The 56,131-nt window shown below is 60.3% G+C and carries 56 protein-coding genes and 3 pseudogenes (2 of these 59 running past the window's edge); 35 read left to right on the plus strand and 24 right to left on the minus strand.

Going from position 1 to position 56,131, the window contains the following annotated elements:
- The 8 genes and pseudogenes from msuE to FHT93_RS21410 all read left to right on the plus strand — a co-directional run.
- Nucleotides 1-266, plus strand: partial view of an FMN reductase gene (gene msuE, locus FHT93_RS21375; RefSeq protein ID WP_183849320.1) — the final stretch only. 295 nt of this gene lie to the left of the window's left edge; the window shows 266 of its 561 coding nt (coding positions 296-561); the start codon falls outside the window, past its left edge; the stop codon is at nt 264-266.
- Between the two features lie 10 nt (nt 267-276).
- Nucleotides 277-465: a hypothetical protein gene (locus tag FHT93_RS21380; protein ID WP_183849430.1), complete on the plus strand. Its 189-nt coding sequence runs from the start codon at nt 277-279 to the stop codon at nt 463-465.
- 24 nt (nt 466-489) lie between these two features.
- On the plus strand, nt 490-657 hold the full coding sequence (locus FHT93_RS21385; protein WP_183849322.1) for a hypothetical protein: 168 nt from the start codon (nt 490-492) through the stop codon (nt 655-657).
- 11 nt (nt 658-668) lie between these two features.
- On the plus strand, nt 669-809 hold the full coding sequence (locus FHT93_RS21390) for a hypothetical protein (RefSeq protein ID WP_183849324.1): 141 nt from the start codon (nt 669-671) through the stop codon (nt 807-809).
- A gap of 9 nt (nt 810-818) precedes the next feature.
- Nucleotides 819-1,139 (plus strand): hypothetical protein, encoded by a 321-nt coding sequence (locus tag FHT93_RS21395; protein ID WP_246781675.1) that lies wholly within the window; start codon nt 819-821, stop codon nt 1,137-1,139.
- Between the two features lie 82 nt (nt 1,140-1,221).
- Nucleotides 1,222-1,907: pseudogene (locus tag FHT93_RS21400) on the plus strand (gamma-glutamylcyclotransferase).
- A 128-nt stretch (nt 1,908-2,035) separates the two neighbouring features.
- Nucleotides 2,036-2,971, plus strand: a complete 936-nt coding sequence (locus FHT93_RS21405; protein ID WP_183849326.1) for an amidohydrolase family protein — start codon at nt 2,036-2,038, stop codon at nt 2,969-2,971.
- 218 nt (nt 2,972-3,189) lie between these two features.
- Nucleotides 3,190-4,797 (plus strand): ABC transporter substrate-binding protein, encoded by a 1,608-nt coding sequence (locus FHT93_RS21410; protein WP_183849328.1) that lies wholly within the window; start codon nt 3,190-3,192, stop codon nt 4,795-4,797.
- Between the two features lie 58 nt (nt 4,798-4,855).
- Here the strand turns inward: FHT93_RS21410 and FHT93_RS21415 are convergent, their stop codons facing one another.
- Genes FHT93_RS21415 through FHT93_RS21430 form a run of 4 tightly spaced genes read right to left on the minus strand, consistent with a single transcriptional unit; the run spans nt 4,856 to nt 9,885 of the window.
- Nucleotides 4,856-6,016: an acyl-CoA dehydrogenase family protein gene (locus FHT93_RS21415; protein ID WP_183849330.1), complete on the minus strand. Its 1,161-nt coding sequence runs from the start codon at nt 6,014-6,016 to the stop codon at nt 4,856-4,858.
- Between the two features lie 13 nt (nt 6,017-6,029).
- On the minus strand, nt 6,030-7,067 hold the full coding sequence (locus tag FHT93_RS21420) for an ABC transporter substrate-binding protein (RefSeq protein WP_183849333.1): 1,038 nt from the start codon (nt 7,065-7,067) through the stop codon (nt 6,030-6,032).
- 11 nt (nt 7,068-7,078) lie between these two features.
- Nucleotides 7,079-8,257, minus strand: a complete 1,179-nt coding sequence (locus tag FHT93_RS21425; RefSeq protein WP_183849334.1) for an LLM class flavin-dependent oxidoreductase — start codon at nt 8,255-8,257, stop codon at nt 7,079-7,081.
- A 23-nt stretch (nt 8,258-8,280) separates the two neighbouring features.
- Nucleotides 8,281-9,885: an ABC transporter substrate-binding protein gene (locus FHT93_RS21430; protein ID WP_183849337.1), complete on the minus strand. Its 1,605-nt coding sequence runs from the start codon at nt 9,883-9,885 to the stop codon at nt 8,281-8,283.
- A gap of 281 nt (nt 9,886-10,166) precedes the next feature.
- Here FHT93_RS21430 and FHT93_RS21435 point away from each other — a divergent pair, with 281 nt between their 5' ends.
- The 7 genes from FHT93_RS21435 to FHT93_RS21465 all read left to right on the plus strand — a co-directional run bounded on the left by FHT93_RS21435 (nt 10,167) and on the right by FHT93_RS21465 (nt 18,004).
- Nucleotides 10,167-11,156, plus strand: a complete 990-nt coding sequence (locus FHT93_RS21435; protein ID WP_183849338.1) for an ABC transporter permease — start codon at nt 10,167-10,169, stop codon at nt 11,154-11,156.
- Entirely contained in the window at nt 11,153-12,157 is a 1,005-nt protein-coding gene (locus tag FHT93_RS21440) for an ABC transporter permease (RefSeq protein WP_183849340.1), read from the plus strand. Before FHT93_RS21435 ends, FHT93_RS21440 begins: the two co-directional genes overlap by 4 nt.
- Entirely contained in the window at nt 12,157-13,152 is a 996-nt protein-coding gene (locus FHT93_RS21445) for an ABC transporter ATP-binding protein (RefSeq protein ID WP_183849342.1), read from the plus strand. Before FHT93_RS21440 ends, FHT93_RS21445 begins: the two co-directional genes overlap by 1 nt.
- A complete protein-coding gene (locus FHT93_RS21450; protein ID WP_183849344.1) occupies nt 13,130-14,065 on the plus strand; it encodes an oligopeptide/dipeptide ABC transporter ATP-binding protein in 936 nt (311 codons plus the stop codon). The genes FHT93_RS21445 and FHT93_RS21450 overlap by 23 nt, the downstream gene beginning before the upstream one ends.
- Nucleotides 14,066-14,077: 12 nt before the next feature.
- Nucleotides 14,078-15,136, plus strand: a complete 1,059-nt coding sequence (locus FHT93_RS21455; protein ID WP_183849346.1) for an aldo/keto reductase — start codon at nt 14,078-14,080, stop codon at nt 15,134-15,136.
- Nucleotides 15,137-15,209: 73 nt separating this feature from the next.
- Nucleotides 15,210-16,454 (plus strand): acyl-CoA dehydrogenase family protein, encoded by a 1,245-nt coding sequence (locus FHT93_RS21460; protein WP_183849348.1) that lies wholly within the window; start codon nt 15,210-15,212, stop codon nt 16,452-16,454.
- 131 nt (nt 16,455-16,585) lie between these two features.
- Nucleotides 16,586-18,004, plus strand: coding sequence for an FAD/NAD(P)-binding protein (locus FHT93_RS21465; RefSeq protein WP_183849350.1), 1,419 nt, complete (start codon nt 16,586-16,588; stop codon nt 18,002-18,004).
- A 91-nt stretch (nt 18,005-18,095) separates the two neighbouring features.
- On the opposite strand, the gene FHT93_RS21470 is transcribed toward FHT93_RS21465, so the two are convergent.
- Nucleotides 18,096-19,715, minus strand: coding sequence for an ABC transporter substrate-binding protein (locus tag FHT93_RS21470; RefSeq protein WP_183849352.1), 1,620 nt, complete (start codon nt 19,713-19,715; stop codon nt 18,096-18,098).
- 13 nt (nt 19,716-19,728) lie between these two features.
- Nucleotides 19,729-21,336 carry an ABC transporter substrate-binding protein gene (locus tag FHT93_RS21475; RefSeq protein WP_183849354.1) on the minus strand — a complete coding sequence of 536 codons (1,608 nt, stop codon included), beginning with the start codon at nt 21,334-21,336 and terminating at the stop codon, nt 19,729-19,731.
- Nucleotides 21,337-21,636: 300 nt separating this feature from the next.
- Between FHT93_RS21475 and FHT93_RS21480 the strand changes: the two genes are divergently transcribed.
- Entirely contained in the window at nt 21,637-22,647 is a 1,011-nt protein-coding gene (locus FHT93_RS21480) for a LysR substrate-binding domain-containing protein (protein WP_183849356.1), read from the plus strand.
- Nucleotides 22,648-22,677: 30 nt separating this feature from the next.
- Here FHT93_RS21480 and FHT93_RS21485 read toward each other — a convergent pair whose 3' ends face one another.
- The 6 genes from FHT93_RS21485 to FHT93_RS21510 are packed head-to-tail and all read right to left on the minus strand — an operon-like array spanning nt 22,678 to nt 29,033.
- Nucleotides 22,678-23,529 carry an NADPH-dependent oxidoreductase gene (locus FHT93_RS21485; RefSeq protein ID WP_018115895.1) on the minus strand — a complete coding sequence of 284 codons (852 nt, stop codon included), beginning with the start codon at nt 23,527-23,529 and terminating at the stop codon, nt 22,678-22,680.
- A gap of 36 nt (nt 23,530-23,565) precedes the next feature.
- Nucleotides 23,566-24,891, minus strand: coding sequence for an LLM class flavin-dependent oxidoreductase (locus FHT93_RS21490; protein ID WP_018115896.1), 1,326 nt, complete (start codon nt 24,889-24,891; stop codon nt 23,566-23,568).
- Entirely contained in the window at nt 24,888-26,120 is a 1,233-nt protein-coding gene (locus FHT93_RS21495; protein ID WP_018115897.1) for an acyl-CoA dehydrogenase family protein, read from the minus strand. The genes FHT93_RS21490 and FHT93_RS21495 overlap by 4 nt, the downstream gene beginning before the upstream one ends.
- Nucleotides 26,121-26,132: 12 nt before the next feature.
- Nucleotides 26,133-26,474 carry a DUF3088 domain-containing protein gene (locus tag FHT93_RS21500; RefSeq protein ID WP_183849358.1) on the minus strand — a complete coding sequence of 114 codons (342 nt, stop codon included), beginning with the start codon at nt 26,472-26,474 and terminating at the stop codon, nt 26,133-26,135.
- A gap of 10 nt (nt 26,475-26,484) precedes the next feature.
- Nucleotides 26,485-27,843 carry an LLM class flavin-dependent oxidoreductase gene (locus FHT93_RS21505; protein ID WP_183849360.1) on the minus strand — a complete coding sequence of 453 codons (1,359 nt, stop codon included), beginning with the start codon at nt 27,841-27,843 and terminating at the stop codon, nt 26,485-26,487.
- 11 nt (nt 27,844-27,854) lie between these two features.
- Nucleotides 27,855-29,033 (minus strand): acyl-CoA dehydrogenase family protein, encoded by a 1,179-nt coding sequence (locus tag FHT93_RS21510; protein ID WP_183849362.1) that lies wholly within the window; start codon nt 29,031-29,033, stop codon nt 27,855-27,857.
- Nucleotides 29,034-29,374: 341 nt separating this feature from the next.
- Here FHT93_RS21510 and FHT93_RS35650 point away from each other — a divergent pair, with 341 nt between their 5' ends.
- Entirely contained in the window at nt 29,375-29,638 is a 264-nt protein-coding gene (locus FHT93_RS35650) for a hypothetical protein (protein WP_246781676.1), read from the plus strand.
- Between the two features lie 127 nt (nt 29,639-29,765).
- On the plus strand, nt 29,766-30,482 hold the full coding sequence (locus FHT93_RS36035) for a DUF1330 domain-containing protein (protein WP_348649800.1): 717 nt from the start codon (nt 29,766-29,768) through the stop codon (nt 30,480-30,482).
- Between the two features lie 78 nt (nt 30,483-30,560).
- Here the strand turns inward: FHT93_RS36035 and FHT93_RS21525 are convergent, their stop codons facing one another.
- From FHT93_RS21525 to FHT93_RS21540, 4 genes are read right to left on the minus strand one after another with little or no spacing between them, the layout of a single operon-like run.
- Nucleotides 30,561-30,998: a lipocalin-like domain-containing protein gene (locus FHT93_RS21525; protein WP_018115901.1), complete on the minus strand. Its 438-nt coding sequence runs from the start codon at nt 30,996-30,998 to the stop codon at nt 30,561-30,563.
- A 40-nt stretch (nt 30,999-31,038) separates the two neighbouring features.
- Nucleotides 31,039-31,500 (minus strand): cyclophilin-like fold protein, encoded by a 462-nt coding sequence (locus tag FHT93_RS21530; RefSeq protein WP_018115902.1) that lies wholly within the window; start codon nt 31,498-31,500, stop codon nt 31,039-31,041.
- A 10-nt stretch (nt 31,501-31,510) separates the two neighbouring features.
- The gene (locus FHT93_RS21535; protein ID WP_018115903.1) at nt 31,511-32,257 is read right to left on the minus strand and encodes an SDR family oxidoreductase; all 747 of its coding nucleotides are present in this window, start codon (nt 32,255-32,257) and stop codon (nt 31,511-31,513) included.
- Nucleotides 32,258-32,286: 29 nt separating this feature from the next.
- Nucleotides 32,287-33,471: an MFS transporter gene (locus FHT93_RS21540; RefSeq protein WP_183849364.1), complete on the minus strand. Its 1,185-nt coding sequence runs from the start codon at nt 33,469-33,471 to the stop codon at nt 32,287-32,289.
- Between the two features lie 94 nt (nt 33,472-33,565).
- On the opposite strand from FHT93_RS21540, the gene FHT93_RS21545 reads away from it, so the two are divergent.
- Nucleotides 33,566-34,471 (plus strand): LysR family transcriptional regulator, encoded by a 906-nt coding sequence (locus FHT93_RS21545; protein WP_183849365.1) that lies wholly within the window; start codon nt 33,566-33,568, stop codon nt 34,469-34,471.
- Nucleotides 34,472-34,748: 277 nt separating this feature from the next.
- Here FHT93_RS21545 and FHT93_RS21550 read toward each other — a convergent pair whose 3' ends face one another.
- From FHT93_RS21550 to FHT93_RS21560, 3 genes are read right to left on the minus strand one after another with little or no spacing between them, the layout of a single operon-like run.
- The gene (locus FHT93_RS21550; protein ID WP_018115906.1) at nt 34,749-35,627 is read right to left on the minus strand and encodes an HlyD family secretion protein; all 879 of its coding nucleotides are present in this window, start codon (nt 35,625-35,627) and stop codon (nt 34,749-34,751) included.
- Nucleotides 35,624-35,833: a DUF1656 domain-containing protein gene (locus tag FHT93_RS21555; RefSeq protein ID WP_018115907.1), complete on the minus strand. Its 210-nt coding sequence runs from the start codon at nt 35,831-35,833 to the stop codon at nt 35,624-35,626. The genes FHT93_RS21550 and FHT93_RS21555 overlap by 4 nt, the downstream gene beginning before the upstream one ends.
- Nucleotides 35,830-37,857 (minus strand): FUSC family protein, encoded by a 2,028-nt coding sequence (locus tag FHT93_RS21560; protein ID WP_183849366.1) that lies wholly within the window; start codon nt 37,855-37,857, stop codon nt 35,830-35,832. Before FHT93_RS21560 ends, FHT93_RS21555 begins: the two co-directional genes overlap by 4 nt.
- A gap of 432 nt (nt 37,858-38,289) precedes the next feature.
- Here FHT93_RS21560 and FHT93_RS21565 point away from each other — a divergent pair, with 432 nt between their 5' ends.
- Nucleotides 38,290-39,096 carry a helix-turn-helix transcriptional regulator gene (locus FHT93_RS21565; RefSeq protein WP_183849368.1) on the plus strand — a complete coding sequence of 269 codons (807 nt, stop codon included), beginning with the start codon at nt 38,290-38,292 and terminating at the stop codon, nt 39,094-39,096.
- 45 nt (nt 39,097-39,141) lie between these two features.
- Nucleotides 39,142-39,377: pseudogene (locus FHT93_RS21570) on the plus strand (VOC family protein); the annotation flags it as partial.
- Nucleotides 39,378-39,479: 102 nt separating this feature from the next.
- Here the strand turns inward: FHT93_RS21570 and FHT93_RS21575 are convergent.
- On the minus strand, nt 39,480-39,743 hold the full coding sequence (locus FHT93_RS21575; RefSeq protein WP_029616575.1) for a helix-turn-helix transcriptional regulator: 264 nt from the start codon (nt 39,741-39,743) through the stop codon (nt 39,480-39,482).
- Between the two features lie 120 nt (nt 39,744-39,863).
- On the opposite strand from FHT93_RS21575, the gene FHT93_RS21580 reads away from it, so the two are divergent.
- Nucleotides 39,864-40,754 (plus strand): LysR family transcriptional regulator, encoded by an 891-nt coding sequence (locus tag FHT93_RS21580; RefSeq protein WP_183849370.1) that lies wholly within the window; start codon nt 39,864-39,866, stop codon nt 40,752-40,754.
- Between the two features lie 433 nt (nt 40,755-41,187).
- On the opposite strand, the gene FHT93_RS21585 is transcribed toward FHT93_RS21580, so the two are convergent.
- Together FHT93_RS21585 and FHT93_RS21590 are read right to left on the minus strand one after the other, a co-directional pair.
- Complete coding sequence (locus FHT93_RS21585; RefSeq protein ID WP_018115914.1) at nt 41,188-41,607, minus strand: DUF4112 domain-containing protein; 420 nt, start codon at nt 41,605-41,607, stop codon at nt 41,188-41,190.
- 782 nt (nt 41,608-42,389) lie between these two features.
- On the minus strand, nt 42,390-42,590 hold the full coding sequence (locus FHT93_RS21590) for a hypothetical protein (RefSeq protein ID WP_018115916.1): 201 nt from the start codon (nt 42,588-42,590) through the stop codon (nt 42,390-42,392).
- Between the two features lie 100 nt (nt 42,591-42,690).
- Between FHT93_RS21590 and FHT93_RS21595 the strand changes: the two genes are divergently transcribed.
- A complete protein-coding gene (locus FHT93_RS21595) occupies nt 42,691-43,176 on the plus strand; it encodes an autotransporter outer membrane beta-barrel domain-containing protein (protein ID WP_183849372.1) in 486 nt (161 codons plus the stop codon).
- 84 nt (nt 43,177-43,260) lie between these two features.
- Here FHT93_RS21595 and FHT93_RS21600 read toward each other — a convergent pair whose 3' ends face one another.
- Nucleotides 43,261-43,587 carry an NIPSNAP family protein gene (locus FHT93_RS21600; protein ID WP_018115918.1) on the minus strand — a complete coding sequence of 109 codons (327 nt, stop codon included), beginning with the start codon at nt 43,585-43,587 and terminating at the stop codon, nt 43,261-43,263.
- A 548-nt stretch (nt 43,588-44,135) separates the two neighbouring features.
- Here FHT93_RS21600 and FHT93_RS21610 point away from each other — a divergent pair.
- The 4 genes and pseudogenes from FHT93_RS21610 to FHT93_RS35660 all read left to right on the plus strand — a co-directional run.
- Nucleotides 44,136-44,480, plus strand: a complete 345-nt coding sequence (locus FHT93_RS21610; RefSeq protein ID WP_162728616.1) for a hypothetical protein — start codon at nt 44,136-44,138, stop codon at nt 44,478-44,480.
- Between the two features lie 531 nt (nt 44,481-45,011).
- Entirely contained in the window at nt 45,012-45,884 is an 873-nt protein-coding gene (locus FHT93_RS21615; protein ID WP_183849374.1) for a histidine kinase dimerization/phosphoacceptor domain -containing protein, read from the plus strand.
- Between the two features lie 300 nt (nt 45,885-46,184).
- Nucleotides 46,185-47,279 carry a GSU2403 family nucleotidyltransferase fold protein gene (locus FHT93_RS21620; RefSeq protein ID WP_183849376.1) on the plus strand — a complete coding sequence of 365 codons (1,095 nt, stop codon included), beginning with the start codon at nt 46,185-46,187 and terminating at the stop codon, nt 47,277-47,279.
- A 182-nt stretch (nt 47,280-47,461) separates the two neighbouring features.
- A pseudogene (locus FHT93_RS35660) lies at nt 47,462-47,665 on the plus strand (Fic family protein); the annotation flags it as partial.
- Nucleotides 47,666-47,748: 83 nt separating this feature from the next.
- Here the strand turns inward: FHT93_RS35660 and FHT93_RS21625 are convergent.
- Nucleotides 47,749-47,919 (minus strand): NmrA family NAD(P)-binding protein, encoded by a 171-nt coding sequence (locus FHT93_RS21625; RefSeq protein WP_348649794.1) that lies wholly within the window; start codon nt 47,917-47,919, stop codon nt 47,749-47,751.
- Between the two features lie 250 nt (nt 47,920-48,169).
- Here FHT93_RS21625 and paoA point away from each other — a divergent pair, with 250 nt between their 5' ends.
- The 8 genes from paoA to FHT93_RS21665 all read left to right on the plus strand — a co-directional run.
- On the plus strand, nt 48,170-48,808 hold the full coding sequence (gene paoA, locus FHT93_RS21630) for an aldehyde dehydrogenase iron-sulfur subunit PaoA (RefSeq protein WP_183849378.1): 639 nt from the start codon (nt 48,170-48,172) through the stop codon (nt 48,806-48,808).
- Nucleotides 48,805-49,755 (plus strand): xanthine dehydrogenase family protein subunit M, encoded by a 951-nt coding sequence (locus FHT93_RS21635; protein ID WP_183849379.1) that lies wholly within the window; start codon nt 48,805-48,807, stop codon nt 49,753-49,755. Before paoA ends, FHT93_RS21635 begins: the two co-directional genes overlap by 4 nt.
- Nucleotides 49,756-49,757: 2 nt before the next feature.
- Complete coding sequence (gene paoC / locus FHT93_RS21640) at nt 49,758-51,956, plus strand: aldehyde oxidoreductase molybdenum-binding subunit PaoC (RefSeq protein ID WP_183849381.1); 2,199 nt, start codon at nt 49,758-49,760, stop codon at nt 51,954-51,956.
- 9 nt (nt 51,957-51,965) lie between these two features.
- Nucleotides 51,966-52,874, plus strand: a complete 909-nt coding sequence (locus tag FHT93_RS21645; RefSeq protein ID WP_183849383.1) for an XdhC family protein — start codon at nt 51,966-51,968, stop codon at nt 52,872-52,874.
- An 8-nt stretch (nt 52,875-52,882) separates the two neighbouring features.
- Nucleotides 52,883-53,515 carry a nucleotidyltransferase family protein gene (locus FHT93_RS21650; protein ID WP_348649795.1) on the plus strand — a complete coding sequence of 211 codons (633 nt, stop codon included), beginning with the start codon at nt 52,883-52,885 and terminating at the stop codon, nt 53,513-53,515.
- A 524-nt stretch (nt 53,516-54,039) separates the two neighbouring features.
- Complete coding sequence (locus FHT93_RS36040; protein WP_348649801.1) at nt 54,040-54,144, plus strand: hypothetical protein; 105 nt, start codon at nt 54,040-54,042, stop codon at nt 54,142-54,144.
- Nucleotides 54,141-54,653, plus strand: a complete 513-nt coding sequence (locus FHT93_RS21660; RefSeq protein ID WP_183849385.1) for a hypothetical protein — start codon at nt 54,141-54,143, stop codon at nt 54,651-54,653. The genes FHT93_RS36040 and FHT93_RS21660 overlap by 4 nt, the downstream gene beginning before the upstream one ends.
- A 20-nt stretch (nt 54,654-54,673) precedes the next feature.
- Nucleotides 54,674-56,131, plus strand: the 5' portion of a protein-coding gene (locus FHT93_RS21665) for a winged helix-turn-helix domain-containing protein (RefSeq protein WP_183849386.1). It continues 1,251 nt past the right edge of the window; only the first 1,458 of its 2,709 coding nucleotides appear in the window; the start codon lies at nt 54,674-54,676; the stop codon falls past the right edge of the window.

Below are 56,131 nucleotides of genomic sequence, written 5' to 3' on the forward strand. Positions count from 1 at the left end.
AACCGCATGAGCTGCGGGCAAAACCGATCATCATCACTGCGACGGGCGGTGGCGACCGGCACGCGCTGATGGTTGAACATCAGCTCCGCCCGTTGTTCGGCTTCTTCATGTCGCACACCCTGCCGACAGCAATCTACGCATCCGATCGGGATTTTGCCGATTACGCTGTGTCCTCCGAGCCGCTTTCCAAGCGAATAGACGAGGTGATCAGCGAGATCGAGGCTTTCTTCCCGGGTGTTCGGCCGACACTGCACGCGGCGGAATAGGAGAGCGACCGTGGCGGCGAACCTGCAGGAAAAGATGCACGCTTCGCCGCCTGGCGAGGAACTATGGAGCGTCTTCGACTTCGCGCGGCGATACCGGCTCGCGAAATCAGAGGAAAATCGCTTGGTGGCGCTCTTCGGAACGATGGCATCGCCCGGCGATCTGCTTTTGAGCGCCAGGCGAGTGGAAATGTTTGGCTAGAGGCCGAAAGGCGAGGAGGTTGCGATGAGGCTACCCATGCTTTGGTATTTTTCCGCAGCGCTTGTCCGATTTCTCGAAACGCATACGCGGCGTCGCACGGTCAGATCGATCGGACTTGCGGGGGGAGATCGCCAGACCGCGCTCGACTATGAGCTTTCCTTCTGGCGCGCCGCAGCTCCTGTTTGGTATTGACGGAGGCGGTTATGGCAATTGTCGATGATCATCATCGCTTCGTGTTGCGACATCACACCGGCTGGCTTTCGCCGGTTTGTCTGCGTCTGCATCAGGCCGCGGCCGCCGGCTCCTTTGCCTTCATACTGGCGCTCGTCGTCGGACTGGTTTGATCGACGAAGATGAAGCGGCGTGCGACGATTGACAGGGACGTGGAAGAGACGGCACTGGCCGGAGATGGCGATCTGTCAAGCCGGGCGCGTCGCCGCGCGATCATTGACGAGCTTGTGAGAACGCTCGCCGGTCTTGCCGAGGGGCTCGACGGGAATAACGGGGTCTCTCAGGAATCCGTCGCTCACCTGATCGGAATTTTCCGGACCATGTCGGACAGTATCGCATCGGCCGACGATGCGACCTTCAGCGCGATCATGCACGAGGCGGCCTTGTTAATAAAGGCAGTGCGCGAGCGGCAGGTCCATGTCAGCCGCTTTACGGTTCACTAGCATGCAGGCCTTCTTGCCAAAGACCTCGTCGACCCCAGAGGCTTCTTTCATAGAAACGAGCCAGCCTGCCGGTTTGCGGACGATGGCGCTGACAGCCGATCTCGTCTCACTCAGCCTGCGGCTGGAAACCGACCCCGGACCGGATCCCGATCATATCACGCTGAGCGACGCCGAGCTTCAGACGCTTGCGGAGAGACTGTTTCGCGAGGCGGCAGCAGAGCCGCTTTGGGTGTTTGCCTACGGCTCGCTGATCTGGAAGCCGGACTTCGATGCCGTGGAATGGTGCCATGCCGAGGCTCGTGGCTGGCATCGTTCGTTCTGTCTGCAGATGACGCGATGGCGCGCAACACAAGCCGTGCCGGGCCTGATGATGGCGGTGGACCAGTGTGGGCAATGCAACGGCGTCGCCTACAGGCTATCCGATAAGGACCGCATGGGGCAGCTTCGCAGGATGATACGCAGGGAGATCGGAACGCTTTCCGATTCAAGCTTCATCCGCTGGGTTCCGATTCAAACGCAACAAGGACCTTCGCGGGCGCTTGTGTTCTGGGCAGGCCGAAAGGCAACCGTGTCCTGCGCGGACTGCCTCTCGATAACGTTGCCAAAGTTCTCGCCAGGGCATGCGGACATATGGGGTCGTGTGCCGAATATCTCTATCTCACCGTAAAGCATCTGGAGGAGAAGGGGGTCCGCGACCGCAACCTCTGGCGGCTGCAGGCTCTGGTCGCCGAGGAGATCAGGCGAATTCACGGGGTCGAAGCCGCGTAGAAAGGCCAGATTAGCCATGCGCCCGCGAGTTTTCGATCGCCCCTCGATACAAGACAGCCCCCAAAGAAACTGCCCCTGTCCATAGAGACCATCGGGGGCGATCACCATTCCAAGGAGAGAAACAGCATATGAGCAATGAACTGGATATCGTCGACATTCACACGCATCTCTGGCCGGCAGAGTGGGGCGCTGACGGAACGCGTCGCATATCCGCCGGGCTTGCCGAAACTGTCCTGAAGAAGATTGTCGATCCGGCTTCCCTGATCGGCGAATTTTCTTCAGCCGGTGTCTCGCTTGCCGTACTCAGCACGACGATCGAGAGCCTGTTCGGCATGGAGAATGCCACCGATCCCGCCGTGATCGCCCGCGTGAATGACTGGCTTGCGGGCCTCGTCAAGGCACATCCCGAGCGTCTGGTCGCGCTCGCAACCATCGATCCCTTTTCCGGCGAGGTGGCCGCGCAGGAGGCCGAGAGGGCGCTTGGCGAACTTGGACTGGCCGGTCTCGTCGTCGATTCCTATCGCGACGGCAAGTTCATCGGAGATCCAGTCGCCCGCCCTGCGCTCGCTGTCGCTGCCCGTTTCGGCAAGCCGGTCTTCGTCCATCCCGTCAATGCGCCACAAGCCGATCTCCTCATTGCCGGTGCCGGCAAGCTCGGCAATTCGCTTGGCCGCGGGCTGATGAACGGGGTAGCGTTTCTGTCCGTCCTGGAAAACGGCCTGCTGGACGAATTTCCGGATCTGAACTTCGTCTTCGCAACCCTTGGCCTCGGGGCGGTCGTGCAGGCGGCGCGGGGCGGTGCCTATTCGCGGCAGAACCGCGCTGCCGGGCATAAGCCCAACATCTACTTCGACACGATGGGCGACGATCCTTCGATCATCGCGATATTGGTGGAGTTCTTCGGCGCAGAGCGCGTTCTTGCCGGAACGGACTGGCCGATCCTTCCCGCCCTTTCCCGTGAGAGGTTGACGGAGAGCCTGACGGCGGCGGGTCTCGACGCCCAGTCACAGTCTCTTGTTGCCGGCGGCAATGCGCGTCGGCTTTTGGGCCATCCGGGTCAGTAGCTCTCTTTTTTATCCATCTCTCGGCGGCCATGTTCGCTGCTGCCCGCAGCGGACATGCTCGACTTTGCTGTTTTTCTATGCCTGCGCGACAAGCTTTGCTTCGCTGCGGCGATAGAAAATCTGCCTTTGCTTCGGCGGGTTGGGAAGGGATCATTCCGGCATCGGGGCATGGGGCTCCGTGCACGCTTTTTCGAGCGTCGCAGCCTTCGGAGCTTTCCATGTCGATCAATCGCCGCCAGTTCAATCAGCTTCTCCTTGCGGGCTCGGCCGGGCTTGCATTGGGGGCCGTTCCAACGTTTACCGCTGCCGCGGCGACAGAGACGCCCGTCAGGGGTGGTACGCTCAATTGGGCCTATTATCCCGACCCGAGCGCTCTCATCGCTATCAATACGTCCTCTGGCACGGGGCAGGCCATCGGGCCGAAGATCAACGAAGGCCTCTTTGACTTCGACTACGATCTGAACCCCATCCCGCTTCTTGCGACGGAGTGGTCCGTCAGCGAGGATCAGTTGCGCTATACGTTCAAGCTGCGCGAGGGTGTCAAATGGCATGACGGCGCCGACTTTACATCGGACGACGTCGCCTTCACCATCTTCCGGCTCAAGGAAGCCCATCCACGCGGCCGTATCACCTACCAGAACGTGACAGCGGTCGAGACGCCCGATTCGCACACGGCAATCGTCGTGCTCACCAAGCCTGCGCCCTATCTCATTACCGCTCTCTCGAGTTCGGAATCGCCGATCGTGCCAAAGCATATCTATGAAACCTTCAAGCCGCAGGAGCAGCCCAAGCTCGCCCAGACGATTGGGACAGGCCCGTTCCTGCTGAAGGAATGGGTGCCCGGCAGTCACCTGATCTTCGAGCGCAATCCGAATTATTGGGATACCGGAAAACCCTATCTCGATCGTGTCATCCTGCGCGTCATTCTCGATCCGTCCGGTCGTGCCGCAGCACTCGAGACGGGTGAGATCGACATCGGTGCCAACCCCGTTCCCCTGTCCGACATCGAGCGCCTGAAGACCAATCCCAATCTCGTCGTGGACACGACGACCTATGCCTATTCGGGACCGCAGCAGCAGCTGTTCTTCAACTATGAGAACGAAATCCTGACAAAGCGCGACGTGCGCCTGGCAATCGCCCATGCCATCGATCTGCAGAAGCTCGTCGATATCGCCCTGTTCGGTTACGCCGACGTCTCGCCGAGCCCGATCAGCACGGCATTGCCGAAATGGTATGATCCGAGCATCAAGGCCCGTGAACCGGACCCCAAGCTTGCAGAAAAGCTGCTCGACACGGCCGGCTACCCGCGCGGGGAAAATGGCGTGCGCTTCAAGCTCCGACTTGCCTATAATTCCTTCCTGCCGCCTTCCTATGCCGATTTCATCCGTCAATCGCTCGCAACCGTCGGCATCGATGCGGAGATCCTCAAGCTGGATCTGGCGACCTTTCTGAAGACCGTGTACACGGACCGCGCCTTCGACCTGGTAATCGAATCCCTGTCCAACACATTCGATCCGACGCTCGGCGTCCAGCGCGCCTACTGGTCGAAGAACTTCAAGATCGGCCTCGTCTTTTCGAACGCCAGTCATTATGCCAACCCCGAGGTCGACAAGCTGCTAGAAGCCGCAGCAGTCGAGCCCGACGAGACCAAGCGACGCGATCTCTGGTATCACTTCCAGCATATCATCCATGAGGATGTCGTCTCGGTCGATCTTGTCGCCGCCGGCTCGCAGATCGTGGCCAGCAAGAAGGTCAGGAACTTCGCCCCCGGAGCGCAAGGCATCAACAACAGTTTCGGCCAGATATGGCTGAGCCCGGATGCCTGATCGCACCGGTACCCGGCCGACTTGGGAGCTGGCCGGGTAGCGGGTCGCAAGGCGAGTTTCAGCTACGCCCTGCTTCAAGCCGGGAGAGAGCATTTTTCGCAGCGATTGCCCGAACCATGTGGTTCTGTGGCGCGTGCGAGCGTCCGGTGATGGCGTCGCGGTGATGGCGTTCCAATCCAAAATCCCTGTTGAGGCCTGGATTGCCGGCCAGATCGAGCGCCAGGCTTGTAATGGCGACCGCATTGTCGATCACCACATGGCGCACGGCCATGGCGTCGATACCGACCGGCCTGCCGGCATCGACATCGTCGCCGAGCGAGCGCAGCAGCCTGGCATTCGTCGCAAGACGCACCTCGATCTCGCCGAGACCGTCCTGGATGCGGGGCACGGTCGCAATCGGTGCCCCGAGGCTTGCCGGCGCATGGCGGGCGCAAAAGGCAAGCACGCTGTCACGGGCCGACAGCGCCACCCCATGATAGACGGCGCCGATCAGCGAGAAGAAGAAGGCCGTGGCATGCTCCTCCCGCCGGATAGGTTCTGAAGCGGGCTGTGCCTCGATTAGGTCTTCGAGAGGAATGACGACGTCTTCAAGGATGATGTCGTCGCTAGCGGTCGCGTGCATTCCGGCGGCATTCCAGGTCTTTTCGACTGCAAAGCCGGGGCTGTCGGTCGGTACCAGGAAGGAGGCAAGCCGTGGCTCGGCCTCGTCCGTCAGCGCCAGCAGCGATACCCATTTGAGGATCGGTATGCCGGTCACGTAGGTCTTGCGACCTGAAATACGCCAACTGTCGCCCTCGCGCTTTGCGATCGTCTCCGGCAAGGCGCCGTGGGCGGGAGAGCCGATACGTGGCTCGGCCTGGGCGGCATTGATCAGGGCTGAGCCTTGACGGTTGGCGAGAAGAACCCGCTCGGCAAGATGCGCAGGCCATTTTCCGAATCGCCGCAACGTATAGTGGCTGTTGTAATGCATGGCGAGCACCAGTGCCGTCGAGGGCTCGCCGCGGGCGATCTCGCTGATCACCGCCTGCGCATCCGCAAGGCCGCCGCCATGGCCGCCGTTCTCGGGTGCTGTCACCAAGCCGAGAAGGCCTGCCTCGTAGAGCCGTGTGAAATTCTCGAAGGGAAATTCGCCGCTCGCATCGAAATGATGGGCGCGTTCGGAGAAATCCTTTGCAAGCCTTCGTGCCCTGTCGAGCGGATCGATCGCTTCCTGCAGCATGACGGTTCTCCTGTCAGGCGACGGCGCGGGTGTGAAAACCGTCGACGTGACGGCGGTCGACCCAGTCAGCAATATCGAAATCGGCGGCCAGGAAGCCGAAGTCCCGCAGGAAATTCTTGTAGTGGCCGACAGCCTCGACCAGTTCGGGCGCGAGCCCAAGGCCGAGATGGCGGTGGACTTCCGGCCCATTTGCCGCCAGCACCTGCTCCTCGGTGGCACCGGCCTCGCGTGCGACGAAGCGGCGCGTCTCATCGGGATGGGCTTGCGCCCAGTCGCCCGCCTTGTAGATCGCTTCCAGAAGCCGGTGGACGAGATCGGGCCGTTCCTCGGCCAGCAGTTCGTCGACCGTGAGGACACGCGGCGAACCGGAATTGATGCGGATCTTCGGGTCGGGGTGAAAACCGAATTCCGCCACCTGAACGGCGCCGATCAGATTCGCGACGCTAATGCCGGCCGTACCCTTCACATAGATCGCATCCACGTCACCGCGCAGCAGAGCTGCGATTTCCTCGCCATAGGCCTGGCGGCGCTTGAGGCCGAAAAGCGATGGGCCCTCCTGGGTGGCGAGGACGGAATCGGCAAGCGCGATGTCGATGATCTCGACGTCGTCGAGCGCCAGGCCCTCCAGCGACAGAGCCGACAGGAGACCTTTCAGGGCCGTTGCGCGCATGAAGTCGACGATGCCTTCCGGGCGCCGGGCGATGCCGAAGCGGCGTCCCTTCAGATCCCTCGTGGTGTTGATCCCGGTTCCCGGCAGGGTGATGATCGACTGAAATTCGTCCGTCCAGGTAATGCCGACGAGGCGGGTCTTGCGGCCTTCCGAGCGGGCGCGGATCGGCGGAACATTGCCGCCATGGCGGAAGGACCAGTCGAGCGTGTGGTTGAAATGGCTCTGGCGGATGGCGCGGTCGGGAGAGTCGATAATCGACTTCAGCGTCACGCCTTCCTTGCGGAAGCCTTCCTCGAGATAGCCGAGCTGGGCGGCGAGCCCGACCGGGGTCGGCACCGGGCAGCGCGTATACCAGATTTCGGAAATGGCATTGCTGGTCATGATCGTCCCTTTCAGTGGCGCAGGCCGGCCTGCTTCATCAGTGGCAGCACGTCTGTGCCGAAGAATTCGAGTTCATCTCGGAAATCGAAGAAGCTGAGCTGCAATCCGTCGATACCGGCGGCTTTCAGCTTGAGGAACTGGTCGACCACGCTTTCGGGCGAGCCGATGACGCGGATATTGCCACCGACGAAGCGGTAGGGATCCTGCGGATCGCGGCCTTTCCAGGCATGCGCATCCGAGTTCAGTGACGAAAAGCCTTGCGGCGAGCGCTGATCGCCATGGGCGACGATCCGGTCGGCGAGTTCCCAGGCCTCCTTGTCGGTCGGCCGGCAGATGACCATCGGGTTGAGTAGGGTGCGCACCGTGCGTCCGACGTCGCTCGCCGCATCCTTCACTCTTTTCGTGTGGGCCGGCAGCGATTGAAGCGCGCTGTTGATATCGGCGCCCGTCGGACTGGTGATGAAGACGATGTCCGAATAGCGGCCGGCAAATGCAATGCCCGCATCCGATCCCGTGGCGTTGACGAGGATCGGCCGGCCGAAATGCGGTTTGGGCGTCACGAAGCCGCCACCGAGCTTCCAGCTGCTCTCGCCCTCGAAGGAGAAATTCTCGTTATCGCTCCAAAGGCGCTGGACGACTTCGAGGAATTCGGCCGCCAGTTCGTAGCGCCTGTCGTGCTCGATGCGTGGCCAGCCGAACATTTCATGCTCGACGGCACGGTGACCGGTCACGACATTGATGCCCCAGCGGCCACCAGTGATGTGGTCGAGCGTCGCACCGAATTTTGCCAGATGCAGCGGATGCCATGGCCCGTAGAGAACATGCATGGTGGAGATCAGTATGATCTTCTTGGTCAGGCCGGCGAGCGCTGCCGTCGTCGTGAAGCTGTCGAGCGCCTGGCCGTTGAAGACACCGCCATAGCCACCTTTCGGCAACCATTGCGACAGGGCGAAAACTAGATCGAAGCCGAGTTCCTCAGCCTTCAGCGTCAGCGCCTTGTTGTAATCGAAGCTCCAGTCCGTCGAGCGCTCGAGCGTGGATTGCGTCCAGCCGCCGGCCTGGATCGGCAGGAAGAGGCCGAGCAGCACCGGCTGCTTGAGCGCCTGCGACAGCGGGCTTTCGGCAAAGTCGGTGGGGGCGGAGAATTTCGGGAGACCCACGATGGAGCCGGGAGGGTGTTGAATGGACATGACGGATCCGTGTTCCTCTTGGCTCAGGCTGTGGCGAGATAAGCGTAGGCAAGGCTGCCCGAGACGCCTTCTCCACCCACTGTGTGGTCAGCGATACGTTTATTGTAGATGGTCAGCTCCGGCTGGCTGGCGATGTCGATCGCCGGCAGGTCCTCGACAAGGATCTTCTGGATCTCGCGCCATTGATCGACACGCTTCTTGGCATCGACCTCGATTGCCGCGGCCTCGAGCAAGGCATCGACCTTCGGATTGCTGTAGGCCGAGCCGTTGGAGAAGGGCACGCCCGGCTTGAAGTTCTTGCTCCAGTAGAGGCGCTGGACGCCGACGGTCGGATCGAAGAGGTTGCTCATTCCCTCGAAGGCGAAATCGAAGTCGCGATCGGTGTAGATGCGCTTGGTATAGGTGGCGAAGTCCTGGCTGCGCACCGTGGCATCGACGCCGACCTTGGCAAGCGCCTGGCGAATATATTCGGAGCCACGCGGATACGTTTCGCCGCTCGGCACATAGTCGAGATTGATGCGGATGCGCACGCCGTCGCTGCCGCGCGGATAGCCTGCCGCGTCGAGCAGCTTCTCGGCGGCGGCAAGATCGATCGGATAGGTCTTGAGGTCGCCGTCATACCATTTGGCGAGATTGGGATTGATCGGGCCGGGAATGGCCGCGCCATAGCCGTAGTTGATGGTGTTGAGAATGACCTTGCGATCGATCACATGGGCGAAGGCCTGGCGGACGCGAATATCCTTGAAGAACGGGCGTTCGAGATTGAACTCGATGCGGCTGACGCCGTTCGAATATTGGTAGCCGCGCTCTTCGAAGGCGATACCGTCAACGGCTTTCAAACGCTCCAGATCGCTGAGCGGAACGGGTGTCGAGGGCGCGAGGTCGATCTCGCCGGTTTCGATCGCGATCGAGCGGGCCGCCGCGTCCGGGATGAAGCGGACGATCAACTGGTCGAGATAGGGACGCGGCTGATCCCAATATTCAGGATTGCGCTCATAGACGAGATGGCTGCCGCGAACCCATTCCTTGAATTTGAAGGGACCGGTGCCGATCGGCGCGAGGTTGGCTGGGTTTTCGGCGACCTTCGTTCCCTCATAGATATGGCGCGGAACGATCGGCGTCTCGGAGGAGGCGAGCGCGGTGATGAGATAGGGAGCGGGCTTCGAGAGTTTCAGGATCGCCGTCAACGCGTCCGGCGTTTCGACGTCGACGAGGTTTAGGAACGTGTTGCGGCCACGCGGATGAACCTCCTTCAGCGTCTTGACCGAGAAAGCAACGTCGGCCGATGTGAAGGCTTGGCCGTCATGCCATTTCACGCCGTCGCGCAAATGGAACGTGTAGGTGAGCCCATCCGGGCTCACCGACCATTCTTTGGCCAGGAGCGGCTGCGGGTTCAGCTCGAAATCATAGGTCAGGAGGCCTTCGATGACCTTCGGCGAGACATAGACGGAATTGAAAGCGGTGTTGGCAATCGTCGTCAGCACCGGCGGCTCGGCCGACAGGAGCAGCGTCGCAGTGCCGCCGCGCGCCGGGGCCGCAAAGGCCGGCAGGCGTGTTGCCGACGCCACGGTGAGCGCAACGGAAGCAAGAAGGAAATTGCGGCGTGTCGGGGCAGGAAATGCTGGCATGGTCGGTCCCTCGATGATTATGCGTGCCCGTTTCCGGGCGTCCTGGGTTAGCCTTTCCATACTTCGGCGCCGTCTTAGAGTTTTTTACCCGGTTCCGAGACTGCTTCGGTAGGAAATTCTTAAGAAGCTGCATAATAGAATAAATAATTCCTTACGACGTCATTTATTGGTGCCTTATTGGAATTATTTACCAATATGGATTTGACAAAACACACAGATTTAGTCAACTACTATCGCAACGCAACACGACGAATTCTTCCGGCGACGCGAGGTGGAAATCCATGTCGGCACTCAAGCGGGTCGCCCTGACGATCAGAAAGACTATCCTTCAGGCCGTGCCGACCATGCTCGGCATCATCATATTGAGTTTCTTTCTGCTCAAGCTCGCGCCGGGCGATGCAGCCGACGTAATGGCGGCCGAATCCGGTTCGGCCACCGAGGAAACCATGGCGGCTCTGCGCCAGCGCTTCGGTCTCGACAACCCTCTGCTTGTCCAGCTCGCCAACTACCTGGACAACCTGGCCCATTTCAGTCTCGGCTTTTCGCCGCGCTACGGAATGCCTGTTGCCGATCTCATCGGTCAGCGGCTTCCTGGAACACTGACGCTGATGCTGGCTGCGCTGCTGATCGCCATTGCTGTCGGTCTGCTGCTCGGCGCGTTGATGGCAAGCTTTTCAGGCAGGCTTGCCGACCGGGTGATCTCGGTCATCTCGCTGCTCTTCTATTCCATCCCTGGATTCTGGATCGGCCTAATGCTGATCCTGTTCTTTTCCGTCAAACTCGGCTGGCTGCCGAGCGGCGGCGACAGCACGATCGGATCGCGGCTAACCGGGATACCGGCACTCCTCGACCGGGTCCGCTACATGGTATTGCCGGCAACCTCGCTCTCCCTCTTCTATCTGGCAATCTATGCGCGCCTGACGCGCGCGGCCATGCTGGAGGTCAAGTCGCAGGATTTCGTCCGCACCGCCCGCGCCAAGGGCGTGTCGCCCTTCTTCCTGACCACGCGTCACGTGCTGCGCAATGCGCTGATCCCGATCACGACAATGGCCGGCATGCATTTCGGGGGCATGCTCGGCGGAGCCGTCGTGGTCGAAACCGTCTACAGCTGGCCGGGGCTCGGCCGGCTTGCCTTCGAAGCCGTGATGGCCCGCGATTTTTCCGTGCTGCTCGGCATCCTGCTCTTGTCCTCCTTCCTTGTGATCGTCGCCAACGCGGCCGTCGATCTGCTGCAGGCATGGATTGATCCCAGAATCGGAGCCAGCCGATGACCAGTCAGAAGCTTCATACCTATGTCGGCAGCGCAATCGATCTGGCCGAGCACGACAGCGACGCCGCGCGGCCACTGCCCGAAAAACCCGCCGAACCGCGCTGGACGCATATTCATGCGCCCGACGTCCGTGCGGCCGCCGTACCCGGTATTGCCTGGCGCGGTCTGCGCCGCGAGCTCAAGGTCTTTCTGTCCAATCCCACCGCTTTGTTCGGCGTCCTGTTCCTGATCGCCACCGCACTCGCAGCCCTTCTTGCTCCCGTCTTCTATCCCGGCGATCCAATGGAGATGGTGGCGCGACCGTTCCTCTGGCCGGGCCAAAATCCGTCCTACCCGCTCGGTACGGATTCGATGGGACGCGATGTGCTCGCAGGCATCCTGCACGGGGCGCGCATCTCGCTTACGGTCGGGATCGCGGCGACCGCGCTTGGGCTTTCGGCCGGCATTACGATCGGCGCGATGGCGGGATATTTCGGCGGGATCGTCGACGATGTCCTTGTGAAAGTCATCGAGATCTTCCAGACGATTCCGAGCTTCGTGCTGCTCGTCGTGCTGGTCGCCATCGCCCAGCCGACGACCTCGACCGTCACCATTGCGATTGCCATCGTCAGTTGGCCGACGGTGGCGCGCCTGACACGGGCCGAGTTCCGCTCCATCCGCGAGAAGGACTATGTGCTTGCGGCGCGAAGCCTCGGCTTCGGCCATGCACGCATCATCTTCCGCGAAATCCTGCCGAACGCCCTGCCGCCCCTGATCGTCACCTCCTCGGTGATGGTCGCGAGCGCCATCCTGATGGAATCGGCGCTATCCTTCATGGGGCTCGGTGATCCCAATCGCGTCTCATGGGGATCGATGATCGGTGCCGGTCGGGACGTGATCCGCACCGCCTGGTACCTGACGGCGCTGCCGGGCCTTGCGATCGTCTTTACCGTACTCGCACTCAATCTTCTGGGTGATGGGCTGAACGATGCGCTCAATCCGCGCTTTTCGGAGGAACGCTGATGAGCCATCTTCTCGAAGTCCGCGATCTCTCCGTCCGCTTTGCGACCGCAGAGCCGGTCAAGGGCGTCAGCTTCAATGCCAATCTCGGAGAGATGCTGGCGATCGTTGGTGAATCCGGCTCCGGAAAATCGCTGACGGCCCTTGCGCTGATGGGGCTCTTGCCGCGGCACGCGCGGGCGGGCGGTGAAATCCTGTTTGATGGTCGCAGCCTGCTGACGCTGTCGGAACGGCAGCTGCGACAGGTTCGCGGGCGCGACATCGCAATGATCTTCCAGGAGCCGATGACCTCGCTCAATCCGGTTCTGTCGATCGGGGACCAGATCATCGAGGTGCTGCGGATACATGAGGACCTCAGCCGCCGGCAGGCGCGGGCCAGGGCGATCGAGCTTCTGGACCTCGTCAGTATTCCGGAACCGGCCCGACGCATCGACGAATATCCCCATCAGTTGTCGGGCGGCATGCGCCAGCGCGTGATGATCGCGATTGCCGTTGCTTGCAACCCGAAGCTTCTGATCGCCGACGAGGCGACGACCGCGCTCGATGTGACCATCCAGGCGCAGGTCCTGCAGCTTCTCGACAATCTGCGCGCCAAGCTGAACATGGCGGTCATCCTCATCACCCACGATCTTGGCATCGTCGCGCAATGGGCCGATCGCGTCGTCGTCATGTATGCCGGCCGCAAGATCGAGGAGGGTCTTCCCGGCCCGGTCTTCGACACGCCCTATCATCCCTATACACGCGGCCTGCTGGCGGCCTCGCCGCGCCTTACGGCAGATTATCACTACCGCGATGGGCCGCTTGCCGAAATTCCGGGCTCCATCATTTCGGCGGCCGGCGAGAAGGGCTGCTCCTTCCGTCCGCGCTGTCCGGTCGCTCGTCCCGCCTGCGCCCAGGCGGTGCCGGCGCTGTTTTCCGTCTCGGCGGGCCGCGAAGTCGCTTGCCCCTATGTTTCATTCCATGCGGAGGTCGCTCATGTCGCTCCTGTCGGTCGATAGGCTCTCCACCCATTATCCAGGAAGCGCCGGCACGGTGCGTGCCGTTGACGGCGTGTCACTGGAAATCAGTGAGGGCGAGACGGTTGCGCTTGTCGGCGAATCCGGTTGCGGCAAGTCGACGCTCGGCAAGTCGCTGACGCGCCTCGTCACGCCGTCTTCCGGGCAGGTCCGCTTTCGCGGCCGCGATGTGACGGCCATGTCGAACAGGGAGCTGCAGTCGATCCGCCGCAGCGTCCAGATGATCTTCCAGGACCCCTTCGCCTCGCTCAATCCGCGCCAGACGATCCGCACGATATTGACGGCGCCGCTTGCCGTACATGGCATTGGCGATCGCAGGAAACACGATGCGATCGCTGCAGGAATGGTCGAGCATGTCGGCCTGCCAAGCGATTCCCTGGAGCGCTATCCGCATGAATTTTCCGGCGGCCAGCGCCAGCGCATCGGCATTGCCCGGGCGTTGATCTTGCAGCCGGAGCTCGTCATCTGCGATGAACCGGTCTCGGCGCTTGACCTATCGATCCAGGCCCAGATCCTCAACCTTCTGGTCGAGATGAAGACGGAGCTGTCGCTTTCCTATCTGTTCATCTCGCACGATCTGTCCGTCGTTCGCTACTTCGCCGACCGGGTGCTCGTCATGTATCTCGGGCGTATCGTCGAAAGCGCCTCGACCGCCGACCTCTGGAATGGCGCCAAGCATCCCTATACGCAGGCCCTGCTTGCCGCCGTGCCCGACCCGTCGCGGCGCAAGCAGGCCGCCCCGATCACGGGTGACCTGCCAAGTCCGCACAATCCCCCGTCCGGCTGTCGCTTCAACACGCGCTGTCCGTTTGCCACCGATATTTGCCGGGCCGAGGATCCGGCATTCCGCCAGTTCGGCGCCGGCCATGCCGTCGCCTGTCACCACGCTCAATGAATGGAGAATGAAATGGTCGATTATCGCTACCTCGGGCGCAGCGCCCTCAAAGTGTCGCCGCTCAGCCTTGGAACCATGATGTTCGGCGGGCCGACGCCCGACGAGGTCGCCTTCCGCATCATCGACAAGGCGCGCGAGCAGGGGATCAACTTCATCGACACGGCCGACGTCTATCACGACGGCAAGTCGGAGGAAGTTGTCGGGCGCGGCATCAAGTCAAGCCGCGATCATTGGGTATTGGCGACCAAGTTCGTCAACTCGCACACCAAGGGACCGAACCTTGGCGGCCACTCGCGCAAATGGGTGATCGAGACGGTGGAGAATTCGCTGCGCCGGCTGAACACCGACTATATCGACATTCTTTATTTCCATCGCGCCGTCTTCGATGCGCCGCTCGAAGAGCCGGTGCGTGCCATTGCCGACCTTATCCGCGCCGGCAAGCTTCGTTATTTCGGGGTCTCGAATTTCCGCGGCTGGCGCATCGCCGAGATCGCTCATCTAGCCGATCAGCTCGGCATCGACCGGCCGATCGCAAGCCAGCCACTCTACAACATCGTCAACCGCACGGCGGAAGCCGAGCAGCTGCCGGCCGCCCACTCTTACGGCCTCGGCGTCGTCTCCTATTCGCCGCTCGCCCGCGGCGTGCTGACAGGAAAATATGAGCCGGGCAAGGAACCAGGTGCCGATACCCGTGCAGGCCGCGGCGACAAGCGCATCCTCGAAACCGAATGGCGTCCGGAATCGATTGCGATCGCCAAGGAGATCGCAGCCCATGCCAACCGCAAGGGTGTTACGCCGACCGAGTTCGCGCTCGCCTGGGTGCTGAACAACAAGCTAATCTCGGCCGCCATTACCGGTCCGCGCACCGAAGAGCATTGGGACAGCTATATCCGCGCGCTCGACGTCAAGCTCGATGCCGAGGACGAGACCCTGGTCGATCGGCTGGTTGCCACCGGTCACCCGTCAACGCCGGGCTTCAACGATCCAAGCCATCCGGTCGAAGGGCGCGTTCCGCGTGTCAGCGAAATAGGGACCGACAATGTCGTGTCGCTGACGCGCGCCGTCGCCTGAGATCGCAAAGGGAGGATCCGCTCTTGCGTGGGTCCTCCCCATTCTTCAAAAATTCGCCGTTGAAAGCTTGACCATGGCCATTCCGACCCCTTCCGCGCTGTTATCCGCCAATGGATCTGAGCCCGATACCGATCTTGCCGGCCTGCTTGCGACGGTGCCGGCGCTCGCAGCCGAAATTGGCAGGGAAGCGGCACGGCGCGATCTCGATCGCGAGCTTCCGTTTGAGGCTTTCCGCCTGTTCAAGGAGGCCGGTCTCGGAGCGCTGCGCATCCCCACCTCGCTTGGTGGGCCAGGCGGTAGTGTCCTCGACTATATCGAGACGATCATGGCGATCGGTGCGGCCGATTCCAATGTCGCACATGCGCTTCGCAGCCATTTCAATTTCACCGAGAGCCTTATTCTCAATCCCAATACGGCGCTTGACCGCACGCAGCTGACAAGAGTGCTTGCCGGCAAGCTGTTCGGCGGCGCTCATACGGAACAAGGCACCAAGCGTCCTGGCGAGGTGACGACGAAACTCTCGAAGGCTGGCGACAGCTACCGCCTCAATGGCCGCAAATGGTATGCCACGGGCACCGCCTTTTCCGATTTCGCCTCCTTCAGCGCCAGGAACGACGAGGACCAGTTCGTGAGCGTCCTGCTTCCGGTCGACCGCAAGGGCATCACCGTTCTCGATGACTGGGACGGCATGGGCCAGCGGCTGACGGCGAGTGGCGGCGTGTTGCTGGAGGATGTCGAGGTCCTGCCGCATGAGATTTCCACGCGCGGCCTCAACACGCTTGTCGGTCGCCATACTTCGACCCTGCGCCAGCTCCATCTTGCCGCCTCGATGGCGGGAGCGGTGCGCGGTGCCGTGGCCGAGGGCACCGACTATGTTCGCAGACAGGCGCGTTCTGCCGCCCACAGCGCGGCAGAAACGGCGAATGCCGACCCCTTTGTCCAGAAAATACTGGGCGAGATCGCCAGTGGCTCTTTTGCCGTTGATACGCTGATCCGGGAGGCGGCCCGCGCGCTCGATCGTTCCGTTGAGGCGTTCAGCGCAGGCGATCCGGAACGGTTGGAAGAAGCTCTCGTCGATAGTGCACTGACGACGGCGCGCACCCAGATTGTCGCCTCTCAGATTGCGCTTTCTGCGGCAACCAATGTCTTCGAACTTGGCGGCGGTTCGGCGACTTCGAGGCATCTCAACCTGGACCGCCATTGGCGCAATATCCGCACCGTGCTCAACCACAATCCGCTGTTGCACAAGGCACGTGTGGTTGGCGATTTCTACATCAACGGAACGACGACGCATCTGGAGGAAGGCAAGGTCTTCTAGAACCCGGTCGGTCGCTTCGCTTCCATTTATCATCCGAGGTCATCCTGATATCCGGCCGCTGCGTCGGCAGGAGATCTGTGCGCCTTTCCATCTGTCGTCCCCGGACTTGCGTGACGGGGGAGGGAGGTTTCATGCATTACGATCCAAAGCCAGGCCATTCCGTCATCATCATCGGTGGGGGCTTTGCCGGCGCCCTGACTGCGCTCAAATTGCTCGACCGGACCACGGTCGGGCTATCAATCACAATCATCGAGCCGCGTGCCGAGCTCGGGCGCGGCGTTGCCTATAGCACGGCCGACCCGGCCCATCTCGTCAACGGACCGGCGGAGATCTTCTCGCTTTACCCCGAAGACATGGGTCATCTATCCCGCTGGCTTGCCGAGAACGGTGCCGCCAACGGCTGGCAGGCGCCCGCAGACGTAGCGGCAAGCAGCCCGCCGCGTCATCTCTATGGCACCTATGTGTGTGACGAACTGAAGCGCGCGGCCGCACAGACGCGTTCCGGATCGAGCCTGCATCATGTCCGCTCGTCGGCGGGGCATCTGTCGTCATCGCCCCACCGGGTCCGCGTTACGACCACGGACGGTACGATTTTGGAAGCCGACGAGGCCGTGCTGGCGCTCGGGGTCTTTCAGTCCGATCTGCGTCCTGCCGAGGCAGCTGTGGCTGGCCATCCGCGCTTTGCTGAAAATCCCTGGAATGCAGCGGCACTCGAGCGGTTGAGCGACAGTTCCGATATCCTCATCATCGGCGCCAGTCTCTCGATGGTCGATGCGATCGCGAGCATGGAGGCGAGAGGGTTTCGTGGACGCTACCGGGTGATTTCGCGGCGGGGCCAGTTCGTCGAGGGTCGCAGGAATGCCGAGCCTGCCCGTGACTTCCTCGCCGAGGGGCCGCTTCCTTCGACCGCACGCGGCCTGCTAGCGCGCGTCAAGGCGGAACGGCGAAAGCTTGCCGCCGCGGGTGCGGACTGGCAGGGGCTGCCGCTTACCATTCGCCCCCACATCCTGCCGCTCTGGCAGAATGCCAACGATCGGGAAAGGCTGCGCTTTGCCCGTCACTTGAGGGCCTTCTGGGACGTGACGGCGCATCGATCCGCTCCGGAAAGCCACCGCAGCGTCGAAGCGGCGCGGTCGCAGGGGCGGCTCGTCCATGGGGCGGCCCGCCTCCTGGCGCTGAAGCCCAAGGAAGCCGGTATCGCAGCAACCCTGAAGACCGCGGCAGGCCTTGAGGAGACTGTCTTCGGCGGTGTGATCGATTGCCGCGGGCATCAGCTGCACGATTGGCGGGAAATCGTTGATCCGTTTGTTCGCCAGCTTCTTTCAAGCGGCGAGGTGCGACCGCATTCGACCGGCTTCGGCATCGACGCCACCCCCGAGGGCGACCTCATCGATGAGGAAGGGCGCGTTCACCGCAACTTGAGCGCCATCGGTCATCCGCTGCGGGGCGTGGCCTGGGAATCGAGCTCGATCACCGAACAGCGCACGCAGGCGATCGCGCTTGCCGACCGCATCCTCGCGAAATTCACGCCGGCCCGCGCCGCCTCTTGAGAAGCGATTCATCCGACAAACCGCAAAGCGATCATGGGCGCATCTGACGATGCGCCCATGATCCGTGAAGGCTGGTCGTGACCCCCGAACGTCAGCCTTCGCCGTCCTTGATATAGACCTCTGCGAAATTGGCCTGGACGCCTTCGGCACCGATCGTGTGGTTCTTGACCCGCTTGTTGAAGACCGTGACATTTTCCAGCGCGATCAAATTCACCACCGGAACCTCCTCGGCGATGATCCTCTGGAAATCGTTGAATTCCTGCCTTCGCTTCTTTTCGTCGATCTCGACCGATGCTGCCTCCAGAAGCCGGTCGACCTCAGGGTTGGCGTAATGGGCAGCATTGGAAAAGGGCAGGCCGAGCTTGAAGTTCTTTGACCAATAGATGCGCTGGACGCCGAGCGTCGGATCGAACTGGTTGCCGAGATATTCGGCCGTCACATCGAAGACGCGTTCGCTATAGACCTTCTGGATATAGGTCGAGAAATCGTAGGAATCGATCGTCGCGGCGATGCCGATGCGGGTAAGGTTCTGCTTCAGATATTCGATGACCCGCTTGAAGCCTTCATTATAGGAATTGTGAGTGAGCCTGAGAGCAAAGCGGGTGCCATCAGCACGACGCTTGTAGCCGGCTTCGTCGAGAAGCTGTTCGGCCGCCTTGAGGTCATAGGCATAGGGCTTGATCGAGCCGTCGTGGTAGCGCGACAGGAACGTACTGATCGGCGTCGGAGAGATATGGCCGTACCCGTACCAGACCGTGTTGAGGATGACGTCGAGATCGATCGCGTGGGCAATGGCGCGGCGAACCCTGACATCCTTCAGATATTCGTTGTCGAGATTGAAGATGAGCTGGGTTTGATCGCCCTTGGTTTCGTAGCCGCGGGAATTGACGCTGATATTGGGCAGCCCTTTGATGCGCTCGAGATCGCTGAGCGGGATCGGATTGTCGCCGCCGATATCGAATTCGCCGGTCTCGAATCCTGCAGCTCTGGCCGCTCCGTCAGGCACGAAGCGGATGACGATCTGGTCGAGATAGGGTTTGCCGGCATCCCAGTAGTCGGCATTGCGCTCCAGGATAATATGCGAGCCGCGCGTCCATTCCTTGAAGACGAAGGGGCCGGTGCCAACAGGTGCGCTCCCGTTCTTATTGAGCGGCACGTCTGCAACCGCAACGTTTTCGTAGACATGCTTCGGAACGATCGGCGATTCCGCCGCATAGAGGGCGGTCAGGAGGTAAGGCGCGGGCTTCGAGAGGCGGATAACCGCGGTCAGCGGATCGGGTGTCTCGACCTTGACGACATTGGCGAAGGTGCCGCGCCCGCGCGGATGGACTTGCTTTAGGAGTTCGATCGAATAGGCGACGTCGTCGGCGCTAAAAGGCTTGCCATCATGCCATTTGACGTTGGGGCGTAGCTTGAACGTGTAGCTCAAGCCGTCGTCGGATATCGACCATTCGGTCGCGAGCTGCGGTTTCGGCGTCAGGTCGAAGTCATATGTCAGCAGCCCCTCCGTGATCTTCGGGCTGACTTTCTGGGTGCCGCCGGCGGTGTGGGCGAGCGCCAGGATCGTCGGCGGCTCGGGCTCGACGATGAAGGTCAGCGTTCCGCCCTGCTTCGGTTTGTCCTCGGCGGCTTTGAGGCCGAGCGAGGGCATGAGCGTGCCGGCGGTGGATAAAAGCAGCAGCTGATTGAAGGTGCGGCGGTTGATGCTCATGGGATTGTCCCTCTCAGGCGTTCTTGAGGAGATAGGCGGAGGAGAGGCTGCCCGAGAGGCCGTCGGCGACCACGGTATGGTCCTGGACTTTTCTGTTGAAGATCGTCAGCTGCCGGAATGAAACGAGCGTGATATCGGGCAGGTCCCGGGCGATGATCACCTGCATGCAGTTGAAGAGTTCGACGCGTTTGGCCCGGTCGTTCTCGACCGCCGCCTGTTCGAATATCGCGTCGATTTCCGGGTTGTTGTAGCCTGAGCCGTTCGAAAAAGGCACGCCCTTCTTGAAGTTCTTCGACCAGTAGAGACGCTGCACGCCGATCGTCGGATCGAACGTATTGCCCATGCCGTTGGTGACGAAGGCAAAATCGCGGTCGGTATAGACACGCTTCAGCCAGGTCGGCACATCCTGTCCGCGCAACGTTACCTTGACGCCGATCTTGGACAGCGCATCGCGCAGATAGTCACCGATACGAGTATAGGTGTCGCCATAGGGCATGACATCATGCGGTATTTCGAAGCGTACTCCGTCTGCCCCGCGCGGGAAGCCCGCTTCGTCCAGAAGCTGTTCGGCCTTTGCGAGATCATGAGCATAGACCGGGACGTCGGGATTGTAGAAAGCCTTGAGGAAGGGACTGATCGGGCTCGGCGCCGGGACCGCATAGCCGTAGAAGGCAATATCGGCGATCGCTTGCCGGTCGATCGCATGGGCGACGGCCTGGCGGACCTTGTCGTGCTTGAAATACTCATTCTGCAGGTTGAATTCGATGCGATAGACGCTCGGCGAATAATCGTTGCCGCGATCATCGACGGCAAGCGTCGGCGAGGCTTTCAGCCGGTCGATTTCGCTGAGCGACACCGGTGTGTCGGGAGCAATATCGACTTCGCCGGTCTCAAGTGCGGCAAGTCTGGCGCTGGCGTCGGGAATGAACTTGACGACGATGCGGTCGAGATAGGGCTCGCCCTTGTCCCAATAGTCGGGATTACGATCCAGGATCACATGGCTGCCGACCGCCCATTCGCGGAAGATGAAAGGACCGGTGCCGATCGGGGCGCGGCCATTCGCATGTCCGGCAAGATCCGTTGCGCCCTCGTAGACATGCTTGGGCACGATCGGCGATTCGCTCGCCTGCAAGGCGCCGATCAGATAGGGCGCCGGCTTCGACAGCCGGATGATTGCGGTATGCGCGTCCGGTGTTGCGACTTCCTTGACGCTGGAGAAGGTCGCTCGACCGCGCGGATGCACCTCCTTCAGCGCCAGGATCGAGAAGGCGACATCCTCGGCGGTGAAGGGTTTTCCGTCATGCCACTTGACGCCTTGCCTGAGCTCGAAACGATATTCCAGCCCATCGTCGCTGTCGTGCCAGGCGGTCGCAAGCTGCGGGATCGGCTTGAAGTCCAGCCCGTAGGCCAGCAAGCCTTCCGTCACCTTGCCGGAGACGCGTGTGGTCGGACCTGCCGTGTGCGCAAGGGTGACGAGCGTGGGAGGTTCCGGCTGGACGAGCAGATTGAGCGTGCCGCCGGCGACAGGTTCTGCCGCCTCGGCGAAACGGCCGATGGACATGACGGCGCTAAGCGCCGTGAACGCGAAGAGCTGATTGAGCTGACGTCTGTTGATGTCCATAACGACCCCCTGTGTCCGTGCCAGCCCGGTAAGGCCAAGCGTTGTGAGCGCGCATGATCGGTCGAGGCAGGGGAAATCGAGAAGAATGTTTTTCTCTCGATCGTCGAAAGAAAAGCTTCGCGCAAATCGCCCGGGATGATCCGGCCGTAATAATAATCTAGTCTTTTGGTAGACAATTTTTCGATTTTAGTTTTTGCTTCTCCGGCAGGGGTAGTCCCGCGCAAGGAAATGTTTCCGGCCTCGTTATCGGCGCAAAGCGGGTTCTCGTCTTGTCTGGCCTGTTTGTGGTGCAATCAGCTCATGAACACGCTCGCGCCCCATCGCAGGAAGACCATCAATCCGACGCTTGCGCGTCTGCCGCCGCTGACGTCGCTGCGCGCTTTCGTGGCGACGGCGCGTCACCTCAATTTCATCCGTGCCGCCGAAGAGCTGCATGTCACCTCCGCTGCCGTCGGCCAGCAGATCAGGCTCCTGGAAAACTATCTGGGCCAGCCGTTGTTCAACCGGGTGCGCGGTCAGTTGCAGCTGACATCGGCCGGCCATGCGCTTGTGCCAGGCCTGACCGATGCTTTCGACGCCGTCCTTTCGGCCATGACGCAATTTGCAACGAGCGATCACGAGCCGCCGATCCGGGTGTCCGTCGCGCCGTCCTTCGCCAGCAAATGGCTGATCCCGCGGCTCGATGCGCTTCGGCGCGCAGCACCCGGTTTGCAGATCCTGGTCGAGGCCTCGACCGATCTCACCGACCTCGAGGCGGGCGATGCCGATTGCGTGATCCGTTTCGGAAGCGGCGCCTATCCGGGCCTCGCTGTCGATCATCTGTTTTCCGAGGCGGTCGTGCCCGTTTGCAGTCCGCAATTTGCAGACCATCACGGTCTCTGGGAGCGTCCGGAAGCGATTGAGGACGTGCCGCTCCTCCACGAGGAAGGGGCCGAACATGACAATTCCTGCCCGGACTGGCATGCTTGGCTGCGCGCCGAAGGGCTTTCCTATCGCCCGTCACGCGGCGGCTTCCGTCTGAACCAGTCATCGCTGGTGCTCGACGCGGCTGTTGCCGGGCAGGGGCTTGGTCTCGGCAAGATCAGGCTCGCTGAAGCCGAGATCCGCGGCGGTCGGCTCGTCTCCCCGTTCGGCAGCCCACAGGCGGTCGGCTCTTCCTACTTCTTCGTCACATCGGCCCACAAGGCGCACCTGATGCGGGTCGATCTCTTCCGCAACTGGCTGCTTGCCGAGGCGCGCGCTGCGCAGACGATCGAGGTCGCTTCGTCCCGCACCGGTCGATCCGAGTTCGGGATGATCGCTGCCGAGTGAGACCGTGGGCGGTGGTGAGGCCGGATTGCGCTATTTCAGCTGGAACCCCAGCTTGCGCGCCACCTCGCCAAGCACGTGGCGGCCCTTGAGTGCCTCGACCGTACCAATGCGGTTGCGTACCTGATCGGTCCAGTCGATCAGAGACATGGTCTGTTCGCTTTGAAAGCTTCTGAGAATACGATTGTAATCGGCGAGGTCGTCGACAGGTGCGCCGTCTTGATAGCGCTCGCGGTGCAGGACGCTCGTCTGCGGCAGGCGTGGCTTGACGCCGGCGGGTACCGCCGGATCGGGATAGCCGACTGTCAGGCCGAAAACCGGAAAGACCCCGTCCGGCAGGGCAAGTTCACGTGTGACCGTTTCCGGATCGTTGCGGATCGCTCCGATATAACAGGTGCCAAGGCCAAGTGATTCAAGCGCGACGACGGCATTCTGGGCGGCGAGCGCGGCGTCGATCACGCCAAGAAGAAAACTCTCCACATAATCGAGCCCTTCGGCTGCCGCGCCACGTTCCGTTGCAATCTTGCGCGGGCGAGCAAGATCGGCGAGCCAGACAAGCAGAAGCGGTGCCTGGGCGATCTGCCGCTGGTTGCCGGCAATCGCGTTCAAACGCCTGCGGCGTTCGGCATCTTCCACGGCGACGACGCTCCAGGCCTGCAGGTTCGAGGAGCTCGGCGCCGACTGGGCGGCGGCGACTGCGAGCTCGACCGCATGCGATGGTACGACGTCCGCCAGGTAGTGGCGTACGCTGCGATGTGAAAGGATCGTTTCGATAGTTTCGGTCCAATGGCTCGAAAGCTTCTGCCCATTGCGATAGCGTTCACCGGCGAGTGCCGTCAGTCTGTCGTTGCCGAGGTTTTTCTCTGCTTCTGTCGATGGCGTCATGTCGATCTAACCTGCCAAAAGGTCATTGTAGATTGTTTATTCGGCGGCAGCCGCATAGGGATTGGCCGGACGGGCAAGGCCCAGATGCTCACGAAGCGTCCGGCCGTTATAGGCTTGCCTGAACAATCCACGTTTGCGAAGGATTGGCACGACCTCGTCGACGAAGACTTCGAGCCCGTGCGGCAGGACGTCGGGCATCAGATTGAAGCCATCTGCCGCACCGGCGAGGAACCACCGTTCGATATCGTCGGCAACGTCGCGCGGCGTACCGACAATGGTGCGGTGGCCGGTACCGCCGTTCAAGGCGCGGATCAGACCACGCACGCTAAGCCCCTCTCTTTTGGCAAGCGCCAGCGTGGCACGGAAGAATGTATGACCGCCGTCGGGCGGCAGAGGGATATCGTCGGGCAGCGGAGCATCGAGGTCGAGGGTGCTGGCATCAAGCTGGAGCACGCCCGCAAGGCGCGCGAGACTATATTCGAGTGGTATCAGCTCGCGCAGCTCTTCCTGCCGGCGTTTGGCTTCGATTTCGGTACTGCCGATGATCGTGGCAAGACCGGCAAGCACCAGTATGCTGCCGGGCGGCCGGCCGAAGCGGGCCGCACGGCGACGCAGATCACCGGCATATTCGAGCGCTTCCTCGAAGGATTGCGAGGCAGAGAAAACGGCTTCCGCATGCTCTGCCGCAAGCGCCCTTCCATCGTCCGAGCCGCCGGCCTGGACGAGAACCGGATGGCCCTGAGGCGGGCGGGGGATATTGTGCGGGCCATGCACCTGGAAATGCTTGCCGCGATGGGCGATCGCGTGAACCCGGGCCGGATCGACGAAACGGCCTGTCGCGACATCACCGATAAAGGCATCCTCTTCCCAACTGTCCCACAGCGCCTTGACGACGGCAGTAAATTCACCGGCGCGCTCATAGCGGCTGGAATGGGCGACGGGCTTTTCGAGGCCGAAGTTGCGGCTCTGCGACAGGTCGGCACTGGTGACGATGTTCCAGCCGGCCCGACCGCCGCTGGCATGATCGAGCGTCGCAAAACGGCGGGCTATGTTGTAGGGCTCGTTATAGGTGGTGGAAGCGGTGGCGATGAGACCGATATGCTGGGTGTTGGCGGCGACCAGCGCGAGAACGATCGTCGGTTCGAGCGAGGTCAAAGGCCTGAAATCCACGCGGTCGGAAATCGCTGCCTGATCGGCGAGAAAGACCGCATCAAACGTGCCGCGTTCGGCAATCCGGGCAACGTTGATATAATGATTGACATCGAAGGAGGCGCGGGGATCGCTCCCTTCCATGCGCCAGGCCGCAGGCGAAAAGCCGGAATGCAGGATGTTGATATTGAGATGAAGCTCGCGTCCGCTCATTGGAATATTCCCGCTTCGGGATAATCGCCGGTCAGGAACCATGTCCCGACATTGCGTGTCTTGTATTCAGCCGGGTTGTGCAGCGTGTGGATGCGGACATTGCGCCAGAACCGGTCGAAGCCGTAGGCGCGCACGGCAGAGCGCGCGCCCATCACCTCGAAAATCTCGCTTGTGACCTCGAGTGCCACCTTGCCGGCCAATACGTTGGCAGAAGCAACGGCGATGGCTGCGTGGCCGCGCTCGTCCGCCGTCAGGCCAGCGCCTTTGGCATACGCGGCGTCGATCGCCTGGGCTGCCCGGTCGGCAAGTGCCGTCGCAGCCTGCACTTTCGTCCAGAGCTCGCCATATTGTCGCTTGATCCAGGGATCATCGACGTGCCGTTCGACGCCGGAATAGATCCAGGGCCGTGATTTCGTGACCGTATAGTCGCGGGCTGCCGCAAGTGCCCCCTGGGCACTGCCGACAAAGACGTTGAGCAACACGCTCTGCTGCTGCTGGGGCGCCAGAAGTGCGATCGGGTCGCACGGGCGTTCGGTCAGGATCTCGGCATTGTCGATCGAGACATCCTTGTAGAAGACCCTGCCGCTGCCCGTCTGGCGTTGGCCGATGCCGTCCCAGTCGTCGGCGATCGTAATCCCCGCGCGATCGGCCGGAATATAGGCAAAGCTGCGCTGGTTGGTGTCTTCGTCCTCCCAGGCGACCATAAGGTAGTCGGCGACATGCGAACCGGAGGCGAAGGGTCGAAAGCCGTTCAGCACGACGCCACTGGCCGTCTTTCTGCCGAACAGGCTCTTCGAAAAGCTGTTGGTCGTGTTGCCCCAGAACCAGCGTCCATGAGCCGACCGCCGCAAGATTTCCTGCGAACGCGCGTCGCCGGTCGTGGTGGCGTTCATGAGCGGGCTGAAGTGATAGCCGAAGAGGTGACCAAGCGAGCCGTCAACCTTGGAAAATTCACGCAGAACCTTGAGCGCGGTCGAATAGGGCTGCCCCTCACCGCCGAATTCCTTCGGGATCAAAAGATTGACGAGGCCGCTCTCCCGGAGAAGCCTGATCTGCTCGGACGGTCGGCCACCGACCTGGTCGCGTTCGACAGCATCACGAGCGAAGATCTCCGTGAGCTCGGCGGCCTTGGCGAGATAGGGATTGTCTTGATTCGTTTCGAAGAGGGCAGGCGGGTTTGGGATCGGCTCCGGTTGATCCGGCTCGAATATTCCAGGCTTGACGCTCATCGTGCTCCTCTTTCAGTTGTGGAGCCGGGGGAAGCCATGGCGCTCGGCAAGCAGTTCGAGGATGCGGTCAGTCTTGTTGACGAAATGCGTACCATTCCAGTCTTCGGCATCTGCCGGTGCGTTTTCGGCCAGAATGAGTACGGGCAACGACTGGTTATCCTCGCCGACGGCACCAATTACGCTTACGCGCGGTCGGGGAAAGGGGATCCTTTCGACCTCGATCTTGCGCGCGAGGTCGGGGTATGACGCCAAAAGCCCCTCGATGGCGTTGCAATAGGGGCAGACGAAGCTGACGCCCGGTTTCTTGGGATCGGAAAACCCCGGTTCGATGAGATAAAGCTTGTCGTGGCTCATAGGTTTCTCCTTATTCCGCCGCAGCGGCATTGCCCGCGTCAACAAAGCGGTTCGTCGGGCGCTTGAGCCCCAGATTGTCGCGCAGCGTCGAGCCTTCATATTCCGTCCGGAAGAGGCCGCGGCGGCGCAGTTCCGGGACGACGAGTTCGATGAAGTCTGCAAGCCCGCCCGGCATCAGCGGCGCCATGATATTGAAGCCATCGGCTCCATAGTTTTCGAAACGTTCTTCGAGCACATCGGCGATCTGAACCGGAGTTCCGACCACCTGCCAGTGACCGCGGGCGCCGGCGATGCGCAAATAGAGCTGACGGATGGTCAGATTTTCACGTCGCGCAAGATCGAGCACCAGCGCTTGGCGGCTTTTGCCCGCATTGGTCGCCGGGGGGTTGTCGGGTACAGGTCCGTCCAGCGGATAGGCAGATAGATCGACGCCCGACAGCTGCGAGATGAGGTTCAGTCCAACTTCGGGCTGAATGAGTGCTTGCAGCGCTTCGAACTTCTCCTGTGCCTCCGATTCCGTTCTCCCGACGACAGGGAAAATACCGGGCAGGATCTTCAGATCGTCATGCGAGCGCCCGAATTTGCCGAGCCGTCCTTTGACGTCGGCATAAAAGGCAACCGCTTCCTCAAGGGTGATCTGGGCGGCAAAAATGGCTTCTGCCGTGCGGGCCGCCAGTTCCTTGCCGGGCTCGGAGGCACCCGCCTGCACGACGACCGGCCGTCCCTGGGGTGAGCGGGGAATGTTGAGCGGGCCACGCACCTTGAAATGCTTGCCGCTGTGATCGAGCCTGTGGAGCTTGCCGGGATCGAAATAGCGGCCCGACGACTTGTCGCGGATGAAGGTATCGTCCTCGAAACTGTCCCAGAGGCCGAGCACGACATCGGCGAATTCTTCGGCGCGCTCATAACGGTCGGCATGCAGGATCTGCGCATCATGTCCGAAATTATAGGATGCGTCGGGATCGGAGGATGTGACAAGGTTCCATCCGGCTCGACCGCCGCTCAATCGGTCGAGGGAGGCGAACTGCCGTGCGAGGTTAAACGGATCGGAAAAACTCGTCGAAGCGGTGGCGATCAAGCCGATATTGCGGGTGACCGAGGAAAGTGCGGAAAGCAATGTGATCGGCTCGAAGGGATAGATGCCACTATGGGCCTTGCGGCTTGCCGCCTCCACGTCCTTCAACCTGGCCGCCACGCCGTCGGCAAAGAAGATTGCATCGAATTTTGCGGCCTCGGCAAGACGGGCGAGTTCGAGATAGTTTTCGAAGTCAATCCCGACCGAGGCCTGCGGATGGCGCCAGGCGGCGACATGGTGGCCGGTGAAGAGCAGGAAGGCGCCGAGCTTGATCTGGTCCTTGCGTCTTGCCATGGAATATCCTTTCAGCGGTAGATGGCCGGCACGGGAAATTCGCCGGTCAGCACGAAAGCGCCGACCGTGCGCTTCTTGTATTCGGCGGGGTTGTGGAGTGTGTGGGTGCGGACATTGCGCCAGAAACGGTCGAAGCCGTTGGCCTGCGTGGCGGAGCGCGCGCCCATGACCTCGAACACCTCACTCGAAACAGCAAGGCCGACCTCGCCAGCATAAAGATTGGCCGTGGCGATATCGATGGCGGCGGCACCTCGATCGGCATGGCTCAAGGATGGTCCTTGGATATAGGCGGCATCAAGGCTGCGAGCAGCCTTGTCGGCAAGTTCGGCTGCCGCAAGCGTACGAATATAAAGCTCGCCATATTGGCGTTTGATCCAGGGGTCGTCGATATGCCGTTCAACGCCGGAATAGATCCATGGTCGGGACGAGCCCACCGTATATTCGCGGCCTTCTTCCAGAATGCCCTGGGCGCTGCCGACGAACACATTGAGAAGCACGCTCTGCTGCAGCAGCGAGGTGAGGGACGTATAAGGCGTCAATGGCACCGAAGGCGCACTGATCATCTCATCATCGTCGATGCGCAGATCATGAAAATGGACGGTCCCGCTGCCGGTCTGTCTTTGTCCGATGCCATCCCAGTCGTCCACAATCACGATGCCCGGACGATCGGCTGGAACCGCAGCGGTCAGGCGTTCACCAGCTGAATTTTCGAATGAGATCTGGATATAGTCGGCGATATGCGAGCCGGAGGAAAAGGGCCGGCTGCCGTTGATTGTCCAGCCGCCTTTAATTCTCTCGCCTGTCGACGTCTTTGACATGGCATTGCCGGAATTGCTCCAAATCCAGTTGCCGGCAGCTGATCCGCTCAGCCACTTCTCTTTTTGAGCACTCGAACCGCGAAAGAGGATAAGGTTCAGCGGCAGATGATGGTAACCGAAGAGATGTGCGAGCGACCCGTCGGTCTTGGCGAATTCCCGCACGATGCGAAGGATCGTCAGCCACGATGCTCCCTGCCCACCATATGCTTTGGCAATTTGCGCGGAGGGTAGGCCACTTTCCTTCAGGATCCTGATCTGCTCGAGAGGTCTTCCTCCTTGCTTGTCGCGATCCACCGCGTCTAGGTGAAATACTGCACGCAACTCGGCAGCTTTTTCCAGGAGCGGATCAAGAACGTCAAAATGGAAAGACATATCGCCTCTGCACATCATCGCCCCAGGCGTTCTGGCGGCGTTTATGTCAGCAAGATTCGATCGATGGTGAACGCGAGTCCAGGCATATGAATTTGAAAGCCGGAAAAGAATTTCTTTCGGCATCTATGACAGGTTCGCTGACAACTCCCTGCCCATTAGGCCAAAATATCGCGGGCGTGGTCGCCGCACTCTTCGTAAATCAAAGGGGCTCCCAGAACTTCTGCGAGCCCCGTCGGCCGCGGCCGTCTGCCACGCTAAGCGCAGAACAGGCATTGCTCCAGGCAGGTGGCGGCAGACGATGAAATACAAGGACACGATTCATCTGGAACGTCGAGAACCATGTGCCACTGTCGGATGGGGCAGGTATCATCGAAGCTGTCGGCGACGGGGTCCAGCGGTTTGCCGTTGGCGATCGCGTGATGAGCAGCTTCTTCACGAACTGGTTCGGGGGGCGCATCCCACCCCACCGCGAGCAGTACCAGATGGAGCAGGATGGCTGGTTGACGGAACACCTTTTGATCAGCGCGGAAGCTTCGACACTGCCATGCGCTGCCCTGACCGCATGGTCGGCGGTATCGGGTGTCGCCCTGGTGATACGGTTCTAACACTGGGGACGGGCGGCGTTTCCATCTCCGCAATCCAGTTCGCAAAGGCGCTCGGCGCGCGCGTCATCGCCACGACGTCGTCCAGCGACAAGTTCGAGAAGCTCCGGCACTCGGTGCGGATGCGCTTATTAACTACCGCGAGAACCCGGACTGGCACCAGCCGGTGCGTGACCTGACGGGTGGCCTGGGTGCCGACCGTATCGTCGACGTCGGCGGACCGGCAACCATTGCCCAGTCCGTTCGCTCGATCCGCGAAGGCGGCCAGGTCTCGATCGTCGGCGCGCTAGGAATGGAGGGCGAAGCAATCGATATCATGAAGCTGTTCTTCAGCCAAGCTATCTACAAAATCATCAGTGTCGGCAATCGCAACGAGCTGGAGGAGATGAATCGCGCCGTCGCCGCGCACCAGATCCGTCCGGTGATCGAAAGCGTTTTTGCGTTCGAGGATGCCCATTCAGCTTATGACCGCCTTGGGAGCGAAACGTCTTCGGCAAGGTCGTTATTCGCAACTGACGATTTCGCTCACTTTCAAGGAGATTTTGCTATGACCGCTTACGCGATCTTTATTCGGGAGCGCAGTCGGAACGCCGCTGAACTGCAGATTTATGCCGAACTGGTGACGCCACTGCTCGGTGAATCGGGAGCGACCATGCTTGCCGCCTACGGCGCTCTGGATGCCCTCGAGGGCGCCGTTCCCGAAGGTGTCGTCATGGCCAGCTTCCCGACCATGGATGCCGCGCGCGCCTTCTACGACAGCCCCGAATACCAGTCGGGGCGCAGACTATCGCTCCTTCATCATCGACGGGGTCAGCTAGGCCTGCAAGGTTACGGGACTTCAATATGAATTGCCCGCCACATCAGGGGGGCAATTCAGTCGACGAGACACGGTGGTTCCTGAAGAACGTCTGCAGGGCTCGAGCTTTCAGAAGCGGTCGTAGCTGACGCGCCAACCTTCTGCAGCATCGACCGGGGAAATCACCAGCTTGTCACCTGTGACCTCGAACTTGCGCTCAAGTCTCTGACCGATCAGGTCGCGGACCAGAGAGGACTCCACGGTGATCGCGAATATGTTCTTGGCATCGTCGATCTCAACCGGGCCGTAATAGGCCTCGTATCCTTTCGTGGTGTAGGGCGTGTCCGCGGCATTCGCATCTGGATTCATCGCCTGCACCGACAAGGTGCCCCCTTGGGTGAACACGAGCTGGGCTGAATATGGAATGGCCTGAAGATTGCCTGCAGCGCCGACCTCCAGTGCGGTCATGCGCCAGGCGCCGATGATCGGAGACTTTGCATCGCTGGCGAGCGCCGGGGAGGTGAACGCCAGCGTCATTGCTGCAGCCAAGATCTTGAAACGGTTCATCGAAATATTCCTTGTTGGGTGGCCGGAGGTAGAGGATCTGTCAAATCCGTTCGATACGAACGGGATACTCGCCGCGTACCAGCAGCGCGTCGAAACTGTTGTCAAACCGGCCGAGACGGATCAGCCCGTCCCAGCGATAGTCCGCATAGAAAAGAGCCAGGTTGCCCCAGGGCTTGAAGTAGCAGAGGTCGCCGGGCCTCTCGTTGGTGAAGGGGCCGCTCGCTTCCTCGGTAAGTTTGCGAGGTAGGCGAACGATCTTCTCGTTGCCTCCGAAGTCCTCGATCTTGAGGTCAAGCGGAAGCATCGACGCAAGGTCGCGCGCTGAGGGGGTGTCGTAAAGCGTCGCTGTCAGCACCAAGCCATTGAACGTCAATCTGATGCGTACGTCGCTCGGCTCCCGGTTGTTTGGGTCGCGTCCTTGCTGTGCAATGGCGACACGTGGAATTGCCGCGGCAGCCAGCGCGGTGCCCAGGACTTGTCGTCGGCTGATCGGACGAGACATGGCAGTTCCGTCAGACCGGCTGCGCTGTGGGCCGGAAGAGGATTTCATTGATATCGACGTCATCAGGCTCGCTGATGGCGAACGCGACGCTCCGGGCGAATGTACCTGGTCCGATGGCGATCTTGCTGACGAAATCTCTGGTGCCCGTCTGGATATCCTTTTCGCTGATATGATCGAGGAGTTCGGTGCTGACCGCGCCGGGTGAGATGATCGTCGTCCGGACGTTGTAGGGCTTCACCTCCTTGCGCAGGCCCTCGGATAAGGCGCGGACGGCATGTTTTGTGGCGCAATAGACCGTCGCACCCGGATCGACGACATGGCCGTAAACAGAGGAGACATTGATGATGTGTCCTGACTTCCGGCCCTTCATGTGAGGGAGGGCCGCAGCGATACCATAGAGCACGCCCTTGATGTTGACGTCGATCATGCGGTCCCATTCGTCGATTTTCAAACGCTCAAGCGGCGCAAGCGGCATGATGCCGGCGTTGTTGAGCAGGACGTCAATCCGTCCGAACCGTTCGACAGCGGTATCGACGAGTGTCTTAACCTGATCCCGGTCGGTCACGTCGGTCTCTACCGCGACGACCTCGGAGCCCGTCGCAATAAGCTCTGCAGCCAAAGCCTTGATACGGTCGACCCGCCGCGCTCCGATAACCACGGTCGCGCCGCGCTCGGCGAGATGGCGTGCGGTTGCCTCGCCGAGGCCGCTGCTGGCCCCGGTGATGACGACGACCTTGTCTTCGATTCCATGTGACATAACGGTCTCCAGTCTTCGAGTGTGAGAAGTCAGTTGCGAGGCCGGGCGAGGGCGGCCAGAACCGCCGACCCGACGAGCAGGATTGCGGAGAGGACAAAGGCGCTCCACCATCCGGCGGTATCGAACAGGACGCCGCCTGCGGACGCGCCGCCTGCTATGGCGAGCTGGATCAGGGCGACCTGCAGGCCGCCGCCGGCTTCGAGATCGTCCGGGATGATACGTGCCATCCAGGTGTTCCAGGCGACAGGCACCGGTGTTGACACGATACCCCAGAGAACAAGCAGGGCTGCCGTCAGCCACTGGAATGGTCCGGCTGCAATCAGGAGGAGGGCGATGACGGCAAGGACGACGGGCATGCCGACAAGAGCGACACCGAGATGTCGACGGAGCACAAACCCGATCGCGAACAGTCCGGCCAGTCCGCCCGCACCCAGGCCGAGCAGAACCATGGACAGTGTGTTGATATCGAGCCGGGTCACATGATCGAGGAACGGCCTCAGGTAGATCGAGAGCGAATTCATGCCGATGAACGTCAGCGCAGTCGCCGCCATGCCGATCGCGAAGGTGCGGTTGCGGAGCAATCCGAACATTGTCCCAACGGATGCAGCTTTGGCAGATGGCATGTTCGGCAGGGCAGCCTTTTGCCATACCAGCGCCGCGAGGCCGATAGGGACAGTGACGAGAAACGTATTGCGCCACCCAATGAGGCTGCCGAGAAAACTGCCCAACGGTGCGGCGGCAACGATTGCCATTGCCGTTCCGCCCTGAAGCAGCGCAATCGCCCTGGGAAGATCGGGCCCGGATGCGAGACGCGCAAGAATGGCGGTCGACAGTGACCAGAAGCCGCCGATCGCCATCCCCACCATGGCTCTCCCTGCCAGGAAGGTGAGGTAGCTTGGGGCAAGGGCGACCGTGAGGCTGGAGAGCGTCAGGATGGACGTGTAGAAAAGGACGACCGTTTTCCGGTCCAGTTGGCCCAGAACCCTGTTTCCGAACAGGCTGGTCACGACTGCAAAGAAGCCCGAGACCGCGATTGCCAGTCCTGCCTGACCTTCCGTGATCGACAAGTCCTGCGCAATCGGCGTCAGAAGGCTGACAGGCATGAATTCCAGGCTCACCAGAAGGAATGTCAGGAGCGACAGGCAGGTGACGGCGCTCCAGGGCGTCCTCTGGTGCAGGCCCTTAAATCCATCTTCTACGGTCAGTTCGGTCATATCGTACTCGCTCTCGTTGCGAGACTAGATAACGGTGTTGAAGTCGTGTCACTAGACGGCATAAACTGCATGTCGTGATGAGAGAGATTCAACAATGCGTCGAGATGAATTTTCCGAGATGCGGGCCTTTCTTGAGGTGGCGAGAGAACGCAGCTTTACGCGCGCGGCAGTCAAGCTTGGGGTGACGCGATCTGCGCTTAGTCACACCATCCGAGCGCTGGAGGAGAGGCTCGGTGTGCGTCTGCTGGCGCGCACGACCCGCGATGTCGCACCGACCGCCATGGGGCAGAGGCTGGTGCAGAGTATCGAGCATCATTTCGAGGGGATCAATGCCGAGGTTGCAGCGCTGAAGGCGCTCAGTGACAAGCCTTCTGGCCATGTCCGGATCGTCTGTCCCGATGATGCCATCGATTTGGTGTTTCGAAAAAAGCTGAAGACGTTCCTGCGCGAATACGCGGCTATTCAGGTTGAACTCATCGTCGACAACGGGTTCACCAATATCGTTGAGCGCCAGTTCGACGCCGGGGTACGGCTGGGCGAGGCGATCGCCCGAGACATGGTCGCGGTCCGTATTGGTCCTGATGTCAGCTATTCCGTGGTTGGGTCGCCAGAATATTTCGATCGATATTCGGTGCCGGAGAGCCCTCAGGATCTCACGGCCCACAATTGCGTCAACCTGCGGCTTCCTACATCGGGTGGCCTCTACGCCTGGGAATTCCAGCAGGACGGGCGTGAGTTCAGCGTCCGTGTCGATGGCCAGCTGGTTTATAGCAATATTGGCTCAGCAATCGATGCCGCTCTTGACGGAATGGGTATTGCTTACGCACCGACCGATCTCATTCGCGGATATGTCGACGAGGGCCGTTTGCGAGAGGTCATCAAGGACTGGTGCCCGACCTTCCAAGGCTACCATCTCTATTACCCCAACAAACGAAATCACTCCCCGGCATTCTCGACATTTGTAGATGCATTCAGGTTTCGCCTTGGCACGGGCTTTTAAAAAAATCGTGCTCCGGTGCGCTCGCAGCAAAAGCGTTTTGAGACGGTAAGTTATGTATTGGTGGAACGTCGGTTCGTATCTGTTCTAGGCGAAAGGTTAAAGGCCTCGCTTTGAGGGCTAACAGTCATAGAAGCCATAGTTGCAGGTGCCTCAGTCCGGCATGGTTTACGCACCATCGCTACGGGACCCTCAAATCCAGCGTTAGCAGGATAGAAAGTGATGAAGGCGACGCGATCATCCTGATCTACCTGTTCCAAAGCATAAGATGAGGGTCACCTTAGTTGCCCTTCGGTTCAACAGAAACGGTCGCCGTCCTCCCCGCAATAAGCGTGGCAGACTTCGAGACATCATCGATCTCGATCCGCACTGGAATTCTCTGGGCCAGACGGACCCAGGAGAATGTCGGAGCCACGCTTGCAAGCGAGCCCGCAGAATCGCTTCGCTCCCGGTCTTCAATTCCGGCGGCGATACCGGCGACGCGTCCGGTAATTGATTGCGGCTCTCCCATGAGGTTGATCTTCACGCGATCGCCGACGTGGATCCGTGGCAGTTTTGTTTCCTCAAAATACGCGGCGACGTAGATCGCGTTCCGTTCTACCAGCACTCCAACTGCATTTCCGGCGGAAACATAGTTGCCGGCACGTAGAGCGAAGTTCGTAATTTTACCCGAGGTGGGGGCCCTCACGATTGTCCGGTCAAGGTTCAGCTTCGCCAGATCAAGAGCGACGAGCGCCGATTGATGCGCGGCGTCTGCCTGGTGCATCTGGCTTTCTGCATGTTGCCGCTCTTTTAAGCTTGCCGCTTCTCTGGAGGCGAGCAACTGATATCGTTCGAAGTCGATCCTGGTTAGCTCCGCCGCAGCCTTCGTACTTTGCGCCTGAGCCTCGGCCTCGCGCAACGCAAGTTCAAAGCGGTCTTTTTCGATCCGAAACAGCGGCATTCCCTTCTCCACCTTGGCATTGTCCGTAACCATGATCTCTGTGACGGGGCCGGAAATATCCGGTGCCAGTCGGACAATATCTGCGCGCACATGAGCATCCCGTGTCCACGGCGCCTCCATATAGAAAGCCCACAAGTGCCAGCTTAAAACCGCCGCACAGCCCGTCATGGATAAGGTCAAAAGGGTCTTGCCCAAGGTGATCGTAAGGTTCTTCATGTCCGCAACCAGTTAAGAATGGTGGTAAGTCCGCCAAGGAGGGTGATGTAGAGTGCGAGATTGAACAGGGAGCGATGCCACACTGCCTGATAAAGCCCGAGCTTTGCGAAAACCGATGTGAGGATGCGGAAGAGACCGTACGCGCACAGTGCGATTGCCGAAAACGATGGCAGGAAAACCCCATAGAGGTCGAATTGTCCTGTCATGCGGCATTCCTGTCTGAGGGCGTTGTCAAAACCGGGGGATCCGCCTGAGGGGCGAGGCACACACGAAGGGCGGCCGCGTGCACCAGCAGTTCGGTGTCGGCATCTGTTGCCGCCAGGTCAGCAGCGGAAAGGATGAGGTCGTCCAGCAGTCCGATCACATGTGCCACGGCGCCGTCACGCTTCGGGGGCGCAAGCCGATACAAGACCTGAAACCCGCAGAAGATTGCTTCAGCCATGACGCCAATAGGTCTTGACGCTTCATCCCTGCGCTCCTGCAAAGCTATCAGGTGAAGCCCTGCCCGCAAGTCCCTTATCAGGTCGGCATAGGAGACGTCGGAGCGAAGAGGGAGTTTCGCCATCCTGGCGCCGAACAGGCCTGCAACATCGATGACGCGATTTCGCGTGACATGCGCTTCGGTGTGCTGGCCAGCCGCGATCCCGAGGACACGCCTCCGGGCCACGGACAAAAGCCTTTTGGCATTCGTCTCAGCCGTCACAGATCGGAAGATTCCACATACAACGGTCGACCAGATCATCGCAACAACGGTCGCGGCACCTGAGTTTGCAAACGTCATGAAGTCGCTGCTCTGGTGTGCCTGGAGTGTGAGAAGAAGCGGAAAATTTATGCAGAGCCCCATGCCGACGATCGCGAGCGAAGGTACGGCAAGGCATATCCCTGCAGGGATCAAGAACAGGCCGAGCGCGGCGACAAGAGGCGCAAAACCGTCGATCATCGGAAGGATCGCGAAGCCATAGACGAACGCCGCGATGACGGAGCCGATCGTCACGTCGACGAACTTGCGCATGGCTGGCACCGGATCGTCCATGGTCGCAAGAAGGCAGCACAAGACGCCCGAGATCTGCGCAAATGTCATCCCGTCGGTCCAGCCGCTTGCAATCCAGAAGAACATGGAGGTTGCCAGGCAGATTGCGACCGTCAGCGCCGATAGCGATGCCATGCCGATGTCACGATGCGGTGCGGGAATATGATCAGGAGACGAAATGCCGCGAGCGGCTCTTACTGCGTTTTCTTTCTTCAATGCCTCCCGAAGGGAGTGACACGCGCGAGAAACCTCAACAACATCCCGCAGGTTCCGCGCAACATTGGCAAGAAGCAGACTTTCCCATGACCGTGGCGATTCGAAAGAGGCAGGCGCATCAGTTTTGGTCGTTAAATTCCCGGAGGCGCTTGTTGAAGACGATCCGAGCGCCGCGATCGCCGACATGACCTGCTGCGCGCTGGAGGTGTTAAGCCTGGCGAGTGCTCGTCGAAGATCTTCCAGTTCGCTCAACAAAGGAAGGAAGGATACCATCTGGTGCTGTAGCGATCTTACCAGCGAAACGGCATGTCGATATCTCGATCCGTCATATTGAAGGTGGGTCGTGAACGACCGCAGGTCGACCGCGTCCGCCGCCAAGGCATATCGTTCCGCTCTGCCTTGGGCTTCATCCTGCTCGGCAGTTGCTGTTGCCGCAAGGAGCGCTTGCGCCCTTGCCATCCAGGCATCAATCCGCCCCAGCAGGGTTGTTCCGACATGGACTGGAAGAACGACGTGGCTGACGATCGAAGCGCACAGGATCGCAAGGCCGATCTCCTCGACGCGGGCGACGACCGTGTCGAACGTATTCACCGGCGCCGTGACCAGTGGCAACCCTGCAAGAAGCACGGTGTAGCCGGCCAAGAGTGAAACATAGCTGCGTGGCGTGCGATCGAGGAGGCTGATGAACGTGCATCCCGACACCCAGGCGATGATCGCTACTGACAGCAGGATCGGTTCGTTCACGAGGTTCGGAACCAGAATAATTGTCGCGGTTCCACCGATCAGCGTCCCCAGCAGTCGGTAAACCGATTTCGAAGAGATCGCGCCGGACAGCGGATGAGCAACAATGTAAACGGTGGCGACGGCCCAAAATGGTCGTGGCAAGTCGAACCTGATGGCGATGAAATAGGCGAGCATGGCCGCCAGGAATGTCTTCAACGAAAAGAGCACGTTCCCGGTGGTGACAACCGGTCGAGCGCTCATGAGTCCTCCCCGGACGAGTGATTCCTTCGCGAAGCGCCTTGCTCATCCGCGGTGTCGGTGAGGCCGTAGAGTGCAGGCGAAACGTAGCAGAAGAACGTCGCCGCCATGCAAGCATGCATATAAGCTTCGAGTGAATCGACGCACGGAAACGACGAAGCGGGAAGCGGCTGGGGGGCAAAGAACCCGCCGGCCCTCACAAGAAAGGCTTTAGTGATCCTTCGCACACTGGTTACGCGACGGTGCCCGATGCGCGAAAATAGTGGAGGCGAGATGCAATTGCTTCGATAGCGCTTCTGAGGCTGGTGGAATTCCGTCTGGAAGATTTCAGACCACCAAGGGGAGTCAGTTTCGCTAATTGCCATCGACATTCTCCGAATTCTTCCGGAAGATTCTATCGACAAAGCACCGAGGGGAATTTAGATATATCCTCAAATGATGACTAAATCCCACCAGTTGCGGTTATCCCTTTCTGACGCTTTCGTTGAGGAGGATCCTGAACAATCGAGCGCACGAGCGCATGCGGTAAGGATCGACGTTTCGCAAAATGAACGCGAAGCGCCCGAGCACCGGCATAGAAAAGGGCAGCTCGTCATGGCGTCGCGGGGCGGGGTGACATGTCGTGTTCCGAGCGGCGTGTGGATAGTCCCACCGCAGTGCGGCGTATGGGTTCCCGGCGGCATGCTGCACAGCAACGTGGCGACCGCTAATGCGCGTTTGTTCTTTCTCTTTATCGAGCCGGGCGCCGCCGATCTGCCGAATCGATGCTGCACGCTTTCGCTTTCCCCGCTTGTCAGAGAGCTCATCATTGAGATGGCTGACCAATCTACGGTCGCAGGTGCTTATACGGAGACGATGACGAAACTGCTTCTGTCGGCTTTGTCACAGATGCCGGTGGAGGATCTGCATTTACCGCTAACAACCGAGGGGAGATTAAATCGTATCGCGTCGGCGATGGTGGAGGATCCATCCGACCGCAGTACTATGGCACAATGGGCACAGCGGGTGGCAATGAGCGAGAACTCCCTTGCGCGTCTCGTTCAGCAAGAAACCGGCTTGACCTTCGGCCGTTGGCGGCAGCAGTTGCAATTGATCATTGCAATCCGAAGCCTTACGGGCGGGGCGACGGTCCAGCAGGTTTCGGGCAACCTCGGGTATGAATCTGTTTCTGCGTTCATTACGATGTTCAAAAAAGCACTCGGCACATCGCCGGCGCAATATTTACGGAAGTTCCAGCGTTAAACGTCAGGGGACGCCGTTACAGAAGCATCCCATTGGAGAAGAAGCATGTTCACCCATGTCATGATCGGCAGCAACGACCTAGAGAGCGCCGGAACCTTCTACGATGCCACATTCGCTGCCTTGGGAGGCAAGCCCGGCGAGATGGATGCGAGGGGCCGCCTGATCTACCTCCACGAGGGCGGTCGACTGATGATCACGAACCGATCGACGGTAAGCCACCGACAGCTTCCAACGGTGGGACGATCGGTATCACGGCGGTGAGCCGCGATCATGTTCTAGCGTGACATGCCGCTGGTACCTCGCACGGGCGACGATCGTATGGCCGAAGAGGGGCACGCCGGTTCATGTCCGCTCAAGGCGGCGACACTTAAGAACTTCATACTTCAGTTCTGTTTGGGCTTTCTTCCCGCTCTCATCGGCTTCGGTTTCGCCTCTGTCTCGGGCTCGGAAAAGAAGACCGAGATGTCCGCAGATAACGCAACGGCCAGTCGGTCCAGCAGATCAACTGAAGCGTTGTGCTTCCCTCTCTCCAAGTCGCTAATAACAGTCCTGTCTACCTGAGCGTCAACGGCAAGATTCTCCTGCGTAATCTTCCGCAATGAGCGGAGATTTCGCAGATTCCAGGCTATGCGCGCTCGAGTGTCCATGACGCATGGCCACCATCTTGCATTGCATTAATCCATGGGATATAACCGACATATTATCACATCGGCTGCGTTGTCGCGCCGTTATGAACACGATCTGCTTTGGCAGGGTGGGTGAATTCGATGGAACTACGCCAACTATCCTACTTCGTCGCGGTGGCCGAGGAGCTGCATTTCGGTCGTGCGGCAGTCAAGGTGAACATCACCCAGTCCGGCCTGTCGGATGCGATCCTGGCGCTCGAGAAGGAACTCGGCGTGCAGCTGTTGCTGCGAACGACCAGGCGGGTGGAACTGACGCGGGCAGGGGCCTCCTTCTACGAGCGCTCGGTCAGGATGATCAGCGAGCTGGAACTGTCGAAGGAGATCGTCCGCTCAATCGCCGGCAAGACGACCCGCAAGATTGCGATCGGCACGGTCTATCCGGCCACGATCGGCGTGCTGCCCTCCTTCCTGTCGCGCATCGGCAGGAAGTATCCCGATATCCGCATGCATATCGAAAGCGGCACTACCGATGACATCATCCGCCATATCGAGGCAGGTCGTATCAATCTCGGCTTCATCCGGCCGGTGGAGAATATCGGCTCGCTTCGCTTCTTCTCGATTGCCCATGAGCGCTATCTGCTGGCAGTGGCCAAGGAGAGCCCGCTGTCCTTAAAGAGCGAGATCGATCTCGAGGATCTGCGCTCGGAGAAGATCATCTCCTTTTCCCGCCAGAACCTCTCCTACAGCGAACGGTATTTCGCAGAAAAGTTCGAGGAGCACGATCTGACCGACAATGTCGCTTACACCTGCGACGACACCTTCTCGCTGGTGTCGCTGGTTTCAGCCGGTCTTGGCATCGGCTTCGTGCCCGAATGGACGCAGGATCTGCCGAACCGCGGCTTCGAGCTGAAGAAGGTGAGGGGCGTCGATTTCAAGATCGGGCTCGGTGTCGCCTGGAACAGGGAAGACCCAACCGCCGGCCGTGACGACATCATCGATATTGCGCGGTCTCTCGTGCGGCCGGGTAGGTGAGGGGTGTGCCGGTATACCGTCGCCCGACCACGATATCATTGGCGCGGCCAAGGTTTCGTGGCTCGGGCGGGTCTTCATGCCGCCTCCCGCCGCTGGCATGACAAAGATCCGCACGTTCGCTAAGGAGGCCGGTATGCACGAGATGTTGCGGCAGGCTGCAAGCAGCGCCGCTGCTGGGTCCGAAGATCCTCCTTCAGGGCGTGGAGATTGAGCGGCCGCTCGAGGTGGTAAAAGCGCCTGCACTTTCCGCAGACGACAAAAGGACGATCCTGGCGTCATGGCCTCGGACTTCCACGCGGTCGACTCGAAGCCGGCGTTCCGCCATATGCCAGTGGCACCGGAGCCGGTTTCCATCGATGAGGTTCAGGCTGTCCTCAATGAACTTGATCGGCGCTACGGATATTGAGTGAGCGTACCGGCCGAACAGGCCGGTTCACTCACCTGTCGGACGTTTGCGATCGAGATCGGAATGGTCAAGACCGAAGTGATCCAAAACGAGGTCGAGATTACGGCGGTTGGATTTGAAGTAGACGTCAAACAGGTCCCCGACCAACGGAACGCTCCCGGCCGCCGCATCGAAACCGATATTGACCAGCATCCTAAAAAGCTTGTCATTCGGCACGCCAAGCCGCCGGGCCTCATTGACGATGTAGAGACTGATCGCAGCCCCGGCGAAGTCACCAATACCCGGGACCAACCCGATGATCGAATCTGCTCCAAACGAAAAGCGTGTTCCGGGAACGCGCAGCGCGGTGTCCATGAGCCGCGCCAACCCGCGCATGCGGCGAAGGCGGATTAAACGGTCAACGTTGCGGAAATTCGTGTATTGGCTATGCGCTCGGTCGTCTGTCATGCCGCCGTTTTCATCACCTTGCTCAGACGTCTGATCGCCTGCTCACCTTTGCCCGGCGCGGTACTATGCGATGAGGATCCGGAAAACTCATCGCCTTCGTCATCTCGGTCACGTCAGGTGACACAGCACGCGACCTCAACAGGCACAAACCAACAGATTGTCGTTTTGTTCCATAGGTTGGACAGGAGGGCCATCGACGCGGAATACGCAACCTGGCCCTGTCGACGCCCTTAGCATGACTGCGCTGCAGCAAAGTCTGTTTAATGGGCTGGCTAGTGGTGGAGATTGCGCGACATTATTTGCGTCAACGGGAGCAACGAGCGGCCCACACCGTATCAATGGGCCGGTGCCAAGCTGTTTCACGCAAAAAACTACCATCTAGGTTCACCAGGAGACGAACGTTTCGAGTAGTAGTGGTCGCCGAAGTGTTTGACGACGGCGGCGGTGTCCTGTTTGGCGTCAACGCGTCATTGCTGAATCAGAACCTGTAGCGGTGTTCCCACTCGCCAATGCCGTCGATCTTCAGCATCGTCGTGTCCGAACTTTTCCGAGTATCTTCTTCAGAACATTTAGCCTTGAGAAAGGTATCAAGAGCGCCTCGGTCAAATCGGGGCAAGAAGATTACATTACGTCCGCTCACGACCTGATGTCCGTGTTCCCGCGTGAACCATTCGGAGCGCTGCATCAGGACGGGCGTCCGCCAGGACCAAGGCAGGATTGACCATGCGGAGATTTGTGCAATCGGTTAGCTCAACATCCGCTAGGCCGGAAACTTCTTAAAGTCAGTCGTCGAAGTCTTCTCGCAGCAGCCTCAAAAGTCGTTCCTGTAGGGCGTTCCAGCGCTCAAGCCGATCGATTTGCTGATCATGTTCTTTCACCGAAATCGGGTGGATCGTTGCCCTTTGTTCTTTAAGTGCGGCAATCTTCTCGCTGTTTACGGCTATTCGCTCCGCGAGCTTTTCCAGGTCAGATTTTGGTGCCATTGTCATCAACCTAGTCGATCAATCGGGAACCGGCTGCAAAAAACTGTCTCAGGTAACTTGGGTCTCTGAAAAAGGTTGCTTTCAAGAAGTTTTGGAGCGGATGCTCCGGGAACAAACGACGGGCGAATTAGGCTTCGGCTTCGCGGCTTCCATCGAGGGCGGCTATCCCTTGGACCTCGGCGAGGGATGGCAACTGGAGCCGCAAGCGCAGCTCGTCTGGCAGACCGTCAGTTTCGATGACTTCAATGACGGAGCTGCCGACATCCGCTACGACAACTTGGGGCGGATCGGCGCGCGCCTAGCCAGAATCTGGGAGGCTGAGGAAGCGACCACGGGCGAGCCGGCACGATTGGTCACCGTGTGGGGCAAGGTAAATTTGTGGCGGGAGCTTACGGCGGAAGCTCAAACTAACATTTCGTCCGCGAGCGGCAATGCTCCTTTCACCTCCGATCTCGACGAGATGGATCGAGTTCGGTCTCGGGACAACGAGGCAAGTCTCAAGAACCACGTGGCTCTACGGCAACGTCAATTCCAGCACGACCTTCGACGGCGACAATCACGCCTGGAACGGCAAGCTGGGGCTTAGAGTGAACTGGTGAACTCAAAACACGCGTGGGGAGACACAATATGGGAATCGGTCATCTGCGAGTTTCTGGACGTTTTTCGACGACTAGAAGCCGCGGTAAAAGCGCGTTGGCTGCAGCAGCGAACTGGCGATGTTGGCGACGATCTGCCCGTCCGCCTCGCTCTTCGCCTTCGCGTCCTGCCAGTCGGGGTCGGCTATGAACTCAGTCCATTTCAGCTCGCGCTCCGCCAGCGAGCGCCACTCGAGCAGGTAGGTCAGATCGTTACTGGACGAACCGATCATCGTCGTCCAGAAGCCGAGTGAGCGAATGCCCAAGCGTTCCCAGATCGCCAGCGTCGCCGTCTCGAAACGCTGCTGGAGTGCCGGCAGCCTCCCCGGCAGACATGTATAGATGCGCAATTCGTGGATCATCGGATGCTCCTCCCGTTAGATCGTGCATATCGTTTAGCGCTGAAAGAAGCGAGAGGTCCTTTGGCCGTCACCACCCTTCGCATGCTAGCAATCGCCCGGTCGATGGGGTGGAAGCGAAAGCAGAATTCTGAATGACTGCCGTCATCGAAAGCGTAGCCATTCTCGATGGAGGCAGCTGAAGCCGTCGATATCCTGGTCGGGAAAACCGAGTTCGGTCGCCCGCTCGGATTTGGTCGTCACGCGGTACCATGTGCCCTGTAAGACGCCGTGAAGAAACCAGCCTCCTTCCCCGAAGCGGGTCCAGTATCCGCCGAGCCGAAGGCGTTGAGTTCGTTGCGCCTAGCCCGCGCGCCCTCGTCAGCCTTCCTGCGTGACATCCAATACCGGGTCGTCAAAAGTAGGGCCTCGTTTTGACGGCGGTTATCTCGCAAAATCCTTCACAAAATGAGAGATAACGGCATTGAAACAATGCCGGTGCACCCATGCCTATTCTGCACATCCATCTGCTTTGCACCGAGACATCGCCAAAGAATGGCGCAGTTGAATATGTGCGCGAATACAAGCGCAATGAACTGGCCGAGATTTTCACCCCCGATGAACTGCTTCGGATGTCAGAGGGCAAGGTGATCGAACGAAACGGCCAATATGGTAAATGCACTTTTGTCGACATGGTGGTGGCATCGCGTCGCATGCGATCGGCCAATGAGCCTCAGCGCTTTGATACCCCGCGTCTTGCCTTCGATCCTAAGTCCCGGAAGGACGTTATCGTGATGGCTGCAAGGCTCACAGCCGGGGGCAATGCTCAATATCTGGTTGATGATGGATCGGGCCCGCTTGCCGTCCGCTGGCGTGATTGCGGCGAGATCGAATTCTACAAGGGGACCAAGGTATGAGCTCTATTGCGCTTGAAGTATTGAGGCCAGAATGACTGCTGAGGATTTCCTTTACTGGCTCGAGGCCATGCGGTCGGCCAAGGGCTTGAATAAGAGCCAATGCGGAGCTCTCTTAGGCCGCAGCCCGCAATCGATCAGCCGTTTCCTGAATAATGGCGCGGACCGGACCGTAGCACTCGCATGCGCTGCGCTGCTCGCAGACCTCCAGCCGTACAAGGCAAACGGTGACAAAACTGTTTGAACATGGTCCGTACGGAAGCGCACCAGACCTAAGTCCGTGCTTACATGGTGTAACCAGCTGTCGTAGCGTAGTTTTGTCCACATCCTGAAGGACATCGGAAGCCTCTATGGGATATGTTGCTTGTTCCCCTGGTGGCTTCCCCGTTGGAACTCTGGCCGTGAGCGATAGTTTGGGTGGCCATGGAAAACCTCCTCGTTGCAGTGCTCCCAGAAGGCCGTCGTCGACGCTCGTTCGATATTCGATTACCGTTGGGATCGTTCTGTTGGCGGCTCTGCTGCGGATGGCCCTCGATGAAACCCTCAAAAACTACCCTCTGTTGTTGTTCGTTCCCGCCGTCTTCTTGGCAGCTCTATTGTTCGACCGAGGGCCGCTTTCTCGCTACTGTCCTAAGCGCCATTATAGCCGCGTGGATTTTCATTCCTCCCGAATGGAGCTTGTCCGTTGGTGCCGACCAATGGTTCGCCGTCGCGCTGTTCGTTGTGATTGGTTGCGGAATAACGATGATCACCGAGGCCCTTAGGCGGGCGGTGACGAAGCTCGATCGCATGGAAAAGGCGAGGGCCATCCAGCTGGAAGAGCTAGGGCATCGCACAAAGAACGATCTGGCCACCGTCGCCTCGCTCCTGCGCCTTCAAGCTCGAACCTTGGAGCAGGGGCCGGCTCGTGCTGCCCTTGACGCGTCCGTTTCGCGCCTCAATGTTATCGCGCAGGTTCACCGCCATCTTCAAGCGAACCATGACAACGGAGCGTCTGTCGACATTGCCGACTATCTGGGAGAGACACACGGTCTGGCTGATCTACTCCGCGATGTCAGGCCGATCGCGCTCAGAGTTAGGTGTCCTCATCTTCTTCTGCCCACCAACCACGCGTCGTCCATAGGTCTGATCGTCAACGAGCTGGTCACGAACGCCTTCAAATATGCCCTCCCGGATGACAACGGCGGAAACGTAGAGATAACGCTGGTGGCCGAAGCAGACGCCATCCTGGTTACGGTCGAGGACAACGGCGCGGGTTGCCCTCCAGACCTTGGGGAAGGAGTGGGATCAAAGCTCGTGAAATTGATGGCATCCCAGTTTGACGGTAAGGTGAACAGGAGGCCCTCTGAGAAAGGGTGTCGCGTCGACTTGAGGCTAAGGTCGACTGCTGCCCCAGGGGTGACGTAAATTTTTAACTGACAAGCCAGCCGCAGTACCTGACTTCTTCAACGGCCCGCAACAGCGGTCTTTGAGCGAATCCGCCTGCTGCGCCTACTAGCGATTCCTTGGCTCGTGTTGCTACTCGGGCCAAACCTTGATTGTGCTTTCGCTTTAAGCGCCGCATCCGTGCAGACAGCAGTGACATCTGTGCGGGTGATCTTCGTAAGATAAGAGCTGGCCGGGGATTTCGATCCCCCTAACCTTGCGACCTATCCCCTCGATCGTTATACTGTTTTTGAAAAACAGTATAACACAGGAGTCGAGGCTATGAAGTCAATCGACCTCATGTATCAGACGATGCTCGCCGAGCTAGGTCAGCGCACGCTCGACGCCGCATGGACGGCCGATTTCCCTCCAGAGGGTCGGTTTACCCCGGCGAACATCAAAGGGCGCAAATACTGGTATTTCGACATCCCGGATGGACATGGTGGTACGAAACGTCGTTACGTCGGTTCTGCTGATGATCCGGTTATCGCGCAGCGCGTAGCTGATCACAAGCGGGACAAGGACGATCTACGCGCTCGCAGGCGCCTGGTAAATACCCTGACCCGCGAAGGCGGGATGATCGCCCCTGATGCGATGTCGGGTGACATCATCGAGGCTCTTGCCGATGGCGGTCTCTTTCGTCTCCGGAGTGTTCTCGTCGGCACGGTGGCCTTTCAGTGCTATTCCGGACTTCTAGGCGTCCGCCTTCCCATGGCTGCGATCCTGACCGGCGATGCGGATATCGCTCAGGACTATGCCATCAGTCGGGAGGTAGAAGACAGTCTGCCTCCGATTGTTGAGCTGTTGCAGAGCGTCGACGCCAGCTTCCGGCCAGTTCCACATCGATCGGGATCCGCGGCCTCGTCGGCGTTTCAGAATGCTGATGGTTACAGGGTTGAATTTCTGACATCGAATCGTGGTTCGGACGACTACATCGACCAGCCGGCGAAGATGCCCGCACTTGGTGGCGCCAGCGCGGATCCACTGCGCTTTCTCGACTTCCTCATAAGGGAACCCGTCAGGACAATGCTGCTCCACCGAAGCGGGGTCTCAGTCGTCGTCCCTGATCCGTCCCGATATGCGGTCCACAAGCTCATAGTCGCCAGCCGCCGAAACACTGACGGGCAGGGGCCGGCGAAGCGAGACAAGGACGTTCGTCAAGCTGCGCTGCTCTTTGAAGCCCTGCAGCAGACAAGGCGATCTGCCGACTTGGCCCTCGCCTACAACGAAGCATGGGAGCGCGGACCTGCGTGGCAGGAAGTTATTCGAACCGGGGCGGGAATGCTGCCGGCACAAGATGCCGAGCGGCTCAACACGGTCCTGCTCGAGGGCGCAAAAAGAAACCGCGAAGAAATTGAACTTCCGTTTGGTGAATAGGCCATCCGTCACTTCGAAAGCCAAAGCAGTTCATTTGAGTCAAGTGGCGAAGACAAATATGGTGCCGAGAGTTCGAGTCCGACCAAGGCGGTCGACTGAGGCACTGCTTATTTAAGAGCGCTTACCTCAGTCTTATGCTTATTTAAGCGAAGGGCCTCTTGCTTACATAGCAACCAAGAATCATACTCCCTGCCACGTCTGTTTCTAAACCTAATCAGTGGCTTGGACGCTTTATAGAAACCTTCGCTCACGGCGAAAAGGTGTGCGCGTTCATACCGCCGCCATTACCGCCCTTGCCTACTACCGATGTGCTTTCACTATTGGAGCGCCTTAGCTTGGCGGGGCGAGCTCTCGGACGCTTAGACGGCTTCACCATGCTGCTCCCGCGCTAGGCTGGACCGGCTCAATGATGGCGGAAGGCTAGTCCTACCGCTTACGACGGATCTTGCCGCGAGCGTCTCGGGCTTGGTCACGTCGCCGACCGCGATCTCGACGGCTGGCAGACGGCGCAGGCGGCATTGCGAACAAGCGCTCGAACCTTATGACCCTTCGCAAGAGCTTCGGACACAACGAGCCGACCGACGCTTCCCGTTCCCCCGATCACCAGAATCTTCAATTGCCTCATCAAAGCCATCCTCATTCAACGTGACGAAGATAACGCCGTTGGATTGATCTGGTTAGTCGAGATGAATGGCATGCGCTTATACCTGTAGTTCATAGATGCGAGCGGGAACGGGCGGCGCCTGCGGCAAGCATTTATGAACTGCAGCGATGACTGCATGCGAACTAGAGCATCTAATCCGCGTTATCCAAAATCCTATCTAGCCCGAACGGGTCGAAGGCTCCTCCGTCTTCGCTCCGCAAACGCGCCACCGTAAGGAGAGCGAAGGATGTCGGACTTCAATCAACTGGAACTTTCTCGACGGGAGCTCCTTATATCGTCAGCCGCCACGGTCGTGGTCACGGGGACCGCCACAGGGAGCGCGGCCGCCCAGTCATCTGGAGACGATATGAAATTTACGACGCCTGTGGCGTTCACCGTCAACGGCGAGCGCCGGGAACTGGATGTCGACAACAGGACGACGCTTCTCGACGCTCTCCGGGAGCACCTGCATCTGACCGGTACGAAAAAGGGCTGCGACCACGGCCAATGCGGTGCATGCACCGTGATGGTCGACGGCCAGCGGATCAACTCCTGTCTGTCGCTCGCCGTCATGCACGAAGACGCCGAGATCACGACGATCGAAGGACTGGGTCAACCCGGCAAACTGCATCCGATGCAGGCGGCCTTCGTCAAACACGACGGCTTCCAGTGCGGCTACTGTACCCCCGGCCAGATCTGTTCCTCCATCGCGGTTCTTGAAGAAATCAGGGCGAACATTCCGAGCCACGTTACCGGTGACCTGACAGAAGCGGCAAAGCTGACGGCGGCGGAAGTGCGCGAACGCATGAGCGGTAATATCTGTCGGTGCGGAGCCTATTCGAACATCCTTGAAGCTATTTCTGAAGCGGGAGGGATCGAAGCATGAGAGCCTTCACCTACGAGCGTGCGCCGTCGATCGAGGCGGCAGCCCAGGCCGCGACCGCGAACCCGGAAGCAAAATTCATCGCCGGCGGCACGAACCTCCTCGATCTGATGAAGCTCGAGATCGAGCGGCCCGCGCATCTGATCGATGTAAACGGTCTCGGCCTGGACACGATCGAGGCGACAAGCGATGGAGGCCTGAGAATTGGCGCCCTCGTACGCAATACTGCCCTGGCAGCCAACGAGACTGTGCGTCGAGACTATGGGCTCTTGTCGCGAGCACTGGTGGCAGGCGCTTCTGGCCAGCTCCGGAACAGGGCAACGACGGCAGGCAATTTGCTTCAGCGCACGCGCTGTCCGTACTTTTATGATCGTAACCAGCCGTGCAACAAGCGTCAGCCCGGCAGCGGGTGCTCGGCCATCGGCGGCGTCACGCGCCAACTCGGCGTCGTGGGAGTGAGCGACGCTTGTATCGCCACCCATCCAAGTGACATGGCGATCGCCATGCGTGTCCTCGACGCTGTCGTGGAGACGGTTAAGGCAGACGGGTCCAGACGATCGATCCCGATTGCGGACTTCCATCAGCTTCCAGGAAAAACCCCTCATATCGAGACTGTCCTCGATCAAGGCGAATTCATCACCTCAGTGGTGCTGCCCCCGCCGATCGGTGGCAACCACATCTACAAGAAGGTGAGGGACCGCGCGTCCTATGCGTTTGCACTCGTGTCTGTCGGTGCTGTCATCCAACCGGACGGCAAGGGCCGGGTCGCGGTTGGCGGCGTTGCGCACAAGCCTTGGCGTATCGGTCAGGCGGACGCCGAGCTTGAAAATGGCGCAAAAGCTGCGGCAGCCGTCCTCATGGCGGACGCCCGGCCGACGGAGCAGAACCGTTTCAAGGTCAACCTCGTCGAGCGCACGCTCAGGGCCGTGATCGCAGAGGCAAGAGATTAATCATGCAGTTCGACAAGCCAGCGACTACAAACTCCATCGACCAGCTCAAAGTGGTGGGCAAGCCCATCCACCGCATCGACGGCGAGCTGAAAACCACCGGCCGGGCGATATACGCCTACGAATGGCACGACAAGAACATGCCGTACGTCTACGGCTATCCCGTAGGCTCGGCGATCGCCAAAGGCCAGGTGAAGTCGATCGACACCGCCGCAGCCAAGAAGTCACCCGGCGTTCTCGCCGTGGTGACCACGCTCGACGTCGGCGACCTCGAGAAAGGCAAGTACAACACCGCCAAGCTGTTCGGCGGGTCCGAGATCCAGCACTACCATCAGGCCGTCGCCGTGGTCGTTGCCGAGACCTTCGAACAGGCGCGAGCCGCCGCCGGGCTGATCAAGGTGGACTACGAAGCTGAGGACGGCACCTACGATCTGCGCGCCGCCATGGCGTCCGCGAAGAAGCCTGATGAATCGACCAAGCCTGAAACCGCGGTCGGCGACTTCGAGCGTGCGTTCAAGTCCGCCGCCGTAACCTTGGAGGAGACCTACACTACTCCTGACCAGTCTCATTCGATGATGGAGCCGCACGCCTCAATCGCCGTATGGGACGGTGACGAAGTGACCGTCTGGACGTCGAGCCAGATGATCGACTGGTGGCGCACCGATCTGGCCACGACACTTGGGGTCGACAAGGAGAAGGTGCATCTGATGTCGCCCTTCATCGGCGGAGGCTTCGGCGGCAAGCTCTTTCTGCGGGCCGACGCCGTGCTTGCAGCCTTCGGTTCAAAGGCAGCCGGCCGTCCGGTCAAGGTCGCCCTTCCGCGTCCGCTTATGCCAAACAACACCACGCATCGCCCGGCTACGATCCAGCGAATCCGGATCGGTGCCGAACCGGATGGCAAAATCACCGCGATTGGTCATGAGAGCTGGTCGGGCGACCTTGAAGGCGGCGGACCAGAGACCGCCGTCAACCAAACCCGGCTTCTGTATGCCGGGGCAAACCGGATGACGGCGATGCACCTCGCGACGCTAGATCTTCCGGAAGGCAATGCCATGCGCGCGCCTGGCGAGGCTCCAGGCCTCATGGCGCTGGAAATAGCCATCGACGAAATCGCTGAGAAGGTCGGGATGGACCCGATCCAGTTCCGTATCCTCAACGACACGCAGGTCGATCCCGAAAACCCCGAACGTCCGTTCTCGCTGCGCAATCTGATCGGCTGCCTCAAGCTCGGAGCGGAGAAGTTTGGCTGGAGCGAGCGACCGAAGACGGCGTCGCGCAGGGACGGCGACTGGCTGATCGGCATGGGGATGGCGGCAGCCTTCCGTGACAACCTCGTGATGCCCTCCGGCGCGCGGGTGAAGCTTGGCAAGGATGGCGTCATTACCGTCGAGACAGACATGACCGACATCGGCACCGGAAGCTACACCATCATTGCGCAGACTGCCGCCGAGATGATGGGCGTCGGTATCGACAAGGTGGCAGTTCAGCTCGGTGACTCTCGCTTTCCTGTATCTGCAGGTTCCGGCGGGCAGTTTGGCGCCAACTCTTCGACCTCTGGCGTCTACGCGGCCTGCGTAAAGCTCCGGGAGGCAGTGGCGGCCAAGCTCGGCTTCAACTCGGAGGATGCGGTGTTTGAGAACGGGCAGGTGCGCTCCGGCAACCGGTCAGTTCAGCTTGCAGATGCCGCAGGCGATGAGGGCCTTGTCGGCGAGGACACGATGAAATGGGGCGACCTGACCAAGACCCACCAGCAGTCGACTTTCGGCGCCCATTTCGTCGAAGTCGGCGTCGACGCCTTCACGGGAGAGACGCGCATCCGTCGAATGCTCGCTGTCTGCGCGGCTGGTCGCATCCTCAATCCGATCACCGCCCGAAGCCAGGTCATCGGCGCGATGACCATGGGAGCGGGCGGTGCGCTCTGCGAGGAACTGTCCGTGGATACGCGTCGAGGTTTCTTCGTCAATCACGATCTGGCTGGCTACGAGGTGCCAGTTCATGCTGACATCCCGCATCAAGAAGTAATCTTCCTGGACGAGACCGATCCGATGTCGTCGCCGATGAAGGCGAAGGGCGTCGGCGAGCTCGGCCTCTGCGGCGTGTCCGCGGCCATCGCCAACGCGATCTACAACGCGACCGGCGTCCGCGTCAGGCACTACCCGATCACGCTCGACAAGCTGATCGGCGAACTGCCGGACGTGGCCTAGGAGGTTGGGATGGACCAGATTGGCAATGTCATTAAGGCCCCGGTTCGCTCGGCTTTAACGGACGATCCTGTCGAGATCCTGACCTTTGCCGCCGACGCCTTCGACAAGGGTGGCGCTGCACTTGCGACCCTTGTCGAAATCAGAGGTGGTGCCGCCCGTGCCCTCGGATCGCACGTGGCGATCTCGAGGGATGGGCGATACTGCGGCTACGTATCCGGCGGATGCGTCGAGGCGGCCGTCGCTTCGGAAGCTGTAGCCGCCATCGCCGAAGGGCGCGACCGCCTGGTCAGCTATGGCGACGGATCGCCATTCTTCGATATCGTGCTGCCGTGCGGCGGCGGGATCACGGTCGCAATTCATGTCCTGCTTGATGGCCGAGCGATACGAGCGACCATCGACAGTCTATGTCAGCGACGCTCCGCCGCGCTTCGCTACTCGCCGACGCTGCACCGTCTTGCAGTAATACCCGCTTTGGAAAGGTCCGCATGGCACGACGAGGAATTCATAAGCGTCTACCGGCCACGCACAAGGCTTCTGATCTCCGGGAGGAACCTGGAGGCCCAGGCGGTCGCTGCGGTTGCGCAGGCCTCCGGTTACGACGTGGTGTTGGATGATCAGAGCGTCAAGTGCGCCATCGACGAAGCGACGGCCGTCGTGATCCTCCATCATGATCTCGACGCCGAGGACAAGGTGCTGGAACGCGCGCTAGCGTCGCCTGCATTCTATGTGGGCGCCCTCGGCAGCACCCGCACGCACCGCCGCCGCGAAGAGCGCCTGCGACAGCATGGCTGGGCGAATTCGGACATTAACCGGATAAAGGCGCCGATCGGGTTCTTCGGCCCGACGAGGGACGCTAGCTCGCTCGCCCTGTCGGTGCTGGCTGACGTCGCAGCCGCGCGGCTTGCCGCTCACCCATGAGGAGAAAGGTGATCGATCCAAGGATTTCCGTTGCAATAGTGGTTCTAGCCGCAGGCCGCTCGAGCCGGATGGTCGAAGGTCTAGGCCACAAGCTCCTGGCACTATTCGATGGCCAATCTTTAGTTCGAAGGTCGGTGAGCACGGCTCTGGCCTCCGATTGCAGGAGGGTGGTCGTGGTCACTGGTCATCGAAGTACCGAAATTGCCGCGCAGGTTCGCGACCTGCCGTGCGAGGTCATATACAACGCCGAATATGCATCGGGCATTGCCAGTTCATTGCGGACCGGCGTGAAGGCGGCATCGAAGGGCTGTCCCGGCGGTATCATGATCATGCTCGCCGACATGCCGAGGCTTGCAACTGGCCATATTGATACATTGATCGCGGCCTTCCGTTGCGGCCAAGGGAGGGTCATCGCGCGCGCCGTTGGAAGCGGATCGCCAGGCAATCCCGTCATCTTCCCTCACGACCTTTACAACGATCTTCAAAATCTGACTGGAGATGTCGGCGCTCGTTCGCTGATCGAAATGGGAAACGTTCCGGTCCTTGACGTTGAAATAGGCGAGGCCGCTCTTGCCGACGTGGACACGGCGGAGGAGATGCTGGCGGAGGGCGGAATTTTTGACCGACAGCCTCCGGCATGAAAGCTGCTTTCAGCTAGAAGCCTACGGTCCGGTCATCCATGAATGAGACTCATGACAACATGCCGGTCTTTCCGTCTAATCCCGGCCTCTGCGGACTGTTACCGTGACGCTCAGGAAGCTACCCCGTTGCCGGGGAGGCCTGAGCCATTGAAAGGATTCCGTTTGAAGAAGCTGGTTCAAGCCGCTATCGCATCCGCTGGCGCCGCCCTTTTCCTATTGCTCGCGACGCTTATCCTTCTTGGAGAAGAGGCCTCGAACGCCCGTGCGGAGGCGAACGCCGTTACGTTTCCTCCAGTCGAAGAGTTCGAGCACTACACGACCGTCGGGCGCGGCGTCTCCACCGAACACATGATGACCAGTCGCGAGGCATTGGCCGCTCTTAAGGCCGGTACAACGGTTGCAGTCGGCACGCATATGGTGCTGGTGGACTACCGCGAAGGAAAGGTGTTCCGCTACTTCGTCTCTCAAAAGATGGGGCGGGTGCCGACGAATGGGCGTTCCAATGGTTTCATCCCGACCGCTCGATCAAGGTCGATGAGAATACCTCGCGGTGCTACTCGTGCCATCGCTCCCGTCAGGACAGTCAGTTCATGTTCACGCTGCCCGAAGCGCAGGCGTTCGGATCGTGAACAAATGCGTCGTCGTGCAAGCTCGGGGGTCTTTCGGGCTTCGACTGGCAGTCGCCGCCGTGATGGCGGCGCTTCTCCTTCTCGCTCTCGGCTACTGGTGGCTCGACAATCTGCCGCATGAGCTATTCGGGACGGCTATGTTCGTTCTGCTTGGATGGCATGTCCATACGAACAGGAACTGGTTTCGGAATCTTGCCAGGGGCCGCTATGGTGTCCGCAGGACACTGATCGTCGCTTTCCATCTGGCGCTGATCCTAAACATGCTGATCGTCCTTGTTACGAGCCTTTTCGTCTCGAAATCGATCTTCGTCGCGCTCGGGCTGCCCAACAGTCCACTCGTGAGCGAGATCCACTGGTTCTCGGCCTACTGGGTAATCAGCTTGATATTCCAATCAGGGCGGGATACCTCGCATCGCCCGACCAGCATGCTGCAACTCCTGCATGACTTGCAAACCGGCTCGTGCGGTGTAACCTCTAGCCTCCATGGCTCTAAGGGGAAAAAGTGTTGAACGAGGGCGGGTCCTAAGCCTTGGCGAAGCAGAACGCCTATCTGTTCGGCGATTTCCGGCTGTTGCCGGAGGCCCAGTCGCTCCTGCACAAGGGAAGGCCGGTTGCGCTCGGCGGGCGGGGTTTCGATATCCTCACCCTGCTGGTAGAGCGGGCCGGTGAAGTGGTCAGCAAGGCCGACCTGTTTGCCCACGTATGGCCCAGCTATATCGTCCACGACCATAATCTGAAGGTCAATGTCGGTAACCTGCGGCGCTCGCTCACCGACTGCGATCCGGCCGCGGACTATATCGCGACGATAGCCGGTCGCGGCTACAAGTTCGTCGGCGCGGTGGAGAGCGATCTCCCGGCACCGGTGCGGCCCGTTTCTTCCCCCGCAAGTCTTCACTACGCAGCGCCGCACGACGTGCCGAAGCTGCTCGGCCGCGATGAGGCGATCCGGCAGATCTGCGGCCAGCTCGATCAAGCCGGTTATGTCACCATCGTCGGGCCCGGCGGCGCCGGGAAAACCTCGCTTGCGGTCACGGCGGCCCGGCATTACCGCGCCGGGGACGACGCCATTGCCTTCGTCGATCTCTCGACGATCGGCGATCCGCGCTTCGTCGTCCCCGCGATCGCCTCCGCTCTCGGCATCTCGCTCGGGCTCGACGACCCGGTCGGGGGCGTGATCGCCGTGCTCCGGGAGAAGACACCGCTGCTGATCATCGATAATTGCGAGCATGTCATCGCTATGGCGGCGACAGTCGTCGAGCGGATATCGTCTGAGGTTCCCGCCGCCTTTATCCTCGTAACCAGCCGCGAACCCTTGCGCACGCGGCACGAGCAGATCCATTTTCTCTCCGGTCTCGCCCATCCGGACCCGACGATCGCGCTTCCGGCGAGCGAGGCATTGCAGTTTCCGGCTGTCCAGCTCTTCATCTCCAGGTCTCAAGGCTGCGGCACGGCCGAACCGACGGAGGACTTTGTCCGCAGTGTCGTCTCGATCTGCGCAAGGCTGGAGGGCTTGGCGCTCGCCATCGAGCTTGCCGCCGGCACGGTCCGTGCGCTTGCGCCTGCCGCGCTCGACGATCTCTTCAGGGGCGGGTTCGGTTCGATGAGCCGGGGAGAACGGGACGCGCCTTTGCGCCACCAGACGCTCGAAGCCGCGCTCGACTGGAGCTACCGGCTTCTTCCCGACCGCGAGGCCGTCCTGCTCGGCCTGCTTTCGGTGTTTTCGGGCGGGTTCACTGCCGACGACGCGGAGGCCCTCTATTCCGCCGGCGCACTCGACCCCGTGACGGGACGCGACGCGCTGTCCCAGCTCGTGGCGAAATCGCTCGTCTCGACGGACTATGACGGCGGGACAGTGCATTACAGGCTGGCCGAAAGCACCGGCGCCTATGCGGCGCAGCGTCTTTTCGGCTCAGGCCATCGGCAGCAGGCGAGGCGACAGGTTGCGATCCGGCTGCGGGACAAGCTGCAGATCGCCGAACGGGAATGG

This window comes from Rhizobium sp. BK379 (assembly GCF_014193955.1).
Taxonomy (GTDB): domain Bacteria; phylum Pseudomonadota; class Alphaproteobacteria; order Rhizobiales; family Rhizobiaceae; genus Rhizobium.

Coding starts and splice junctions, on each gene's coding strand:
- FHT93_RS21385 (WP_183849322.1), top strand. CDS start 490: ATGAGGCTACCCATGCTTTGGTATTTTTCCGCAGCGCTTGTCCGATTT.
- FHT93_RS21390 (WP_183849324.1), top strand. CDS start 669: ATGGCAATTGTCGATGATCATCATCGCTTCGTGTTGCGACATCACACC.
- FHT93_RS21395 (WP_246781675.1), top strand. CDS start 819: ATGAAGCGGCGTGCGACGATTGACAGGGACGTGGAAGAGACGGCACTG.
- FHT93_RS21405 (WP_183849326.1), top strand. CDS start 2,036: ATGAGCAATGAACTGGATATCGTCGACATTCACACGCATCTCTGGCCG.
- FHT93_RS21410 (WP_183849328.1), top strand. CDS start 3,190: ATGTCGATCAATCGCCGCCAGTTCAATCAGCTTCTCCTTGCGGGCTCG.
- FHT93_RS21415 (WP_183849330.1), bottom strand. CDS start 6,016: ATGCTGCAGGAAGCGATCGATCCGCTCGACAGGGCACGAAGGCTTGCA.
- FHT93_RS21420 (WP_183849333.1), bottom strand. CDS start 7,067: ATGACCAGCAATGCCATTTCCGAAATCTGGTATACGCGCTGCCCGGTG.
- FHT93_RS21425 (WP_183849334.1), bottom strand. CDS start 8,257: ATGTCCATTCAACACCCTCCCGGCTCCATCGTGGGTCTCCCGAAATTC.
- FHT93_RS21430 (WP_183849337.1), bottom strand. CDS start 9,885: ATGCCAGCATTTCCTGCCCCGACACGCCGCAATTTCCTTCTTGCTTCC.
- FHT93_RS21435 (WP_183849338.1), top strand. CDS start 10,167: ATGTCGGCACTCAAGCGGGTCGCCCTGACGATCAGAAAGACTATCCTT.
- FHT93_RS21440 (WP_183849340.1), top strand. CDS start 11,153: ATGACCAGTCAGAAGCTTCATACCTATGTCGGCAGCGCAATCGATCTG.
- FHT93_RS21445 (WP_183849342.1), top strand. CDS start 12,157: ATGAGCCATCTTCTCGAAGTCCGCGATCTCTCCGTCCGCTTTGCGACC.
- FHT93_RS21450 (WP_183849344.1), top strand. CDS start 13,130: ATGTCGCTCCTGTCGGTCGATAGGCTCTCCACCCATTATCCAGGAAGC.
- FHT93_RS21455 (WP_183849346.1), top strand. CDS start 14,078: ATGGTCGATTATCGCTACCTCGGGCGCAGCGCCCTCAAAGTGTCGCCG.
- FHT93_RS21460 (WP_183849348.1), top strand. CDS start 15,210: ATGGCCATTCCGACCCCTTCCGCGCTGTTATCCGCCAATGGATCTGAG.
- FHT93_RS21465 (WP_183849350.1), top strand. CDS start 16,586: ATGCATTACGATCCAAAGCCAGGCCATTCCGTCATCATCATCGGTGGG.
- FHT93_RS21470 (WP_183849352.1), bottom strand. CDS start 19,715: ATGAGCATCAACCGCCGCACCTTCAATCAGCTGCTGCTTTTATCCACC.
- FHT93_RS21475 (WP_183849354.1), bottom strand. CDS start 21,336: ATGGACATCAACAGACGTCAGCTCAATCAGCTCTTCGCGTTCACGGCG.
- FHT93_RS21480 (WP_183849356.1), top strand. CDS start 21,637: ATGAACACGCTCGCGCCCCATCGCAGGAAGACCATCAATCCGACGCTT.
- FHT93_RS21485 (WP_018115895.1), bottom strand. CDS start 23,529: ATGACGCCATCGACAGAAGCAGAGAAAAACCTCGGCAACGACAGACTG.
- FHT93_RS21490 (WP_018115896.1), bottom strand. CDS start 24,891: ATGAGCGGACGCGAGCTTCATCTCAATATCAACATCCTGCATTCCGGC.
- FHT93_RS21495 (WP_018115897.1), bottom strand. CDS start 26,120: ATGAGCGTCAAGCCTGGAATATTCGAGCCGGATCAACCGGAGCCGATC.
- FHT93_RS21500 (WP_183849358.1), bottom strand. CDS start 26,474: ATGAGCCACGACAAGCTTTATCTCATCGAACCGGGGTTTTCCGATCCC.
- FHT93_RS21505 (WP_183849360.1), bottom strand. CDS start 27,843: ATGGCAAGACGCAAGGACCAGATCAAGCTCGGCGCCTTCCTGCTCTTC.
- FHT93_RS21510 (WP_183849362.1), bottom strand. CDS start 29,033: ATGTCTTTCCATTTTGACGTTCTTGATCCGCTCCTGGAAAAAGCTGCC.
- FHT93_RS21525 (WP_018115901.1), bottom strand. CDS start 30,998: ATGAACCGTTTCAAGATCTTGGCTGCAGCAATGACGCTGGCGTTCACC.
- FHT93_RS21530 (WP_018115902.1), bottom strand. CDS start 31,500: ATGTCTCGTCCGATCAGCCGACGACAAGTCCTGGGCACCGCGCTGGCT.
- FHT93_RS21535 (WP_018115903.1), bottom strand. CDS start 32,257: ATGTCACATGGAATCGAAGACAAGGTCGTCGTCATCACCGGGGCCAGC.
- FHT93_RS21540 (WP_183849364.1), bottom strand. CDS start 33,471: ATGACCGAACTGACCGTAGAAGATGGATTTAAGGGCCTGCACCAGAGG.
- FHT93_RS21545 (WP_183849365.1), top strand. CDS start 33,566: ATGCGTCGAGATGAATTTTCCGAGATGCGGGCCTTTCTTGAGGTGGCG.
- FHT93_RS21550 (WP_018115906.1), bottom strand. CDS start 35,627: ATGAAGAACCTTACGATCACCTTGGGCAAGACCCTTTTGACCTTATCC.
- FHT93_RS21555 (WP_018115907.1), bottom strand. CDS start 35,833: ATGACAGGACAATTCGACCTCTATGGGGTTTTCCTGCCATCGTTTTCG.
- FHT93_RS21560 (WP_183849366.1), bottom strand. CDS start 37,857: ATGAGCGCTCGACCGGTTGTCACCACCGGGAACGTGCTCTTTTCGTTG.
- FHT93_RS21565 (WP_183849368.1), top strand. CDS start 38,290: ATGATGACTAAATCCCACCAGTTGCGGTTATCCCTTTCTGACGCTTTC.
- FHT93_RS21575 (WP_029616575.1), bottom strand. CDS start 39,743: ATGGACACTCGAGCGCGCATAGCCTGGAATCTGCGAAATCTCCGCTCA.
- FHT93_RS21580 (WP_183849370.1), top strand. CDS start 39,864: ATGGAACTACGCCAACTATCCTACTTCGTCGCGGTGGCCGAGGAGCTG.
- FHT93_RS21585 (WP_018115914.1), bottom strand. CDS start 41,607: ATGACAGACGACCGAGCGCATAGCCAATACACGAATTTCCGCAACGTT.
- FHT93_RS21590 (WP_018115916.1), bottom strand. CDS start 42,590: ATGGCACCAAAATCTGACCTGGAAAAGCTCGCGGAGCGAATAGCCGTA.
- FHT93_RS21595 (WP_183849372.1), top strand. CDS start 42,691: ATGCTCCGGGAACAAACGACGGGCGAATTAGGCTTCGGCTTCGCGGCT.
- FHT93_RS21600 (WP_018115918.1), bottom strand. CDS start 43,587: ATGATCCACGAATTGCGCATCTATACATGTCTGCCGGGGAGGCTGCCG.
- FHT93_RS21615 (WP_183849374.1), top strand. CDS start 45,012: ATGAAACCCTCAAAAACTACCCTCTGTTGTTGTTCGTTCCCGCCGTCT.
- FHT93_RS21620 (WP_183849376.1), top strand. CDS start 46,185: ATGAAGTCAATCGACCTCATGTATCAGACGATGCTCGCCGAGCTAGGT.
- FHT93_RS21625 (WP_348649794.1), bottom strand. CDS start 47,919: ATGAGGATGGCTTTGATGAGGCAATTGAAGATTCTGGTGATCGGGGGA.
- paoA (WP_183849378.1), top strand. CDS start 48,170: ATGTCGGACTTCAATCAACTGGAACTTTCTCGACGGGAGCTCCTTATA.
- FHT93_RS21635 (WP_183849379.1), top strand. CDS start 48,805: ATGAGAGCCTTCACCTACGAGCGTGCGCCGTCGATCGAGGCGGCAGCC.
- paoC (WP_183849381.1), top strand. CDS start 49,758: ATGCAGTTCGACAAGCCAGCGACTACAAACTCCATCGACCAGCTCAAA.
- FHT93_RS21645 (WP_183849383.1), top strand. CDS start 51,966: ATGGACCAGATTGGCAATGTCATTAAGGCCCCGGTTCGCTCGGCTTTA.